The following is a 56,498-nucleotide window of genomic DNA, read 5'->3' as shown; positions in this document are numbered from 1 at the left end:
AGTCGCCGACGTTGTCGCCGACGTTGTCGGCGATGGTGGCGGCGTTGCGCGGATCGTCCTCGGGGATGCCCTGCTCGACCTTGCCGACCAGGTCGGCGCCGACGTCGGCGGCCTTGGTGAAGATGCCTCCGCCGACTCGCATGAACATGGCGAGCAGCGCGGCGCCGAAGCCGAAGCCCTCCAGCACGGCCGGGGCGTCGCCCTGATAGATGATCACCACCACGGCCGCGCCGAAGAGGCCGAGGCCAACAGTGATCATTCCGGCCACGCCGCCGGTGCGGAAGGCGATCCGCATGGCGATCTTCTCACCGGACGCGCGGGCCGCGGCGGCGACGCGGACGTTGCCGCGGACCGCCAGCCACATGCCGATGAATCCGGTCAGCGAGGAGAACAGCGCGCCGACGACGAAGAAAGCCGATCTGCCGATCCTCACGCTGGTCGTCTCGGCCGGGAGGAGATACAGCAGGAAAGGGATCAGAATGACGAACAACGCGAGCGTCCGGAACTGCCGCGTAAGGTACGCGGAAGCCCCTTCCTGGACGGCTCGCGCGATGTTCTGCATACGTTCGGTGCCTTGGTCGGCGGCCAGCACCTCCCGCACCAATGTGCCGGCGACGGCGAGTGCGAGCAGGGCGACGGCGGCGACCACGATCACGATGGTGAAGTGGTGACCACTCAGGGATACCGCTGGCTCTGCAGCGGCGAGATGGAGCACAGACATCCGAGTCTCCTTGGCAAGACGGGAACACGTCCTGCCCGGAGTGCGCTGCGGTGAGGTTAGGCGGCTGAAGCGGCGCACATCCGGGATGGTTGGCAGTGCCGCTTCCAGTTGCAGACCCCCACGGAGGGCGGCTCGCGTGCGGGCCGCTCCGAAGGATAAACCTTGGCCGGTTCCGGGAGTCTACGCAGCGAGGACGCGGATATGAAGCCTCCGCCCACGCCCATTTGGCGACACGACCAGCGCCTCTTGACGACCGACCTGCTTATGAGGTCATTTCACCCGTCACACCTGTCCCGCCCACCCCTGTTTCTCCCTAGTTTCAGACAAGAAACATCTAAATTAAGTTTAGACCGAAATTGAGATCCCCGCCCCGAACGGCCCGGGCGCTCTCACGGGGACGCCCTCTTCACGGGGACGCCATCGGGCGGATCCTCTGCCCGGACCACGCCCTCCAGGGCCACTCGACCCCCAACGAACAACCGGGCGTGTCCGTGTGGACACGCCCGGTCGCCGAAGTCTTCTCTGTCAGACCGGAGACATTCCGTTCGTCGCCGCCGGCCAGCTCATGCGAATGCACATGCCCTTCTGGCTCGGGTAGACCTGAACGTCGTCGGCCAGCCCCGCGATGACCGCGATGCCGAAACCGGCCATCAGGTCATCGGGAAGCTGCCTGAACGGATCGTCGAACCCGAGAAGGGCGCGATCGTGCTCCAGCTCGTCACTATCACTGGGGGCGGAGTCGGTGACCGTCACCTCGAAACGCCCCAAGTCATCACGTAGCTCGATCCGGATCGGCTCTCCCGGACAGTGGAGGCGATGTGCCTCCACGGCCCGCGAGCATGCCTCACCGACAGCAAGCCTTACCTCGTCCAGCAGCGACTCCTGCACGCCGGTGCGCCTGGCGATAGCCGTGGCGACCAGGCGTGCCGTCCGCACGTGCGCGGGGAGAGCGCTGAACGTCAGCTCGACGGTAGCCACGACTACTTGTCTCGACCGTGAGCTTCCTTGGCCTCGTCGACCGAGGCGTAGATCCCGAAGACCTTTGTCAGCCCGGTGATCCGGAAAATCTTCAAGATGCGCTCCTGGGTGCAGACAAGCTCCAGTGAGCCATCGTGCGCCCTAACTCGCTTGAGCCCGCCGACCAGGACACCAAGGCCCGTGGAGTCAAGGAAGTCGACCTTCTCCATGTTGACGAGCAGGTGGAAATTCCCCTTGTTGACCAGGTCGATCAGGAGCTCACGCAATCTGGGCGCGGTGTAGACATCGATCTCACCCTCGACCTCAACGATGGTGAGACGGTCCTCGGAATGGTGGTCCAACTTCAGATCCACAGATCCTCCAGCGCCTTGCCTGCGAAAGTACCGATTCGGGCGTGCCCTCCTGGGACCGGGTGGCCCCCGGACGACAAGCCCCGACGCGCGGCATTCAACCATGCGTACGCTCAGTGTCTATACGAAATCACGATTCCCGGCGACTCTGCCCACAGATGTGAGACTGGAAACCAGTGACCCCGCCCTCATCCTCGCCCCTCGGCGCGGGCACCGCCCTCAGCCGTCTTCTCGACGTTCCCGCACGTCATGGCCGTGTCACCCATGTGGAGCGCGTTCCCGCACGTCAGGCCGGTGAGACCCGCTGGCCGGACTGGGTCGACCAGCGGCTGGTTACGCGCTGGGCGAACCACGGTATTTCTGGCCTGTGGCCACATCAGGCCGAGGCCGCGGACCTGATCCACCGTGGCCAAAACGTGATCATTTCCACAGGGACCGCGTCGGGCAAATCCCTTTCTTACCTGGTCCCGGCGCTCTCATCGACGCTCGACGGCGGCACGGTCCTCTATCTGTCGCCCAGCAAGGCGCTGGCCGCCGACCAGCTCCGCGCGCTGCGCGAGCTCGACCCTCCCGGCCTCCGGGCCGCCACCTATGACGGCGACACCTCCTTCGAGGAGCGGGCCTGGGTGCGCAAGCACGCCAACTACGTCCTCACCAACCCGGACATGCTCCATCGCGGCCTGCTGCCCCGTCACGCTCAGTGGTCGCCCTTCTGGCGGCGGCTGCGGATGGTCGTCGTGGACGAGTGCCACGGCTATCGGGGCGTGTTCGGTTCGCATGTCGCGCAGATCCTGCGCCGCCTGCGCCGGATCTGCGCCCGCTACGGCTCCAGCCCGACCTTCCTGCTCTCCTCGGCGACGGCCAGCGAGCCCGGAATCTTCGCGAGGCGCCTGACAGGCCTCCAGATGGCCGAGGTGACCGCGGACACCTCTCCCCGGGGTGCTACCACCTTCGCGCTGTGGGAACCACCCCTGACCGATCTGCGGGGCGAGGGCGGGGCCCCGGTCCGCCGCCCGGCGACCGCCGAGAGCGCGGACATCCTGGCCGACCTCGTCGCCTCCGACGTGCGGACCCTGGCCTTCGTCCGCTCCCGCCGGGCCGCCGAGACCGTGGCCCTCACGACGCGGGCCAGACTCCAGGACCTCATCGCCGACGGGGAGGCGCCCGCGGACCTGTCCGGCAAGGTGGCGGCCTACCGGGCGGGATACCTGGCCGAAGATCGCAGGGGTTTGGAAAGGGCACTGCGCTCCGGCGAACTGCTCGGCCTGGCGACGACCAACGCGCTGGAACTCGGCGTCGACATCTCCGGGCTGGACGCCGTGCTCATCGCGGGGTGGCCGGGAACCCGCGCCTCCCTCTGGCAGCAGGCCGGGCGGGCCGGGCGGGAGGGGCAGGACGCGCTGGCGGTGCTGATCGCCAGGGACGACCCCCTGGACACCTATCTCGTTCACCATCCGGAGGCCCTGTTCGGCCGTCCCGTGGAGTCGATCGTGCTCGACCCCGGCAACCCGTACGTGCTGGGGCCCCATCTGTGCGCGGCGGCGGCCGAGATCCCGCTGACCCACGACGAGCTGGACGTCTTCGGCCCGACCACCAAGGAGGTCCTCGCGGACCTGGTCGGGAACGGCCTGCTCAGGGAACGTTCCGCGGGCTGGTTCTGGACCAGCAGGAGACGCGCCACCGACCTCGCCGACATCCGGGGAGCGGGCGCCGCGCCCGTTCACGTCGTCGAGATGTCCACCGGGCGGCTGCTCGGCACCGTGGACGAGCCCTCGGCCCACTCGGCCGTGCACACCGGCGCCGTCTACGTGCACCAGGGAGAGACGTTCCTGGTGGCCGAACTCGATCTGGAGGCGGGGGTCGCGCTGGTCGAGGCCGGAACCCCCGACTACACGACCTTCGCCAGGGACGTCACCGACATCTCGGTCATCGAGTCCCTTCGCTCGCACCCCCTCGGGCAGGGAGAGCTCCATTTCGGCGCGGTCGAGGTGACGAGCCAGGTGGTGGCCTATCTCAAGCGCCGAGCCCAGAGCGGCGAGCTCATGGGGGACGAACCCCTCGACCTGCCCCCGCGCACGCTGCGGACCCGCGCCGTCTGGTGGACGCTGCCCATCTCGGCGCTCGTCCCCCTCGCCGAGGAGGGCGTGGACCTCGGTGGTGCCGCGCACGCGGCCGAACACGCATCCATCGGCCTGCTGCCGCTCTTCGCGACCTGCGACCGCTGGGACATCGGGGGTGTCTCCACGGAGCTCCATCCCGACACCGGGCTGCTGACCGTCTTCGTCTACGACGGCCACGAGGGCGGCGCCGGTTTCGCCGAACGTGGTTACGCCCGCGCGCACGACTGGCTCACTGCCACCCGCGAGGCCATCGCCTCCTGCGAGTGCGAACGCGGCTGCCCGTCGTGCATCCAGTCTCCCAAGTGCGGCAACGGCAACGAACCCCTCGACAAGGCCGGAGCCCTCCGGCTTCTCGCCGTCCTGCTCTCCCAGGACGAGCCGCGAACGTGACAGCCGGGTTTCATCGGACCGCCGTCAAGGGCCGGGGTCAGCGATGTGCACGGGGCCCGCACGCGCCCTGGCGGTGATCGCCACCGGCCCCTTCAGGGGCAGGGACACCTCCATGGTCACCTCGATGTCCGCGACGCCGCCGTCGCCGAGAGAGCAGCGAGTGACCCTGGCCTCGTTGTCCGCGGCGAGCGAGGAGGCCCTCGCGCAGCTTCGGCCGGGATCCGCGAAGGCCAGCCGGGCGGCGGCGAGCGCGCTCAGGTCGGCGGCGCTCTGTGCCCGGTGGCGCGCGACCCTGGCCACACCCGCGAACACGACCGCCGCCGCGACCGCGAAGACCAGCGCCATGAGCCCGACCGTCCAGATCGTCGCCGACCCTCGCTGCGTGTTCTCTCCGCTCATCCACGTACCGCCTCTCGCCTTGCCGCGGACACGTCCTCTCCCCTTCTCTCCTGGCCCGGTTTCCAGGTTTCCTGGTTTCCCGGTCGGCACACGGTTCTGGTCGACGCATGACGCGCGCCGCCGCCACGGGCGTGGCCGGGAGCGGCCGGAAGCGGCCGTGCTGTGACCCCTGCGAACCCGGCCACGAGCCCCGGCCCACCGCTCCAGCCCCGGCCCCGGCCCCGGCCACGAGCCACGACCTACCGCTCCAGCCCCGGCTCGGTGACGGACACGGCGGTCGCGTGAACGGTCACGCTCGGGAGCGAGGCGCCCCAGCGAGGCCTGACGTCCACGGACACCTCCACCCGCACCGTCTCCGCACTCCGGGTCACCGTGACCAGGGCGCCCGCCGGAACCATCGACAGGACGCCGCCTCTGACCCGCTCGAGCGGCTCGCCGCGCGAGGCGGCCCGAGCCCCGGCCCGCGCGGCGTCCACACACTCCAGTCGCGCCTCGACCGCCGCCACGGCCCACAGCCCCGCTCCCAGCACGACCATGAGGGCAGGTAGCGCAGCGGCCGTCTCCGCGGTCACCGAACCTCTCGACCGGCGAGAGGAGGTCACCGACGCCGGGAGGATCATCCGGCCACGTTGAGTGCTCGGTTGATCAAAGCCGTGATCATCTGCTGGACGTCTGAACTCGTCACCACCTTGAAGAGGAGGGCGGCGAAAGCGCAGGCGGCGATCGTTCCGACCGCGTACTCGGCCGTGGACATGCCTCGGTCACGGTGCGCGCCGGCGGTCAGCAGCGCCCACCGGGCACGCGGCCACCGCGACCAGTCACGCCGCGCGTGAACGGCACTGGTTCGAGTCATCTGCTCCTCCTGGAGATCTCCGCCGGACCCACCGTCCGGCCGGTGACGCCAGGGTTCTCCATACGCCTGCGGCCTCGTTGACTCGAACTGCATTCTGTGGAAGAACCTCGGGTTGTCCACAGGCCAGCAGCAGAGAATGTCGCCAAAAAAGCACGAAACGGACCTCTTCGAACGAGGAGAGCCGTTTCAGGGGCCAGATGGGGAAATTTCAAGAGCTCTGTCCACAGGGATCATCGTTTTCCTGTGGATAACCCTGGCCTGTCGGGGAAAACTCTGTGGATAACTCAGGGAAGCAGCACCTCACCGGCGAGACCGGCCACGACGGGGATGATTCCCAAAAAGACGAAGGCGGGGAGAAAACACAATCCCAGGGGGGCGACGACCTGGACCCCCACCCGCTGGGCGGCTGCCGACGACGCGGCGCGAGCGGCGCGGCGGGAGTCGTCGGACAGCCTGATGAGGACATCGGCCACCGGTGCGCCGCTCAGCGCGGCCCGGCTCATGGCCCGAGCCAGAGGGGCGAGCGAGCGTTCGGAGTCCAGGGCCTGCCAGGCGCTCTCCGGCGCCGCTCCCAGTCTCAGCCGGCCACTCACCCGGGCCAGCCGCTCGCCCAGCGGCCCGCCGATCGCCTCCACCGTCACGTCGATGGCTCCGGTGATCGGCTGGCCGGCGCGCAGGCAGGCGACCATGAGATCGGCCGCCAGTGGCAGATCCGCCGTCACCCTCCGGCGTTCCCCGCGCAGCTCGGGGGGCTCCCGCCTTCGCAGGACCACCAGCGCGATCCCGAAACCGGCGACGCCCGCGACCGCCCCCGCCAGACCTCCCACGGCCAGGAACGCCGCCAGCCCGGGAGCGACGGCGGCCGCGACCTCACCCCGCCCCGGCCGCCGTCGCCCCACCGGCCCACAGGCCGGTCCCCCGAACACATCGTGGCCCCTCCTCCCGGCTGTGCCGCGAGCCGTGCTCGCGGAGGCATCGCGAAACATGCGCGCCGGCGCGTCGCGGACCACGCGCGCGGAGGGATCGCGGACCACCCCCGCGGACAGGGAGAACGCGGACGCCTCGGCCTCCCGCGACATCTCCGGGAACCTGACCGGAGGGGGTGAGCGCCGCACACGGCGGAGCCGGTCGGCGGGTTCTCTGCGGCTGCTCCACAGCCGAGCGGCGATTCCGGCGAACACCACGGCGAGCAAAACGATCATTGTCTCTCATCCTCTCCGACCCGGCCGCCTCTCTGACCTGGTCGCGCGGTCATCCGCCCTGCCGGGCACGAGTGACCAGACGGTGGGTCCACCACAACCCGCAGGCGTCGAGCGCGAGGCCGACGACCAGGCAACCGGCACCCGCCGGGCTGCCGAACAGGAAGTGCAGCGGGCGCATGCCGAGACCTGCCGCCATCAGCAGACCGAGAACGGGTAGACCCGCGAGCAGCCGGGCCGTGGCCCGGGGACCGGCGAGCTGGGCGGCGACGTCGTGACGATGGGTCTCGGCCTCTCGCAGGGAATCGGCGACACGATCGACGAGAACGGACAGACCCGCCCCGGCGGTCACGCTCACCTTCCAGCAGGCGGCCAGCCCTCGGAACGCCTCACCTCCGTGCTCGGGCGCCACCGCCAGCAGAGCGGCCGGGACGTCGCCCCCGTCTCTCGCGGCCGCGACCAGCGGGCGCAGGGCGACGGGATCGGGAAACCCCGCCGCCCCCACGGCCCGCGCCAGCGCCTCACCCGCCGTCCGCCCCGCCGCGAGCTCCGCGGCGAGGCCCTGGCACAGCTCGATCGACGCGGCTCGCCAGGCATCCACGCGCTTGGAGGGCCGCGACCGGGCGGTGAATCTCTCGCGGAGAGAACCCGAGGCGACGGCGACCATGCTTCGACGTCTCATCCGGCGCAGGCGGGTGGTGCCGGGATCCGCTCCCGCCCACAACCACGCAGCCAGCGCGGCGAGGACCAGGGCGGTCGCCGTCATGACGCCGACCGTGACACCGGCCACGGCGCCGACCGTGACACCGGCCACGGCGCCGACCGTGCCACCGGCCGTGACACCGGCTGTGCCACCGGCCACGACACCGGCTCGTCGGAGCTCGGCCGGCCGGGGGCATCCGGTCGAGACTCCCGGTGGTGATCGGGCGCGGACATCGTCGGCCCCGGATCCGCGATGCCGGGTGCTCGGGCCGCGAGAGCGGGCAGGCCGGGACCGGGGATCACCTGGCCGTCCGGCGTGAAGGTGAGGGCCGCTTCGGCCTCGACCAGCCCCGAGGGGCGGCGGACCATCATGCAGATCTCGGCGACCCGACGGCGGCCGTCGGCATGGTCACGGACCAGGTGGACGACGACGTCCAGGGCGGCGGCGATCTGGCTGTGGACCGCCTCCCTGCTGAGACCCGCCGCGCATCCCAGCGCTTCCAGGCGGGGTGGCACATCGGTCGCGGTGTTGGCGTGCAAGGTGCCGCAACCTCCCTCGTGCCCGGTGTTCAAAGCGCTGAGGAGGTCCACGACTTCGGCCCCCCTGACCTCTCCGACGACAAGCCGGTCGGGGCGCATCCGCAAGGCCTGGCGGACGAGGTCGCGCAGGCCGACACCACCGGCGCCCTCAAGGTTGGCCGGGCGCGACTCCAGGCGGACGACGTGGGGATGAAGCGGTCTCAGCTCCGCGGAGTCCTCGACCAGCAGCAGCCTCTCCCCGGGGTGGGCGAGGGAGAGCAGGGCGGAGAGCATGGTCGTCTTGCCCGTACCCGTGCCGCCCGTGACCAGGAAGGCGAGCCTCGACTCGATCACCGCGGTCAGAACGGTGACGCTGTCGGCCCTGATCGCGCCCGCTTCGACCAGGTCGGGAAGGGTGAAGGTGCGTCTGGGCGGGAGCCGCAGGGAAAGGCAGGTGCCGTTGGGCGCCACGGGCGGAAGGACGGCGTGGAGCCGGACGCCTCCGGCGAGGCGGGCGTCGACGTACGGGCACGCGTCGTCGAGGCGCCGGCCCGCCGCGGAGGCGAGACGCTGCGCGAGCCGCCGGAGAGCGTCTTCGCCCGGGAAGACGATCGAGGTCAGGCGCAGCCCGCCGCCGTCGTCGACCCACACCTCGCGCGGGCCGTTCACCAGCACGTCGGTGACCTCGGCCTCGGCCAGCAACGGCTCCAGCGGACCCGCCCCGATGAGGTCGGCGCACAGGACCCGGGCCACCGCCAGGATCTCCGCGTCGCCGAGCATCGCCCGCTCGGCCCGCAGGGCGACCGTGACGTGCGCGGCGCTGGGCTCGACGCCTGTCCTGGCCAGCCGTACGCGGACCGCCTCCACCAACTCCGGCGAGACCGTCACGGCGCTCTCGGCCCGCCTCACGCGTCCGGTCCGAACAGCTCGTGCAGGAACGCGGCGCAGAACCGGCCGAGAGAGGTGCGGCGGCCGAGTGGGGGAACGTCGCCCCGATCGAGCGCAGCGGCGAGACGTGGCTGGTCGGGGAGGCTGCCGCCGTACGGGATGCCGAGCGAGGTCGCCACCACGTCACCGTTCAGGACCCCGCCGCGCACGACGGCCCGCACCTCGCCCGTGTGCCCGCACAGCCCGGCGAGCACCTGGGCCGCGGCGAGCACGCCGCGCACGTCGGCGGTGACGACCAGGAGGGTCGTGGCGGCTCGTCCGAGCGCCTCCACCGCGGCCTGGTCGAGGTGGCGCGGCAGGTCGACGACCACCAGGTCGAAGCCCCTGCGGCCCGCCTCGAGGACCGAGCGCATCGCCTCGGCCGGGATCGGGTCGACCTTGCCCCGGTCGAAGGAGAGCAACGTCAGCCCGCCGTAGGTCGGCAGGGCCGCCTGGAGCGCGGTGTAACTGACCCTGCCCTCACGGGCGACCAGGTCGGACCAGCGCGCTCCGTCGGACTCCTCCTGCCCGAGCAGGAGGTCCAGGCCTCCGCCGAGCGGGTCGGCGTCGACGAGGAGGGTGCGGACGCGCTGCCGGGACGCGGCCAGTGCCAGCGAACCCGCCAGGACGCTGGCTCCCGCTCCTCCCCGCCCGCCCGCGACACACACCACGGATCCGGGTCTCGCGGGCGGCTCGACGGCGTCGGCGAACTCGTCGGCCAGCCGCCGCTCCGCGGCGGGCAACTCCAACACGCCCTGGGCTCCGACCGCGACGCACCTGCGCCATGTGTCGGGATCCTCGGAGGCATGGGTGGCCAGGAAGACGCGGGGGCGAGGCGGCGGACCGGTCGCGGCCAGGGCGTCGGCCACGTCGCCACCGACGACGACCAGCGGGGCGCGGTTCCAGTAGGGCCGGGCGTGCGCGGGCACGTGGGCGACATCGAGCTCGGCTCCGGCCGCGGCGGCGACACGGAGCAGGTCGTCGAGCAGGTCGTGGTCTTCGGTGATGACCAGCGGGCGGTCCACGGATACCTCCCTGAGGTGCGGGAGCCCCACTCTCCGTGACGACCGCCCCTCCTCGGGATACCGAACGCCGCACTGTGGACAACCGGCCGCCAACGGTCCGTCCTGTGGAAAACCCGCGGCCGGTACGTCCACGCGCACACCCGTACGCCCCGGAGCGCCCGCACATAAGTCTGTACGAGCCAGAACGTCCATACAGGAGCCCGTACATAGGGGTCCGCCGGTGCGGGAAGGGGAGAGTCCGTACCCGGAAGGCGAAGGGACGTGCCGAGGAGGCCGCCGTGCCGGGAACGAGACCGGGGGGCGTGCCTCCCGGGCAGAGAACGGCCGGAGAAACCGGGCAGAGGGCGGCGGAAAAAGGGGCGACCCCCGCCGGGGGGGAGAGCGGGGGTCGCCAACCGGTCCGGCTCTGGGGGGGTAGAGCCGGTCCCGTTTCAGAAGAAAGCTTTCAACAGCTGCCAGAGCATGGCGAGGGGAGTGCGATGCAACCCATGCGCAGTTACTCCGGTTTGGGGAGATACCACCTCATGCTGCCCGATCAACTCAAGTTTCGTCGAGGAGTAATCCCCGATTTCCACTACTTTTTTTAATGTAACGGTCCAGTCTCTGGATACGGCCCTGCCAAGATGCGCTCTGCGCGCGGGCGGGCGACGGTCACACTCGGTGATCATCATCAGGGTGTCCGGCCACCCGCCGAGCGCCATGCCGTCCAGGTCTCCCGGAGGATAAAACGGCATAACAGATGGTTCGTCCATTAATGTCCCCCGATCCGTAAAGGTCTTGCTCCTAGGGGTTCCCATCAGCGCGGATCGGACGTACAAAGGTTTCACGGACCACTTGTCCGGGCACGGCCGCCGAGTACCCACGCGCCGCCAGCCGCGGGAGGCGCGCTCGAGCGGGCTTGTCCCGCTCCAGCGATTATCAGGTGCACGCTTGGTAACCCGGTAGGAACGTGTCGGCGACGGCGCCCCACACCAGGGGCGCCGTCGGTTCGTGAGGACGACCACTCGGGATGTCCGTAATCAGTGACGTTCGGTGATTAAGCACGCGGTCGGCCGTCACCCAGAGGCACGAGCAGCGTCAGCCGCGCCCAGGGGCACGAGCGAAATCAGCCGTCGCGCAGAGACGCGGGCAAGCGGTGACCCGCCCGAGGTCAGCCTCGCTGCATGGCCTCGCAGATAGCCGTGGCCTCGCGCACGCCCAGCGCGACCGCCGACGCGCAGTGCCGCACCCACGCGGCGACGCCCTCGGGGGTACCGCTCAGGTACGACCGCAACCCCTCCCCGTAGGCCGGGCCGAGTTCGAGGTGGCCCACCTCGACGGCCACCAGCGACTTCGGGTCCAGGCCGAACTCCACCAGCGTCAGCCGCTCCGCCGCGCGCGCGACCACCCCGTCCGCCGTCCCGAACGGGCGCAGCACGGCCAGTTCCGCGTGTACGACGGCGGCGAGAACCAGCGCGGGGGCCTTCGAGGAGGCCGTCACCAGCTGGACCAGCCCGTCCACCCGCGCCACCGCCTCCTGCGGCCCGGGGGCGGCGCCCAGGCCGAGCGGGTCGGGGGCCGCGGCGGTGGCCCTCGGGCGGCCGAGGTCTCCCGCGCCGCCTTCTCCGGTGAGTCCCGAGGCGGCGAGCGTGTGCAGCCTGGCCAGCACCTGGCGGGGCGCCGTGCGCCAGGTGGCGCCGAGCCGCCCCAGTTCGGCCGAGACCCGCAGCGCGCCCTGCACCACGGGATCGGTGACCTCGGGGATGACGTCGAGGGGCACGTCCACACCCTCCAGGGCGGCTGACGCGCGGGCACCGCGCAGCGCGGATCTGGCCGACACCTCCGGGCTCTTGCGCCGCAGCACGCGGTGCCCGTAGAGCCGGTCGACGGCCTTGCGCGCGTCGGTGACCGCCTCGGACACTCCGGGCATTCCCGCGATGACAGCCAATGGGTCGTTCACGCTGCCCGACCCTATCGGGACCGCTCGGCGAGGCCCCGACCAGACCGGCGGAGGCGCTCGGGGAGGCCCTCTCCCGGGAGGCGGGAAAGCCGGGAGACCGGGAAGCCGGGAGAAGGACCGGCCGCGGGAATCCGGCTCCCGGAGGTCCTCCCGGAAGGTCACCCCGGGCGACAGCGGTCGAACCGTTCACCGAGCACATGACACCGCCCGGCGCACCGCGCCGCCGCTGCGCGTTGAATAACGCCGTCTACATTCCTACGGTGTCGAAAACGCAACGTTTCGAGGGTGATTATCCCCAAAATCAAGGCGTTTTGAATGCATATGATCCCCCATCACCGATTGGTACAGACCTGTCTAGACCTCTTGTGGCGGGCACGGGTGGCCTGGTGAAGTGGGACACGACCAGTCGATAGCAGTACGTGAGGAGTGCGTAGTGGCCCCGGAGACCCCTGGTTCCGAGTCGCGTGAGACCCAGGAGACGCTGTCGAACCTGCTGCACGAGACCCGGCGGTTCGCACCTCCTGCCGAGCTGGCCGCGGCCGCGAACGTGACCGCCGACGCCTACGTGGAGGCCGAGCGGGACCGCCTCGCCTTCTGGGAACGGCAGGCCGACCGCCTGGCCTGGTCGAAGCGCTGGGACACCACCCTTGAGTGGAACCCGCCCTTCGCCAAGTGGTTCGTCGGCGGCGAGCTCAACATCGCCTACAACTGCGTCGACCGCCACGTGGAGGCGGGCCGCGGTGACAAGGTCGCCTACCACTGGGAGGGCGAGCCGGAGGGCGACACCCGTACGCTCACCTACTCCGACCTGCTGCGCGAGGTCTCCAAGGCCGCCAACGCGCTCCAGGAGCTGGGGGTCGGCAAGGGCGACCGGGTCGCGATCTACATGCCGATGATCCCCGAGCTGCCGATCACGATGCTGGCCTGCGCCCGCATCGGAGCGATCCACTCGGTGGTGTTCGGCGGGTTCTCCTCCGCCGCGCTCAGCGGCCGGATCAAGGACGCCGACGCCAAGCTCGTGGTCACCGCCGACGGCGGCTACCGCCGCGGCGCGCCCAGCGCGCTCAAGCCCACCGTGGACGAGGCCGTCGCGGAGTGCCCCGGCATCGAGCACGTCCTCGTCGTGAGGCGGACCGGCCAGGACGTCGAGCAGACCGACAAGGACGTCTGGTGGCACGACGTCGTGGACCGGCAGCCCGACGTCCACGAGGCGCTGCCGAACGACGCCGAGGACCCGCTCTACATCCTCTACACCAGCGGGACGACCGGTAGGCCCAAGGGCATCCTGCACACCACCGGCGGCTACCTCACCCAGGCCGCGTACACCCACGACGCGGTGTTCGACCTCAAGCCCGACACCGACGTCTACTGGTGCACCGCCGACATCGGCTGGGTGACCGGCCACTCCTACATCGTGTACGGCCCGCTGGCCAACGGCGCGACCAGCGTCATCTACGAGGGCACCCCGGACACCCCGCACCGCGGCCGGTTCTGGGAGATCGTGCAGAAGTACGGGGTCACGCTGCTCTACACGGCCCCGACGGCCATCCGTACGTTCATGAAGTGGGGTGACGACATCCCCGCCAAGTACGACATGTCCTCGCTGCGGATCCTGGGCAGCGTCGGTGAGCCGATCAACCCCGAGGCGTACGTCTGGTACCGCGAGCACATCGGCGGCAACCGTACCCCGGTCGTCGACACCTGGTGGCAGACCGAGACCGGCGCCGTCATGATCAGCCCGCTGCCCGGCGTCACCGAGGGCAAGCCCGGCGCGGCCATGCGCCCGCTGCCGGGCATCACCGCCGACGTGGTCGACGACCAGGGCCGGAGCGTGGGCAACGGCGGTGGCGGCTACCTCGCGATCCGCGACCCGTGGCCCTCCATGCTCCGCACGATCTGGGGCGACGACCAGCGCTACATCGACACCTACTGGTCCCGCTTCGAGGGCATGTACTTCGCGGGCGACGGTGCCAAGAAGGACCAGGACGGTGACATCTGGCTGCTCGGCCGGGTGGACGACGTCATGCTCGTCTCCGGGCACAACATCTCCACCACCGAGGTCGAGTCGGCGCTGGTCTCCCACCCGAAGGTCGCCGAGGCGGCCGTGGTCGGCGCGACCGACCCGGTGACCGGGCAGGCCATCGTGTCGTTCGTGATCCTGCGCGGCAACGCCGAGGAGGGCGCGGACATCGCGGCCGAGCTGCGCGCCCACGTGTCCAAGGCGCTGGGCCCGATCGCGAAGCCGCGCCAGATCCTGGTGGTCCCCGAGCTGCCCAAGACCCGCTCCGGCAAGATCATGCGGCGTCTCCTGCGTGACGTGGCGGAGAACCGCAGCGTCGGCGACGTCACCACCCTGGCCGACAGCACGGTGATGAACCTCATCTCGGAGAAACTGCCCAGCGCCAAGAGCGAGGACTGAGCGAGCCGGGACATCCGGGTGAGCCGGAGACGTCGGAGATGTCGGAGATGTCGGAGATGTCGGAGACGCAGGAGACACGGCCCGCCCGGAGAGGCCGAACCTCTTGATCACTCCGAGTCCCCGCGAAAAGCCCTCCGCGCACGTCCTTCCGTGAGCTCCCCGCCGGCCCGCGAACTCCGTGGGCTCGGGTGGGCTCGCGGAAGGGGCCTTCGGACGGTTCCTCCGAAGGCGGGACCGTCCGAAGGCGGGACCGCTTAAGGCTTTCCGGCGACCTCTCCGTCGACGTCTCCGAGAAAGTCCTCGAAGACACCTCCGGTCGCGTCTCCGATGACGAGAACTCGCCGCTCGGGAGGCTTTTCTCACCGATCCGGTCCCACAGGTCCGGTCTCACGGGTCACGGCCTCACGGGTCCGGTCCCACCGGTCCGGTCTCACGGGCCTGCGACGTTCACCGGGCCGCCGCCGGGGTAGCTCTCGGCCCGTTGACATCTTCTCCGGGGCCGAAGGTCGCGGAGAACGGGGAGTTCCCGCCCGCACGGGCCGGGGTCGTCCCGGCGCCCGCCGTCCCCGCCAAGAGCCCAACGGTCCCGACCAAGGAGCAAACGGTCCCGTACAGACTTCACATCCCACGCATCCCACCCGCCCGGCGGTGGGTCTGTGGTGCAGGTTCTCACCACCGGACAGCCGAGACCTCACCAAACCGGTGCAGTCCCCCGCCTCCCTTCCTCTCCGGGACTAAAGTCTGAAGTCTTGACGACGCAGATATTTGATGACAGGTACGCGATGACCGCCGGCGTGCTCGCGACGCCGGTTCCGGCGACGATTCCGCTGCGGGTGTGCGTGCGCGACCGCCTCAACGCGCAGCATGATGTTCGACAAAGGCCCTCGATAGGAGATCGTCCATGACACATATCCCGCCCGCGGAACCACAGGAGGAGTCACTGGGCGCGCTGGTCGCCGCCGCCAGCGACCACATATCCACCCTGGTCCGTGCCGAGATCGAACTGGCCAAGGCCGAGTTCAGGTTCGACGCCAAACGGGTCGGCACGGCGGCGGGGCTCTTCGGCGCCGCGGCGTTCATGGCCCACCTGTGCCTGATCCTCGCCTCGTTCACGATCGCCTACGCCCTGATCGGCGTGGGCATGTGGCCCTGGGCCGCCTTCCTGGTCGTCACCTTGTTCTACCTGCTCACAGCCGGGCTGCTGGTCCTCATCGGCATGCGGCGGCTCAAGGGTCTGACCGGGATGAAGCGGACACTGCGCTCGCTCAAGACCATCAGGAGCGGCGAGCCCGAGCCCGCTCCCGGCACGGCTCCGGTCCCCACCGTTCAGGCGGACGGCCGTCGCGACCCGGCGAGACCCGGCCAGTGAGCAGGCCCGACGAGTCCCTGGTCAGGATCGAGGGGCCGTGGACCCACCGCTCCGTCCACGCCGGAGGTACCCGCTTCCACGTCGTGGAGGCCGGTACGGGCCCCCTCGTGCTGCTGCTCCACGGATTCCCGCAGTTCTGGTGGAGCTGGCGCAACCAGCTCGTCTCGCTCCCGGCGGCGGGCTACCGCACCGTCGCCGTCGACCTGCGGGGCTACGGAGCCAGTGACAAGCCCCCGCGCGGCTACGACCTGCACACCCTGGCCGCCGACGCGGCCGGGCTGATCCGGGCGCTGGGCGAGACCGGTGCGATCGTCGTCGGCCACGACTGGGGCGGGCTGCTCGCCTGGACCATGGCCGTGACGGATCCCAAGGCGGTCCTGCGGCTGGTCCCGGTCTCGGCTCCGCACCCCCGCCGTCTCCGTGCCACGCTGTTCACCGAGCCCTTCGGCCAGTTCAGGGCGGCCCGCTACGCGCTGGGCTTCCAGCTGCCGCTGCTTCCCGAGCGGCGCCTGACCGCCAACTCCGGTGCCAGGGTGGGGCGGCTGCTCGACCAGTGGTCGGGCCCCGGCTGGCCCGAGGACGACGTGGCGAGGACCTACCGCGACGCGTTCCGCATTCGCAACGTGTCGCACTGCGCGCTGGAGTACCACCGCTGGTTCGGCCGCTCCCAGCTCCGGCCGGACGGATGGCGCTACGCGAGGACCATGCGCACCCAGATCAACGCGCCGACCCTGCAGGTGCACGGCGCGCTCGACAGGCACATCCTGCCGCGCACCGCCCAGGGCTCCGGCCGCTACGTCGCCGCCCCCTACCGGTGGCGGCTGCTGGAGGGCGCCGGGCACTTCCCGCACGAGGAGCGCCCCGACGAGTTCGACGCCGAGCTCGTCGCCTGGTTGGCCGACCCGGAGCCCGACCGGTGAACGGGCGGGACCGGGATCCTGACGGGAGGCCGCGCAACCAGCGTCCCCGCGACGCGTTCGGGCGCCCGCTGCCGCGCGGCGCCGAGGGCGTGGAACGCATCCCGGACGACTACGCGCCGAGCACCGAGGAGGCCCTCTCCGAGGCGCGCCGCCTGCTCGGCGAGAGGCGGCCGTTCCATGCCCACGAGGTGCTGGAGGGCCGCTGGAAGACCTCTCCCGAGGAGGAACGCGAGCTGTGGCAGGGACTGGCGCAGATCTGTGTCGGTCTCACCCACCTGCAACGGGGCAACCGCCGCGGGGCCGCGACGCTGTTCGCGCGGGGCGCCGACCGGATCAGCCGCTACGGCATGCCGTACGAGCGGATCGCCAGGACCGCCCACGAGCTCGACACCCTGGAGGCCGAGGCGGCCATCGCCAGGATCGAGGAACTCCTCTGAGCTTCACCCCCGCCGTCCGGACGCGGGCGAGGCGCTAGTTCTGGTCGCACTCCTGGGTGTCGACCCGGTTGAAGAGCCTGGAGCCGTCCTCGGCGTCCGGCGCGACCTCGGCGGCGGTGAGCACGTAGCCGGTCTCCTGCTGGTTGAGGGCCGCGGCGAAGACGACGCCGTAGACCTTGCCGTCGGGGGTGAGCAGCGGGCCGCCGGAGTTGCCCTGGCGGACCAGGCCGCGGATGGCGTACACGTCGCGGACGACGCTCTTGCGCTCGTAGATGTTGAACCCCTTGGCCTTCTGCTGCACCCGGATGCGGGCCACGTTCATGGTGTAGCCGTGGCCGTGCGGGAATCCGGCGACGATCGCGTCGTCGCCCTTCTTCGCGCTGCCGTCGAAGCGCAGTACGGGCATATTGAGCCCGGGGACGTGGAGGATGGCGATGTCACGGTCGGGGTTGTAGAGCACGACCTTGGCCGGGTGGGTCTTGTCGAGGTAGTCGGTGACCTGCAGCCCCTGGTTGACCCCGGCGACCACGTGCGCGTTCGTCATGATCTTGTTCTGGGCGTAGACGAAGCCGGTGCCCTCGATGTGCTTGCGGCAGCTCGTGGCCACGCCCTGGACCTTGACGATGCCCCGGCGCGCGCGATCGAGCTGCCGGTTGCCCTTCGCCGCCACGCTCTGGTCGGGCGGCGAGACGTCGACGAGCTGGCCGCCTCCGATGGCGTCGAACACCTTGGGGAAACCGGAGGTGTCGATGAAGTTCTTGAAGGGGACCTGCAGCTCCTTGGCAGCGCTGGGCAGCGTCTGGTCGACCGTGGTCAGCAGCAGGGACCTGTTGACCTGCTCGCTGATCAGGGTGAACTGCGACGACGCCAGCAGCGAGCCGATCAGCCACGCGATGATCAGCACGGAGAAGGCGCTCGCGAAGGTGCCGCCGACCGCGTCGACGACCTTGGCGGGCTCCCATGTGACATGGCTGCGGACCACCGCGCCGATCGTGGACGACGCGAACTGCCCGACCGTGGCGGAGAGGAAGACGATGACGATCGCCAGCAGGGCACGCTCGGTCTCGCCGTCGACCACGGCCCCGGCGATGGGCGGGGCGATGAACATGCCCAGCAGCCCGCCACCGACAAAACCGACAAAGCTCAGGGCACCGATGATGAACCCCTGGCGGTATCCCGACACCGCGAAGGCCACCATCAGGGCGATCAGGATGAGATCGAGGAGATCACCGCTCACTCCCTTACGGTATCCAGCCGCCGCCCCGCGCGTGCACACCTTCTGCGAGGTCTCTGCGGTTATCGTGGCCGGATGGCGATGATCGGAGGGGCGGCGGCCGTGGAGTCTCTCATCGAGACCGCACTGCGAGAACGCGACCAGGAGGGTGCGGCCCGCTGGCGCGCGATCACCCAGCTGCAGGAACGCGGCGATCTGGAGACCTTCACCGCGGCACGGAGGCTGTGCTCGGGCAGGACCACCGCCGAGCGGATGCTCGGGGTCGACATCCTGGGGCGGCTCGGCTTCGTCGACCGGACGCTGCCGGTGCTCCGCGCCCTGTCCGTCCAGGAGGACGACTGCCTGGTGCTCTACTCGGTGCTGATCGCCTTCGGTCACCTCAGGGACCGCCGCGCGCTGCCGTCGGTGATCGCCCTCGCCGAGCACGACGATCCCCGAATCAGGTACGGGGCCGCCTACGCGCTGCCGAACATCATGGGCAGCCCGCCCGACCCGACGGGCCTGGCCGCGCTGCGGCGGCTCACCCTCGACCCCGACGAGGACGTGGCCGACTGGGCCCGCCTCGGCCTCGCCCTGTCAACGGGACGCGAGGTTGAGGACGTCGGGCGGGATGTCCTCGACTCGTGACCGGTCCCAGGGAAGCTCGAAACCCGAACCGCCGAGCACCCCGTCGAGCACTCCCGCGGTGAACCCCCACACCAGCAGCCCGCGCACCCGGAACGCCGGTCCGATGTGACCACTCGGGTGGCGCAGCCTGATCCGGTTGGCCGGGTCGACGAGCTCGCGGACCGGGACCCGCTCCACCGACTCCACCTCGTCGGGCGAGGCCGCGTGCACCACGCAGGGCGTGTGCCACCAGCCCAGCACCGGGGTCACCCGGTTGTCGCTGTGGCTCAGGTACAGCTCGGGCATGGTCCCGAGCACCCGGACGCCCGCCGGGTCGAGACCGGTCTCCTCGCTCGCCTCGCGCAGCGCGGCGGCGATCGGGCCGTCGTCCTCGGGATCCACCCCGCCGCCGGGGAACGCGGGCTGTCCCGCGTGCGTGCGCCCGCGCGAGCTCCGCTGGATGAGCAGCACGTCAGGCCCGAGCGGCCCCTCGCCGAAGAGCAGGAGCACCGCGGCCGCCCGCCCCCCGGACGCCGGAGGGCGGAACATCGGGGTCACCGGCGTTCCCGTGACCCGCTCCGCCAGCGTTTCCAACCACCCAGGGACCTCTTCCACGGGCACACCTCCGGTTCTCTGCAACGCGGTGTCCCGCCCCGCGCTTCCCGGTGTCCGCGGATCCGCGGGACGCGGGAACACCGGCCGGACGGTCACCCGGCGACGATGAAGGAGAAATCACGAGAAGGGGCCGGGGCGCACCAGCTTGGCGGCCCGGACCGGATCGACGGGGCCGATGCCGTAGGAGGGGCAGAGCGCGGCGAGCGGGCAGACGCCGCAGGCCGGTGTGCGGGCGTGGCAGACGCGGCGGCCGTGCCAGATCAGACGGTGGGACATCATCGTCCAGTCGCGCTTCGGGATGAGCTCGGCGACGACCTGCTCGATCTTCACCGGATCGGTCTCCGAGGTCCAGCGGAAGCGGTGGGTGAGCCGCTGGAAGTGGGTGTCGACGGTGATGCCGGGCACCCCGAAGGCGTTCCCGAGCACGACGTTGGCCGTTTTGCGGCCGACTCCGGGCAGGGCGACCAGGTCCTTCAGCTTCCCGGGCACCTCGCCGCCATGGCGCTCGCACAGGGCCTGGGCCATGCCGATGATGCTGTTGGTCTTGGCGCGGAAGAAACCGGTGGGCCGGATGATCCCCTCCATCTCGGCCCGGTCGGCACCGGCGTAGTCTTCCGCTGTGGGATATTTGGCAAAAAGGGTAGGAGTAACCGTATTAACCCTTTTGTCCGTACATTGGGCGGACAGGATCGTCGCGACCAGCAGTTCGAGAGGATCGCGGAAGTCGAGCTCGCAGTGGGCGTCAGGATAGGTTTCCGCCAGAATCCGGTCCATTCGACGAGCTCGACGAACCAGGGCAAGCTGGGATTCACCACCAGGGCTGACGTTGCGGAGCACTCCGTCAGCCTACGCCCAAGGCCCCCCGGAGAGCGGCACGATGGGATGGGTCACAATGACTGCGTGAGCCGTGAAACAGGAGGCACTGTGAACTCCGACGACGTGCTGGGCAAGGCCCCTCTGTTCGCCGCGCTCGACCGTGAGAGCGCCGCCGCGCTGCGCACGAGCATCTCCGAGGTGGAACTGTCCAAGGGACAGACCCTCTTCAGCGAGAACGAGACCGGAGACCGCCTCTACGTGGTGCTCGAAGGCAAGATCAAACTCTCCCGGACCTCGCCAGACGGCCGGGAGAACCTGCTCAGCGTGCTCGGTCCGAGCGAGATGTTCGGCGAACTGTCCCTGTTCGATCCCCGTCCCCGTACGGCGTCGGCCACCGCGCTGACCGACGTCCTCCTGGCCGGGCTCGGACACGACGACCTGCGGCCCTGGCTGACCGGCCGGCCCGAGGTCGCCCTCCACCTGCTGCGGGCCCTGGCCCAGCGCCTCCGCCGTACGAACGACGTGCTGGCCGACCTCGTCTTCACCGACGTACCGGGCCGGGTGGCCAAGGCCCTGCTCGACCTGGCCGAGCGCTTCGGCCAGCGGATCGACGACGGCGTAAGGGTCCACCACGACCTCACCCAGGAGGAGCTGGCCCAGTTGGTCGGCGCCTCGCGGGAGACCGTGAACAAGGCGCTGGCCGACTTCGCCCAGCGAGGCTGGCTGCGCATCGAGGCCAAGGCCGTGGTCATCATGGACCTGGAGCGGCTGCACAACCGCTCGCGCTGAGCCGCCTTCCCGAGGACCCCGAAGACCTCGGGGAACCCCGGGAAAGCCCGGGAGGCCCCGGCAGGACGGGCGCCGGGAAAGGACCGTTCCGAAGGCGGCCGCTCCGAGGAGCGGGCCGCCCCGGAGGCGGGTCTAACCGTCGAGGTAGGCGAGCTGCGCGCGGACCGACATCTCGGCGGCGGGCCAGAGGGACCTGTCCACGTCCGCGTAGACGATCTCGACGATCTCCCGGGGCGTCGCCGCCCCCCGCCGCCTGGCCTCCCGGATCTGGTCGAGCCTTTGCCGCCGGTGCGCGATGTAGCCGTCCAGGGCGCCGATCGGGTCGGGCAGCACCGGACCGTGGCCGGGCAGCAGCGCCTCGGCCCCGACCCGCTCGGCCCTCGCCCGGAGCAGGTCGAGGGAGCGCAGGTAGTCGGCCAGGTCGCCGTCCGGGGCGATCATGGTGGTGCCGCGGCCGAGCACCGTGTCACCGGTGAGGATCGCCCGGTCCCGCGGCAGCCAGAAGCAGAGCGAGTCGAACGAGTGACCGGGCGTGCCCACGACGTGCAGTTCCAGTTCCCCGGCCGTGAGCACGTCGCCGTCGCCGAGCCCCTCCTCACCCAGCCGGTGCGCGGGATCCAGGGCCCTGACGGGCGCCCCGACCAGTCCGGCGAACTTCGCGGCGCCGCCGCTGTGGTCGTGGTGTCCGTGGGTGAGCAGGATCGCAACGACACGGCGGCCCTCCAGGTGCCCGGCGAGGCGCGCGAGGTGCTCGTCGTCGTCCGGTCCGGGGTCGACGACCAGCACCTCCTCCCCGAACTCTCCGGGTTTCCCGGGCTCCCCGGGCTCCCGGAGACCGATCACCCACGTGTTGGTGCCGTCCAGGGTCATCTCGGAGGGGTTCGGGGCGAGGAGGTTGAGCGCGTGGTCCGTACCGGCCCCGTCCGGTCCCTCAAGGGGGATCCGCAGCCCGCTCACCGCGCGCCGAACCGGTAGTCGTCGTCGAGCACGATGCGCATCTCCCCGTCCACCTCCGCGATCGCCGGCATGAAGGTCACGATCTCACGATCGGCCGCGAGCACCTCGGGCACCTTCTCGTAGGCGCTCAGCTCGGTGAGCGTGCGGTACGTCGGGGGCATCAGGAAGATCCGGCCCGTCCCGCCCTGGTCGAGCGCGTCGGCGGGCCGGAGCCAGACGACCTGGTCGGCCTCGCCGCCGACGTCGCGGGTGAGCTGGCCCGCCGGGAGCGCCGCGACGAAGAACCGGGTGTCGAAGCGCCTGGTCTCGACCTCGGGAGTGATCCAGTGCGCCCAGGGACGGAGCAGGTCGGAGCGGAGGACCAGGCCGCGCCGGTCGAGGAAGTCGGCGAAGGACAGGGTCTTGCCGATCAGGGCGAGCCGGTCGGCCTCCCAGTCGTCGCCGGTGGTGTCGGACACCACGGCCTCCGCGGACGGACCGGCCAGCAACACCCCCGACTCCTCGAACGTCTCCCGTACGGCGGCGCACACCAGGCCCCGGGCGGTCCGCTCGTCCGCGCGGAAGATCTCGCCCCAGGCGGTGGGCGGAGGACCCGCCCAGTCGATCACCTGGTCGGTGTCGCGCGGGTCGACCGACCCGCCGGGAAAGACGTAGGCCCCCGCGGCGAAGGCCATGCTCGCCTTGCGCCGCAGCAGGTACGCCTCCAGCCCGCCGGCCTCCTCACGGAGGACGACCACGGTGGCGGCGTCCCGGGCCGGGACGGGGGCGACCCGCCCGGCCAGGATGTCGCGTGCGCGCTCGCCCAACTCACCGGGAAGCGGGATACCGCCCATTGAGACCCTCCACCAGAACATCACTCGGTTGCAGGTCAATCATGTGGCACGGCACCGTCGCGGACAATCGCGGGTCCGCATCGGCGCCCCGTGGCACGGCGCGCCCGTACGGCCCCTGGCGAGCCCCCACGGCACCCGTGCGGCCCCGGCGAGCCCGGCCGCTCCCCAGGGACCTCGGCCGCAGCCGGCGGGCCTCAACGGCCGCCAGGGGGCCCCGCCTCCGATGGCCCCCGGGGCCGCCAGGACCTCACCGGTCCACCGGGGGCGTCCGGACGACCTCAGCCGATCCACCGGGGCACCCGGGCGACCTCAGCGGACCTCGGCGATCACCTCGACCTCGACCGGCGCGTCCAGCGGGAGGACGGCGACACCGACCGCGCTGCGGGCGTGCCTGCCCGCGTCACCGAGCACCGCGGCGAGCAGGTCGCTGGCGCCGTTGACGACCTGTGGCTGGCCGGTGAAGCCCGGAGCGCTGGCCACGAAACCGACCACCTTGACGATGCGGACGATGTTCGACAGTCCTCCGGCCTCCGACGCGACGGCGGCGAGGGCGTTGAGCGCGCACACCCTCGCGAGCTCGTAGGCGTCCTGGACGTCCACCTCGGCGCCGACCTTGCCGGTGGCCATCAGCTTGCCGTCCACGATCGGGAGCTGCCCCGACGTGTGGACATGGTCGCCGGAACGCACCGCCGGGACGTACGCCGCCAGCGGCGGCACCACCTCCGGCAGGGTCAGGCCCAGCTCCGCCAGTCTCTCCTCGGCCGTCACTGCCTCGGCCGCTTCAGGTAGGCGACCAGCTGCTCGGGGTTGGGACCCGGCACGACCTGGACGAGCTCCCAGCCGTCCTGGCCCCAGTTGTCAAGAATCTGCTTCGTCGCGTGGACCAGCAGCGGCACCGTCGAGTACTCCCATTTCGTCATGCGGGACACATTAGCGAGACCGCCCCCGGCAAGCGGCCCACCCCGAACCGCCGGACCCCGGGACGTCCCGCTGTGAGAATCTGCATATTTACTTTGCGAGTCCGATCGATTAGCGACACGAACCCGTACGGTCTCCCGGACCGCGCGCCGGATCCCCTGCGGGCCCGGCTCCGGCGCGTACGGGCCGCACGACCGCGCTGAACAGGGCGATCCGCAGCGAATGTCAACAAAGGAGGCATCTCGCCCGCTCTCCGGAGGGGCGCCCGCGACCGGGCCCGGCCGTCCTCGCCCGCCGGAGGGGCGTGCCGGTGCGAACTCTCCGGGGGAAGGCGCCGAGGAGTTGTCAAGTAGCCGTTGGGTAGCCTTCGAAGGGTGAGAGCTCGCGACACCGATTGGGACGGCGTACGCCTTCACGTCGTCACCGGCAAGGGCGGCACCGGCAAGACCACGGTGGCCGCCGCACTCGCGCTCGCCCTCGCGGCGGGTGGCAGAAAGGTCCTGCTGGTCGAGGTCGAGGGCCGCCAAGGGATTTCCCGGGTCTTCGACCTGCCACCCCTGCCGTACGAGGAGCGCAAGATCGCCGTCGCGCCCGGCGGCGGGGACGTCTACGCGCTGGCCATCGACGCCGAGGAGGCCATGCTCGAGTACCTCGAGATGTTCTACGGCATGCGCAGGGCGGGCCGGGCGCTCAGCAAGATCGGCATCGTCGACTTCGCCACCACCATCGCCCCAGGCTTCCGCGACGTCCTGGTCACCGGCAAGACGAGCGAGGCCGTCCGGCGCAAGGGCAAGAACGGCAGGAGGACCTACGACGCGGTCGTGCTGGACGCGCCGCCGACCGGCAGGATCGCGCGCTTCCTCAACGTCACCAACGAGGTCGCGGGCCTGGCCAGGGTCGGCCCGATCAAGAACCACGCCGACCTGGTGAACGGCGTCGTCTCCTCACCCGAGACCGCCGTGCACTTCGTCACCCTCCTGGAGGAGATGCCGGTCCAGGAGACTCTGGACGGCCTGCGCGAGCTCCGCGCCGCGGGGCTCCCTCCCGGCGGGATCTTCGTCAACATGATCCGCGAGTCGCTGCTCCCCGCCGCCGTCCTGGACGCCGCCGCCGAGGACAGGCTCGACCCGGCCGAGCTGGTGCTCGGCCTCAAGGCCGCCGGACTCACCGACGGCGGCCCCGCCGCGGTCGCGATGGCCGAGGCCCTGACCGAGGAGATCGCCGAGCACGCCCGCCGCACCGAGCTGGAACGGGATGAGAGGCTGTCGCTGGACAAGTCCGCCCGTCCCCGCTACGACCTGCCGTTGCTGGCCGACGGGGTGGACCTGTCGGGGCTGTACGAGCTGGCGGAATCGATCCGCACCCAGGGAGCAGCGTGAAAACCCCTCCGTTCCTCGACCTCGACGCGATCATCGACGATCCGAACACCCGGATCGTCGTCTGCTGCGGCTCCGGCGGTGTCGGGAAGACCACCACCGCGGCGGCGCTGGGGCTGCGCGCGGCCGAGCGCGGCCGTTCCGCCGTGGTGCTCACGGTCGACCCCGCGCGGCGGCTGGCGCAGTCGATGGGACTCACCGAACTCGACAACACCCCCAGGCCCGTCATGGGCGTCGAGGGGGACGGCCGGCTGCACGCCATGATGCTCGACATGAAGCGGACCTTCGACGAGATCATCGAGGCGCACGCCGACCCCGAGCGGGCCCGCCAGATCCTGACGAACCCCTTCTACCAGTCCCTGTCGTCCAGCTTCTCCGGCACGCAGGAGTACATGGCGATGGAGAAGCTGGGCCAGCTCAGGCGGTCGGACGAGTGGGATCTGATCATCGTCGACACCCCGCCGTCCCGCTCCGCGCTCGACTTCCTCGACGCTCCCGAGCGGCTCGGCCGCTTCCTCGACGGCAAGCTGATCCGGGTGCTCATGCTTCCCGCCAAGGCCGGGGGACGCAGCGCGTTCAAGCTGTTCAACGCGGGTTTCGGCATCGTCGCCGGGGCGCTGACCAAGCTGCTGGGCGCGCAGGTGCTCAAGGACCTGCAGACGTTCGTGTCCGCGCTGGACGCCGTCTTCGGTGGTTTCAGGGCTCGGGCGGATCAGACCTACCGGCTCCTGCAGGCCCCGGGGACGGCGTTCGTCGTCGTGGCCTCGCCCGAGCGCGACGCGATGCGCGAGGCGTCCTACTTCGTGGAGAGGCTGGCCGAGGAGCGCATGCCCCTGGCGGGTCTCGTCGTCAACCGGGTGCACCGCTCGCCCGCGTCCATGCTGTCCGGGGCGCGGAGCACCGCCGCCGCGGAGGACCTGGAGTCGCGCGGCGAGCACGAGCTCACCTCCGCCGTGCTGCGGTTGCACGCCGGACGGATGCAGCTGGCCGCTCGCGAGCGACGCGAGGAGGAGCACTTCATCTCCGCCCATCCCACCGTGCCCGTGGCGCGGGTCCCCGCCATGGCGCAGGACGTGCACGACCTGGAGGGGCTGCGCGAGGTGGGCGACCTCCTGGCCGCCCGCTAGCCGTACGGCGGTGTGACCCCGGATCGGGCCCGGGCGGCGCTTCGGGCGCCACCGTCGGGTGACCCGGAGAAGCCGCCGCCGGGCGGACGCGGACCCGGAGAACACACGTGACCGTGCGCTCTCCGGCCCGTGACACGCGTGTACGGCTGGCGCTCGGCGCCAGCCGTACGGGATGGGCGCGAACTCAGCCGGCGATCAGCTCATTAGTCCGCTCGTATTCCTCTTTGGCCAACTCCAGCAGGTCCCGCCAGGAGTCGACATCCGGTCGCCGGCGCAGCAGCGCTCGGCGTTCGCGCTCGGTCATCCCGCCCCACACCCCGAACTCGATGCGATTGTCCAGCGCATCGGCGAGGCACTCGGTCCGGACCGGGCATCCTCGGCAGATCAGCTTCGCTCGGTTCTGGGCAGCACCCTGAACGAACAAAGCGTCAGGATCCGCACCCTTACAGGCCGCACGGGAGGTCCAATCCGTGATCCACATTCGACCCCACTCCCCTTTAGGTGGTCAGTCGTGACTTGGGCCGACGGGCGCGGGCGTCGGGCCTCGGTATTCAATTGCTGCAGAAAGAGAACGTACGCAACCAGACGTTCGGGCCGACAGACCCCGGCGGGACCAAATTCTCACATGGTCATCCACGGCCATCTGGCCGGGAATGACTAGTCACCTGCCTGAGATAACAGGACAAAGCCAAGCTAAGATGGCGTTCCGTTACCGTTTGCGCCATCCGTCCGACGTACCCTGGGTCCTGTGCAAGCTCAAGGCAAAGACCAGGGGTCTGTGATCGGCGCTGCCGGTAATGTGCTGAAGTTGCTCGGCGCGGCCGCCGTCACGGGTGTGCTCGTCGCCGCCGTGGCGCTTCCGGCCGTGGGCGGCGCGGGGATGACGGTGAACGCGGCGACGAACGAGCTGCGTCTTCTCCCCGAAGAGCTCAAGGAGCCCCCCCTCGCCGAGAAGACCACCCTGCTCGACGCCAACGGCAAGCAGTTCGCCCAGTTCTACTTCGAGAACCGCGAGTCGGTGAGACTGGACGAGGTCGCCGACGTCATGAAGACGGCGATCGTGGCGATCGAGGACTTCCGGTTCTACGAACACGGGGCGATCGACATCGAGGGCACCTTCCGCGCGGCCGTGAAGAACGTCTCGGGCGGCGGGGTCGTCCAGGGCGGCTCCTCCATCACGCAGCAGTACGTCAAGCTCGTGCTCGTCAACGCCGCGGAGACCAAGGAGGAGCAGGACGCCGCGATCGCGCCCACGCTCTCCAGGAAGCTCAACGAGCTGCGCTACGCGCTGGCCATCGAGGAGAAGTACACCAAGTCGGAGATCCTCGAGCGCTACCTGAACATCTCCTACTACGGCGCGGGCGCCTACGGCATCCAGGCCGCCTCCCGGCGCTTCTTCAACAAGCCGGCCTCGAAGCTGACCCTGTGGGAGGCGGCCACCCTCGCCGGGGCCGTGCAGAACCCGAGCGTGACCGACCCGAACGCGGGCAAGGCCGCCCGCGACCGGCTGCTGGAGCGGCGCAACATCGTGCTGAACCGGATGGCCGAGCTCGGCAAGATCACGCCGCAGGAGGCCGAGGAGGCCAAGAAGAAGAAGCTCGGGTTCAAGAACATCGAGGCCCCCGGCGGCTGCGAGGAGAGCGCCTACCCGTACTTCTGCCTCTACGTGCGGCAGGAGATCGCGACCAACGAGGACTTCGGCAAGACCCGCAAGCAGCGCGAGAGGCTGCTGCAGCGGGGCGGTCTGGTCATCAAGACGACGCTCACCCCGAAGGCCCAGAAGGCCTCGGAGAAGGCGATCAAGGAATACGTCAAGACCAGCGACAAGCCGGTCGCCTCGCAGGCGATGATCGTCCCCGGCACCGGCGCCGTGAAGGCGATGGCCGCCAGCCGCAACTTCGGCAGGAACAAGAAGAAGAACGAGATCAGCTACAACCTCGTCGGCGACCGGGAACACGGCGGCGGAGCGGGTTTCCAGGCGGGCTCCACGTTCAAGCCCTTCACCCTGCTGACAGCCCTTGACCAGGGCATGAAGCTGAACGACGGCTTCAGCACCGGTTCCGGCTACCGGGCGCCCAGCCACAGCGCGTTCCGCAACTGCAAGGGCAAGGCGGTCGGCGAGCCCGACCACGAGGTCAAGAACTCCAGCGAGGGCGGTGGCGGCTTCAAGACCCTGATCACCGGCACCCTGGGGTCGGTGAACACCTTCTTCATGCGCCTGGAGCAGGAGGTCGGCCTCTGCGAGACGGTCAAGATGGCCAAGAGCCTGGGCATCGAGCGCGCCGACGGCAAGCCTCTGAAGGAGTTCGAGACCTTCACGCTCGGCATCAACGAGATGGACCCGGTGACGGTCTCCGCCGCCTACGCGACGATCGCCGCCCGCGGCACCTACTGCAGCCCGATGGTGATCACCGAGAGCACCGACCGCGACGGCAAGAAGACCTCCTACAAGCCGAAGTGCAAGCAGGTCCTGGACGAGGAGGTCGCCGACGCGGCCAGCCACATCATGTCCGGGGTCTTCACCAAGGGCACGATGAGCGGGGTCGGCGGCATCGGCCGTCCGGCGGCGGGCAAGACCGGCACCACCGACGACTACACCGCCGCCTGGTTCGCCGGATTCACCCCCGACCTCGCCTCCGCGGTCAGCCTCGGCGACCCGCGCGGCGCCTTCAAGTACGACCTGATCGGCGTGACCATCGGCGGGCGCTACTACAGCTACGTGTACGGCGCCGAAATCTCCGGGCGGATCTGGAAGAACTCCATGCTCGGCGCGCTCAAGGGTGTCGAGGCGACCCCCTTCACCCCGGTGAACATGGAGCGCTTCGGCGGCTGCTCCGCCGGCCGGTGCGCGCCCAAGCCTCCGCCGAAGCGCGGGGACGGCGACGGGCCCAGGGACGACCGGGGCGACGACCGGGGTGACAACGGCGACGGCCCGTTCGGGCCGCCGGACGGCGGCGACAACCGGGAGGTCAACAACGGCTTCCCGTTCGGCCCGAACGGCGGTGCCCCGAACGGCGGTGCCCCGATCGCCCCGGTGGTCCCGTAGCGACACCGGAGCCCGGGAACGCCAGGGCCCCGGAACGCCAGAGCCCTTCTCGCCGGACCTTCGAAGGTCCGGCGAGAAGGGCTCTGGCCGTACGGGCCCCGCGGCAGGGGCCGCGCGTCCCGACGGGCCGGACCGGGCCGGTGTGCGCCGCCTCGCGCTCGTTCTCGGACCGGCCGGATCGGTTGAATCAGTTCGGACCACTCCGGATCAGTCGAACCGGTCGGATCGATCGGATCAGGAGGACGCCAGGCGAGCCCGTACGGCCTGCGCGACGCGACCGCCCTCGGCGCGTCCGGCGACCTTCGGGTTCACGAGCTTCATGACCTGGCCCATGGCCTGCGGCCCGGTGGCACCGCTCTCGGCGACGGCCTCGTCCACGAGCCCGGCGAGCTCCTCGTCGGACAGCTGCGCGGGCAGGTACGCCTCCAGCACGGCCTGCTCGTCGACCTCCGCCTGAGCCTGCTCCACCCGGCCGGCACCGCTGAACGCCTCGGCCGCCTCGCGGCGCTTCTTGGCCTCCTTGGCCAGCACCTTGACGACCTCGTCGTCGCTGAGCTCGCGTGCCGTCTTACCCGAGACCTCCTCGACGTTCACGGCCGCGAGGGCCATGCGAATCGTGCGGGTGCGGATCTCGTCCCTGCTCTTCATGGAGGCCGTGAGATCGGCCTTCAGCTTGTCCTTCAATGCGCTCATGGCGTCCATCTTGCCGCCTCACCAGCCCCGCTGTATCCCGAGTTTCCGTTCGAGGGCCCGATCTCGGGCATGATGAGAAGGTGAGGAAAGCAGCCGCGGTGCCCCTGTCCCTGTTCGGTGTCGGCCTGGCCGGCCTCGCGTACGCCTCGGTCGTCGAGCGCAACGCGTTCCGGCTGCGCCGCTTCGACGTGCCCGTGCTGGAGCCGGGGCAGCGGCCCGTGCGCATCCTCCACCTGTCCGACCTGCACCTCACCCCCGGCAGGCGGAGGCTGATCGACTGGGTGCGCTCGCTGGGTGCCCTCAACCCCGACCTGGTGGTCAACACCGGCGACTCCATCTCGCACCCCGACGCGATCACGCCCCTCATGCACGCCCTGGAGCCCCTGCTGTCGCGCCCGGGCCTGTTCGTCTACGGTTCCAACGACATGTACGAGCCGCGGCCGAAGAACCCCGCACGCTATCTCTGGCGCACCTCCAAGGCCGACTACGGTCAGAAGATCCCCACTCTCCCCTGGGAGGAGCTGGGCGCCGCCATGGCCGCCGAGGGCTGGCTGGACATGAACAACACCACCGCCCGCCTCAAGGTCGGCGATCTCGACGTGGCCGTGGGCGGCATCCACGACTCCCACATCAACCTCGACCGCTACGACCTGATCGCCGGTCCCGCCCCGGCGGCGGCCGACCTGCGCCTGGGCGTGATGCACTCGCCGGAGCCCCGCAACCTGACCCGCTTCGCCGCCGACGGCTACCAGCTGCTGCTCGCCGGACACACCCACGGCGGCCAGCTCTGCGTCCCCTTCTACGGCGCCCTGGTCACCAACTGCGGCATCGACCGGGCCCGCGTCAAGGGCATGAGCCGCCACGACTCCGCCTACCTCCACGTCTCCGCCGGCCTCGGTACCAGCCCCTACGCTCCGGTCCGCTTCGCCTGCTACCCCGAGGCCAGCCTCCTGACCCTGATGCCCCGCCGTCGCGGCGACGCAAGCACCCACGAAGTCCGCTAGACTTTTCCAAGCACGAGCAAGACCGGGCGTGTGACCGGGGTGTGGCGCAGCTTGGTAGCGCGCTTCGTTCGGGACGAAGAGGCCGCAGGTTCAAATCCTGTCACCCCGACGTTGAGTAAAGTCCCGAGGTCAAGGGCCGTTTCTGAGAAATCAGGAACGGCCTTTCGCTTTCCCGGATTCGGCGGTCGTGCGCCACGAGGGCATCAAGATCATTCAAAGGGCGACTTGATCGGCACCGGGTCACCGAGCACGCAACCGGCCGTGACAATCCGGATTTCCGCGAATCGCGTCCTCAGGATCCTCTGAGCGGTCACGCCTGTTCCATGGAAAAGGCGACTCGACCAAAAAGGTGATTCGACGCGGACGATCGGCTCGCGACAGGAATTCATCCTCACCCGGCCGCACCCGTCCACATCGGACCTCCGGCGACACCGTGCCGACGAACGTGGATGCCCGCCCCGGCGCGCCCTGGTCACGGGGATCCGGAACGTCACCGAAGCGCGTCGCCCATGATCCCTTCCGGCGTGAAGCCCTCCGGCAGGTCCCGAAGGTGCCGGTCGCCGGCCGTGACACGCACCGCGCCTCCGACGGCGAACATGATCTGGTGGGCGCTGCGGACCAGTACCCGCCCGACGGCGGAGTCGATCGCCCCCGCGAGGTGGGGGACGCTCGTGCTGTAGTTCACATCGAACACGACCTCGCAGCCGTCAGGAAGGTCCGTGCTCGTCCAGGCGCCCCTGAGGTGCTGGAAATCCCCACTGACCTGCTCGAATTCGATGCGATACGGCTGCGGGCCGCCTCCTGGCCCCCGGCTGCGCTGCACCCACCTCGCCGTACCACCGCGAAAGGCCAGCACCCACTGGCGGAGCCCGTCGCCGGTGTCGGAGACGGAGACGATGTCACGGGCGTACGCGGGGAATGCCGGCTCGTCACCGAGCCGCTCGATCACCTCGGCGGCCGTCGCCGGCACCGTGGCCTTCAGAATGCGAGATGTCATGACGGGTGCTCCTTGTCAGTCCGCCGTCGGTCCGCCGTCGGTCCGCATCGGTCCGCGTCAGCCCGCCGGGCGGATGACGCTGACGCCCTGCAGATGGGTGGTGCGCAGCATGGGGTGACTCGCCTCGCCGAAGGCACCGCCGGTGAGGCCGGGTCCGCCCTGGTTGGGCAGGAAGGGCAGGAAGGCGGTGTGCGAATCGTTGATCTTCAGGTTGCCGCCGTTGGTGACGCCTTCCAGAAACCGCTCGATCGTCGGGTTCCCGGTGGACCAGAAGGAGTTGCGCAGGCCGTACGCGTTGCCGTTCACGAAGGCCAGCACCTCCTCCAGCAGGGCGTCGTCCGTCGCGCCGGTCTCGGGGACGATGATCGGCAGCAGCGGGAAGAACGTCTCGTCGCGGACCACCGACAGCGACCTGGCGTCCCGGAGGCCGTCGACCCGGACGATGCTCGGCTCGACGAAGAAACCGGTGTCGGACGGCGAGCCGTCCACTTCGAGACGACGGCCGCCGTGGACGAGCTTCGCGCCTTTGGCGAGTGCCTCTGCCAGGCAGCCGAAGAACCAGTCGACCCCGAGGACCGGGGTGAGCACCACACCGGCCTCGTCCGGGTATCCGGGCTGGATCCTCCTGGTGGCCGTGACCAGTCGCTCGATGAGCTCGTCCGCGATCTCCGGATGGGCGATCACCTGGTTGGGCACGTTGCAGATCTGGCCGGAGTTCATGAAGAATTGGGTGAGGGTCTCCACCGCGGCGTCCAGGTCGGCGTCGTGCCACACCACGCAGCAGTCGTTGCCCGCGAGCTCCAGGATCGGCTTCTTGCCCGCGGCGATGCAGTCGGTCTCGAACTCGAGCCCCTTCTTGCTGCCCCCGAAGTAGAGGACGTCGTCGACGTGCTCGCTGGCCATCCAGGCGTCGAGCATGGGCGGTCCGCAGAGGACGTTGAGCGTTCCTCGCGGCGCTCCCGCCTCCTCCAGCACCGGCGCCGCGATCTCCCGCATCGCGTACATGCAGCTGAGCGCGACCCCACGGGGCGCCCGCACCACCACGGCGTTGCCGGCCAGGAGAGCGGTGAGGCCGTTCAGCGCGTTGACCGCCGCGGCGTTCTGGGGAGGGTTGATGCAGACGACGCCGTCGGGAACGCGGCGCAGGATCATCTCGCGTTCGCCGTCCTGCCGGCGGAACTCCATCTGCCCGGCGCACCATTCGAGTGTCTCCCGGCTCCAGCTGGTGAACGGGAGCCCGCCGATCATGCCTTCGGCCGCGGAGCGCGGTGTGCCCTCGGCGACGAGGATCTCGACGAGGGGATCGAGGTGCTCGAGGATCCGTTCCGCGATGCGGCGTCCGATCTCGATCCGCTCGGTGAGCGGGACGCGGCCCCATTCGGGAGCGGCGTGGGCGGCCGATTCGAGGGCCAGAGCCGTCATGCTCTCGTCGGCGACGACACATGCTCCCACGACACGTTCCCCTGCCGCGTGCGGATCGGCGACTCCCAGGTCGAGGTCGCGCTTGAGCCGCAGGCTGGGAAAGGTGTCCTCCATGAGGGCCCGAACGGTGAGCGTGTGGACGAACCGCGCGTTGTCGCCGGTGACATCTCGGCCTCCAATATAGGCAGGATATATCCCGAATTTCACGTGTCCTCCTCCGCTCGGTCCGGCCACGGCTTACATTTACGCTAGGTGCGGTAATACCGATGGGACAACGCATGTGTCATAAGGGTTGCTTATCGGGCCCGAGAGCCATTCCTTATTGAGCTCTGGCCGTTTCCTCCACCGCGAGCCGGGGAGCGCCGGTGCGACATCGCCGGTGACGAGCGATACCGGGCCGCTCGTCGGCCCTGAGCCGTTTCAACGGCCGGAGCAGGCCGATCTGACCCCTTGGGCGACGGCACGGGAGCGTACGCGAAGGCCACGCCGGCACGACTCCGGCCGCGCGGCCCTCACCTCGGAAAATCGTTTAAATCATGTGACTTAAATGTTTCACCTGTTCCGGTGAAATCAATGCCCGGTTCACGAATGAAGGCTCGGCGAAGATCAGCCCGCCTGGGAGGGGTGATCGGGCTCGCCGGAGCCGATGTGCCACAGCCAGACGTAGTCAACAGGTTGGGAGACGTTCCACTCCGCCGCCAGGTGGGCGTCGACCGGCAGGAAACCGGCTCCCCGGTAGCACCGCAGGGCCCGGTCGTTGTCGGGGTGCACGCGCATGAAGACGTTCGCGTAGCCCGCGTCCCGAGCCAGCGCGGCCAGTCCTCGCACCAGTTCCCGCCCGACTCCCCTGCACCGGGCACCGGGGGCCACGATGATCCGGGCGAGTTCGATCTCTCCCTCCTCGGTGTCGACCCACAGTTCCCCGTAGCCGAGCGGGTCCCCCTGCGCGAAGAGCATGTGGGAGCGCACGTCCTCCCCTTGCTGCCAGTCGGCGACGACCCGCGCCGGCAGGGGGAACTCGTGCCGCCCGCACCACATCGCGACCTCTCGCGGCGAGGCGGGCCAGCCCGCGACCGTGGTCGCGTGCTCCGCGGCGAAGGGCAGCAGATCCATACCTGATCCATTCATTCCGGCATTCGGTGGACGCGAAGTGCAGCATGCCTCCTCTCACGCACCCCGTCCACACACCACCGATCTCCGGGACCGGCCGCGCTCCCGGGCCGGACCGGTGCACCGGTCCGCGCGGAAGGTCCCCTGGTATCGCAGATGCTGGGAAAAATGGTGATGGATGGCTTGTTTGCCAGTGATTTTCTTCTGTACAGATGAATGTGCGAGGTATGGTGACTGTTCCCGGCGACGTTCCGGATCAGCACGGTGAGTCAGTAAGGAGCCCTCGTTGTCCAGGCGTCTTTCCCGGTGGGCCGTCACGGTTCCCCTCACCCTCGCCCTGGCCGCCGTCCTGTCCGGCTGCGGCGCCGGCGATCCGGCTCCCGCGTCCGCCCCGGCCTCCTCCGAGGGCGATGCCACGACGCTGACGGTGCTCGCCGCCGCGTCGCTGACCGGTACGTTCACCGAGTTGGGCAAGGCCTTCGAGGCCGCGCATCCGGGCACGACGGTACGGTTCGGTTTCGGCTCCAGCGCCACCCTGGCTCAGCAGATCGTCCAGGGTGCCCCCGCCGACGTCTTCGCCGCCGCCAGTCCCGCCACCATGAAGACCGTCACCGACGTCTCCATGGCCACCGGCCCGGCCGTCTTCGCGCGCAACACCCTCCAGATCGCCGTCCCTGCCGGCAACCCGGCCGAGGTCGACGACCTGGCGGACCTGGCCGACCCGAAGGTCAAGGTCGCCCTGTGCGCCGAGCAGGTGCCCTGCGGCGGCGCCGCGGTCAGGGCACTGGACGCGGCCGGGCTCAAGGTCACCCCTGTCACGCTGGAACAGGACGTCAAGGCCACCCTGACCAAGGTCGAGCTCGGCGAGGTCGACGCCGCCCTCGTCTACAGGACGGACGTCATCGCCTCCGGCGGCAAGGTGCGGGGCATCGACTTCCCCGAGGCCGAAAAAGCGATCAACGACTACCCGATCGCGGTCCTGTCCGGCGCGCCCGCCCCGGAGGCGGCCAGGCGGTTCGTCGACCTCGTGTTGTCGCGGCAGGGCGCGGAGGTGCTGGCCAAGGCCGGTTTCCAGACCCCCTGAGCGGCCATGACACCCGCGTCCGGGTGCCCTCTCAACGGTGCCGGGCGCCCTCGTGGTCCGCGTGACCGGCGGGCTCCAGCTGCAGGGTGGAGTGCTCGACGTCGAAGTGACCGGCCAGGCACTCGTGCAGCCGGTCCAGCACCGGGCCGAAGGAGCCGTCCACCAGGACGCCGTCCGCCATCACGACGTGGGCGGACATGACGGGGAGCCCCGAGGTGATGGTCCAGGCGTGCAGGTCGTGGACGTCGATGACACCCGGCGTCTCCAGCAGGTGCCTGCGGACCTCCTCCAGGTCGACCCCCCGGGGAACCGCTTCGAGCAGGATGTCCACGGCCTCGCGCAGCAGGTTCCAACTGCGCGGCACGATCAGCAGGGCGATGACGACGGAGACGATCGGGTCCGCCGTCGTCCAGCCGGTGAGCGCGATGACGACCGCGGCGACGATCACCGCGACCGAGGCCAGCAGGTCACCGAGGACCTCCAGGTAGGCGCCCCTCAGGTTGAGGCTTTCCGTCTGGCCGGGGCGCAGCAGCCACAGCCCGACCGCGTTGGCGGCCAGGCCGACCGCGGCCGCCACGAGCATCACCGTTCCGCCGACCGGCTCGGGATCGGCGAAGCGCCGGACGGCCTCGTACAGGATGTAGAGGCTCAGGGCGAGGAGGACGACCGCGTTGATCGCGGCGGCGAGGATCTCCGCCCGCTGGTAGCCGAAGGTGCGCCGGGCGCTGGCCGGCTTGCCGGCCATCCAGACGGCGAACAGCGCCAGCGCGATGCCCGCGGCGTCGGTGGCCATGTGCCCGGCGTCGGCGAGCAGCGCCAGGCTGCCCGACAGCGCCGCGCCGATGACCTCGACGACGAGCACGCCGATGGTCAGCAGCAGCACGACCACCAGGCGCCCGCGGTGTGCCGCGGTCGCCGTCGGCTTCGTGTGCCCGTGCCCGTGCCCCATGACGCTCCATCCCCGTCGGTACAGCTCCCAGTGTTTATACAGCAATCACTGTATATACAGCAACTAATGTATTGTGATGACCATGCTCACCGCCGCGACACGCCTTGACGCGATGGCCCGTCTCGGAAGGGCGCTGGCCGACCCCAACCGTTGCCGGATGCTCATCGCTCTCCTCCAGGGACCCACCTACCCGGCACGCCTGGCCGACGAGCTCGGACTGACGCGCCAGAACGTGTCCAATCATCTGTCGTGCCTGCGCGGCTGCGGCCTGGTGGTCGCGGTGCCCGAGGGGCGCCAGACCCGGTACGAGCTGTCCGACCAGCGCCTCGCCCACGCCATCGAGGACCTGCTCCATGTCGTGCTCGCCGTCGATCCCGACCATCGGGACGCGCACGAGGCGGATCCTACGGAATAGCTCTATACCGGTATCACCCGCTTCCCCAGCCCCGTAACTGGCTGTCCAGCGCTTTTTATCAGGGGCGGCGCGCGGCCGCGACGAAGAGCGGCATGGCCAGGAGGAGCCGTCCGGTACGCGCGCGTTCGGCCTGTTCCGCTATCCACCCGTCGGCGTCATCCGCGGTGATGGCGCCGGCGTCACGGGCGGCACCGGCGGTTCTCGAGAGTATGGGCAACATCAGCGGGCCGGTGAGGACAGCGGTGTGGACCTCCACGGTGACGTCGTCGAATCCGGCGTCCAGCAGGAGGGCGCGATAGGAGCGGGCGACGTGGGGGGTGGGGATGAGGTCGGCGCGGGCGTGCACGATGGTCCGGGTGAGTGCCGGAGTGTCGGAGTCGATGACGAAGGTGTCCCAGTCCTGCCCGATCAGGACGACGCGCCCGTCCGCGGCGAGCACCCGTCGCGCCTCGCCGAGCGCCCCGGCGGGATCGTCGAGTTCGTGGTAGAGCTTCTCGGCGCGATACCCGGCCAGTTCCCCGTCCGGGAACGGCAGTTCGCGGGCGTCGCCGACGCGGAGATCCGCGCCGGGCTCGCGCCGGCGGCCCTCGGCGATCATCAGTTCGCTGAGGTCGACGCCGGTCACCCGTGCGCCGCGTCCGGCCATCTCGGCGACGGCCAGGCCGGTCCCGCAGCCGACGTCGACCACGGATGCCTTCGGTGTGAGGTGGAGCAGGTCGTAGGAGCGGGCACGCAACCGGACGAAATCGGAGAGGGCGTCGAGCGCGTCGAGCACCCGGATCAGCGCGATGACGGGGTCGCCTTCCGGTTCCTCCCGGCCCTTCCACCCTGCTCGGTCTGCGTCGCCCGCATGGTCCGCTCGGTTCGTGGTGGTGTTGTTGGACATGTCATCGAGGATGCGACTTAATGTCGACATGAAGTCAAGCGACGACGGCGCGATGATGAGCATCGGCGAGATCGCCCAGCGGTTCGGCCTGCCCACCCATGTCCTGCGCCACTGGGAGTCCATGGGACTGCTTACCCCCGCCCGCGTCAGGGCCGACCGTCGTCGCTACGACCGTGACCATCTCTATCGCGTCGCGATGATCCTGCGCGCCAAGGAAGCCGGGTTCTCCCTCGCCGACATCCGGGAGGTGATCTCCACCTCTGATCCGGAGGCGCGACGCGACATCCTGCGCCGCAGGCACGCGGAGCTGACACGACGCGTCGCCCAGGCGCTGTCGTCGCTCCACCTGATCGAATGTGCCCTGGACTGCGACCACGAGGATTTCACCGGCTGCGCCCACTTCCAGCGCATGCTGGCCGAGAAGATCGGCGCGTGATCGTCCGCATCGGGCTCGGGAACGGCGACGCCCGTCGCGACGCGTTCAGGAACGGACGAGTCTGGCGATGGCGTCGGACGCCTCCCTGACCTTTTCCTCGGCCTCGGCGCCGCCCTTGGCGGTGGCCTCGGCCACGCAGTGCGCCAGGTGTTCTTCCAGCAGGGACAGCGCGAAGGACTGCAGGGCCCGGTTGGCCGCCGACACCTGGGTGAGGATGTCGATGCAGTATTTGTCCTCCTCGACCATCCGCTGCAGGCCCCGCGCCTGCCCCTCGATCCGGCGCAACCGCCGTAGATGGTCCTGCTTGTTGGCGGTGTATCCGTGCATCTCTCCCCCTCCGCTCGGCCTCCCCTGTTGAAGGATACCCCCCGACAGTATTTGAGGCAGCCTCGCGAACCGGATCCCCGCTACTCGCCACCGACCACCTCTGCGGGCGGCGCCGCGAGCTCCCAGTCGCGCAGCAGGCCCTGGGTGACGACCGTGACCGCGCAGCGCTGTGCGGCGTACGTGAGGGCCATGGTGTGGTGTTCCAGGGAGAAGTCGGCGACGGCGTCGGCGACGAGGAACGGCTGGAGGTCCTGCATGAAGGCGTCGCAGACGGTCATGAGACAGCCGATGTGCGCGTAGACACCGCAGACGATGATCTGGTCGCGTCCCATGGCCTCCATCCGGGCGCGCAGGTCGGTCCTGCAGAAGGCGCTGTAGCGCCACTTGGTGAGCAGGATGTCGGGCTGCGCGGGAAGAAGGCTCGCGACGATCTCGCTCTCCCGAAGGCCGGGGACTCCCGGGCCCCAGAAGTCCTGGAGCAGGCCGCGCTCGTGTTCGCTCTGACCGCCGGGCTGCATCGAGTAGACGACGGGAACCCCCCGCGCGGCGCACGCGTCACGCAGGAGGCCGATGTTGGCGATGAGCCCGTTCAGCGGCGAGGCGTCGGCGGCGAAGGGGGCGAGGAAGTAGTTCTGCATGTCGTGGACCAGCAGGATGGCGCGGCACGGATCAGGACGCCAGCTCACCCGGTTCTCGGGAAGATCGTCCTCCCCCGGCAGCGGGTAGGAGGCGATCTGGGGAAGGGCCACGGGCACTGTCTCCTTTCCTGCGGTTTTCCTGCGATGACGGATCTTTCCCGCGGTGGCGCGTCGTCCCCCGCGCCGGCGGGTCAGCGGTCCTGGTCCAGGCCGACGGCGCGGAGCATGGTCTGGAACTTGGCGGTGGTCTCGGCGAGCTCGGTCTCCGGCACCGACCCCGCGACGATCCCCGCGCCCGCGAACAGCCTCAGGGTGTGGTCGGCGACCTCGGCGCAGCGGATGGTCACGACCCACTCGCCGTCGCCCGTCGCGTCGCCCCACCCGACCAGGCCCGCGTACAGGCCGCGATCGAACGACTCGATCTCCTCGATGGCCTCGCGCGCGGCGCCCGCGGGCGTACCGCAGACGGCGGGGGTGGGGTGCAGCACCGTGGCCAGTTCCAGCGACGTGACCGCCGGGTCGTCCAGCACGCCGGTGATCCGGGTCGACAGATGCCACATGGAGGCGGTGGACAGCGGCGAGGGCCCGGCGGGGACCGACAGCTCGCGGCAGTACGGGCGCAGCGCCTCCACGATGCTCTCGATCACCAGGGCGTGCTCGCGGAGGTCCTTGTCCGAGGCGAGGAGGGCGCGGGCCCGTTCGCGGTCGACGACGGGGTCCGGGTGGCGGGGCGCGGACCCCGCGAGCGGGTTCGTCGTGACCCGGCGGCCCGAGCGGGAGACGAGCAACTCGGGGCTGGCTCCCAGGAGGGTACGGGCCGTGTCGCTGCTCGACGGCAGGTCGACCGCGTAGCCGTAGGCCTGCGGGTCACGCCGGACGAGATTGCGCAGGACACGGCCGACGTCGACGGGGGCGCCCAGGGTGATGTCCATGGTGCGAGCGAGCACGATCTTCTTGAGCTCTCCGGCGGTCAGCTTGACCAGCGCCTTCTCCACGCCGCGCACGTAGTCGCCGGGGTCGGAGACCGGACCGAACCCGGTGAACGTCCCCGTGATCCGCTCGGGGGCGGCGGAGAGACCGGCCGGCGGGCTCGTCCAGCAGACGGCGGCGGGCACCAGCAGGCGCGCGGGCCGGTCGTCGCGGAAGGGAATCGCGCCCACCACGACGGGGTTGGGGTGGCCGGAGTCCAACGCGTCGCGCAGGGCCGAGGCGACGCGTCCCTGCAGGCTCGCCGTCCCGGAATCGGAGACCTCCCGGAACACCCCCCGGGCGAGCAGGGTACGGGTCGGCGAGGTGAAGAAGAAGGTGCCGGGCTCGTAATCTCCCAGGAGGTCGGGCATTCGAGACATGGTGAGGGTGTCGTTCGACGACATGGTGAAGAGGTCTCCTGTCGAGAGGGGTCCAGGAACGGGAGGGGGCGACGCTACGACCGGAGCGTGGCGCCCCCGTCGACGTACAGGTCCTGCATGGTGATGTGCCTGGCACGGTCGGAGGCCAGGAAGAGGACGGCGTCCGCGATGTCGGCGGGATCGGCCAGCCTGCCGAGGGGGATGCCCACCCGGAAAGTGGCCGGCGATCCGTCGATGGCCGTCCGGGCGTCGTGGCCGCCGGTCCACAGGGCACGCTGCATGGGAGTGTCGGTGGAGCCGGGCGACACCACGTTGCAGCGGATGCCGTACGGCGCGAGCTCCAGGCCGAGACACTTGGTGAACTGCGCGGCGGCGGCCTTGGAGGCGGCGTAGGCCGACATGTTCATCCGTGGCACGCCCGCGGCGTTGGAACCCACGGTGACGATCGCCCCGCACCTGCGGGGGATCATCCGGCGGGCGACCGCGCGGGACAGGTGGAAGACCCCGCCGGTGTTGACGGCGAAGGTGCGGGCCCAGTCGTCGTCGCTGGTGGCGACGACCGGTCCTGAGCAGAGCACTCCGGCGACGTTGACGAGCAGCCCGATCGGGCCGAGATCGGCCTCGACCCGTGCGACCACGTCGTCGACGGCGACGCTGTCGGTGACCTGGCAGGGATAGGCGACCGCGGTGCCGAGCCCCGCGGCGACGCGCTCGACCCGCTCCGCGTTCACGTCGAGCGCGGCGACGCGCGTGCCCGTCGCGGTCAGGGCTCGCGCCACCGCCTCGCCGATGCCCTGTGCCGCACCGGTGACCATGGCCACCGTGCCTTCCGTCACCATGTCCTCGCCGTCCCCGCCGTGCTCGCAGTTCTCGTCGCCGTCAGCCTGTGCCGGTAGGCAGGCTAACCCCATTACTTTGGGTTGCGCAGCAAAAACTTATAGTTACTTTTCACAGATCAGGAGGACATCACGGGTGTTAATAGGAACACTCCGGCTCACCGGACACGGTGATTCGGGGAAGGCCCGGGTGGCGGGAGGGCCCTTCGGCGGCTCCGGGAACGGCGCGGTCCTCGGGCTCTCCCAGCTGGTGGCGCGACTCGGCGCGTTTATGTTCAATCAACGTCGTGTCAACCGCTATGACTTAACATCGTCCTTCGTGACAAGTCAGGATACTTCAGAGCGATCTACGTACATTCCCCCCGCACCCCCCGTTGAACCTTCCGTGCGGGCCGAACCTCCCGTCGAGGAGGAGAACACCGGCGTCCTGGCGATGATCGAGCGCATCGGCTCGATCATCGTCCCGATCGGTGTCGCGCTTTACGCCGTCCTCTACCTCGGCGTGGAGCAGATGTACGGGGTGTTCAACATCAGCCCACAGCAGGCGGGCATCGACCAGTCCGTCCTGCTCGGCAGGTTGATGGGGACGCTGATCCTGCTCCTGCTGATCGTCGTGCCGCTTCTCGGTCTCGTCGTCGGCCTCGGCTGGCTGGTCAACAAGATGACCCGCGGCGCGATCGGAAGGCTCACGGCGGCCGCACGGCAACGCCCCTGGATCGCCGCCCTGATCGCCGCGCTGTGGTGCGGCGCGACCTACTGGGGCCTGTTGAGCCTCGTCGGCGATCTCGACATCGCCGCCATGGTCGTCGTGGCGGTGGGGCTGGGCGTGCTGACGTTCCTGGTGCCGTTCCGGCTGCTGCGCCGCAAGCCCGTCGGCCGCGCCGGCATGAAGGTGCTCACCGGCGCTCTCACGGGCATCGGCCTGGGGTTCCTGCTGATCCTGCAGATGATCACGGGAGCGATCGAGGTCCAGGAGACGGGACAGGCCAACGACCTCCTGCCCTACGTCGGGTTCCAGGACCAGTGGACCGTCATCAAGAACGCCGAGGACGACAAGCCCCTCTACGAGGGCCGGTGGATGATGCTGCTCGGAGAGAGTGAGGGCACGTACGTCTTCTACGACTGCGACAAGCTGGACACCTTCCGGCGCCCGATCGAGACCACGAATCTCGGCAGCATCCAGCTCCAGCCCGAACGGGAGGCGGGCTACAAGTGCGGCACGCTCGCCGAGCAGGACGAGCAGGCGCAGGCCGGCGAGGGCGAGAGCCAGTAGGCGTATTCGAGCCTCCCCATCGCCTTCCTTTCACCTTCCCCTCGAGTTTCCCTTTCGAGCCGGCTCTCCCTTTTCGAGCTTTCTCGCGACGCCCGTCGGCGGCGGGACCCGATGCTCCGGGTCCCGCCGCCGGGGACGGCACGGGGATCGGTGCGGAGGTCGGCTCCCGCACCGGTGCCGTCGGAACGGGCTGCCGGTTCGGCACACCGTCGTCAACGAGGTACCGGGGCGGCACACCGTTGTCAGGACGGAACGCGAATCCGGCACACTCCGGGCGTCAGGACGGGGTACCGTCCGCGCCGCACTTGATGACCGGGCGGATGCAGTCGCGCACGCGACGCTCCATCTCGGCCACCGGCCAGGCGTTGAAGAAGTCGCCGTGCATCGTGTACCCGCGGCCCGACGCCAGCCGGAAGTTGGCCGGGTTCCCGTTCACCGGGTAGCGCAGCACCTGGCGCAGCTTCGGCACCGGCACCGGATGCGAGGCCGGGCAGGCCTGGTTGACCGGGTAGGCCATGTGACTCTTGTGGTCGGCCGAGTCCAGGTCCCTGCCGTTCCAGCACTGCGGGAAGTCCAGGTAGGACTCCATCATGGTGCCCGCCGGGCAGGTCACGAAGTCCTTGGACGGCGGGACGTGACCGGCGTGCAGGCACGACCAGCGGGCGTTGCTGGTCGGGTCGTTGGGGGTGGTCGCCTTGGCGTTGCCCGCGACGATCCGCAGGCCCAGCGGCAGCGGCTGGGTCCGGGCGACGATGTCGTCGCGCACGCCCTCACCCAGGTAGTAGAACGTGGTGATGGTCGGCTCCACCGGGGTGTCGCCGTTGTAGAGGGTCGGCACCCAGTAGGACGACAGGTCGGTGCGCGGGTTGCAGTTGGTGGGGGAGCTCTGCAGGGACGCGAGGGTCGTGTGGGCGTTGGTGGTGGTGCTGCCGAAGAAGCTGTGCATGTGCGACGCGCCGGGCAGGCCCGGGAAGATGATCGGGTCGTCGGGCAGCCGGTGGCTGAAGGGGCAGTCGGCGAGGAACTCCGCCACCCGTACGACCGCGGCGGACGAACCCCCCGCCTGGGCCTTCGACGTCGCGCTTGCCTGGGTGGTGTGGATGACGAGGGACGTGCCCAGCAGCGCCACTATGGCGGTCACCAGGGTCAGCGGACGTAACCGGCGTCGCAGGCGGGCCGGGGAGAGTGCCGGGTGCATGGATGGACTCCTTTTTGGGGGACTTTCGGCCGTTGGGGCTCCGGTTCCGGGGAGGCTCCGGCACGGCCCGGGAGAGCCGTGCCGGAGCGGGGGGATCACTTGTAGACGCGCACGTAGTCGACGAGCATCTGCTTGGGGAAGCCGGTGCCGGCGTCCGGCGGGCCGGGCCAGTCGCCGCCCACCGCGAGGTTGAGGATGATGTAGAACGGGTGGTCGAAGACCCACGGCCCGCGCGTCGCCTCGACCTGCTCCTTGCTCAGGGTGAGGACCGTCCGGCCGTCCAGGGTGTAGACGATGCCCTTGCTGTTCCAGGTGGCGGCCCAGACGTGGAAGTCGTCGGAGAAGTCCGCGCCGCTGGGCAGCGTGTACGGGGCGCCGATGCCGCCGCCGCCGTTGTAGGCGGGAGCGTGGATGGTCGAGTAGGAGGTCTTGACGTCCTTGCCGAGCACCTCGAGGATGTCGATCTCCCCGTTGTACGGCCAGGGCCTGCCGGTGAGGAAGTCGGCGCCCATCATCCAGAACGCCGGCCACAGACCGTTGCCCTTCGGGACCTTGACGCGGGCCTCGACCTTGCCGTACGTGAAGGTGAACTTGCCGCCGGTGTTGATGCGGCCGGAGGTGTACTGGCAGGGTCCGCCGGGGCAGGACGATCCGGCGGTGGTCTCCTGCCGCGCCGTGATGACGAGGTTGCCGTTGCCGTCCATGGCGGTGTTCTCGGGCTTGTAGTACTCGAGCTCGTTGTTCGGGCCGGTGCCCGGGTCCTGGGTCCACTTGGCCGCGTCGGGTCTGGTGCCCGCGCCACCGTTGAACTCGTCACTCCAGACGAGCGTCGTCGGCGGGTTGGCCGGGTCCGGCGGGAGCGGCGGCGGCGTGATCGGGGCGCCACCGGTGCCCCAGACCTGGAACTCCCACAGTGAGTAGCCGTACGGGGTGGCGCGCTGGGTGCCGTACATGCGCACGTAGCGGCCGGTGCCGTTGACGGTCAGCGTCTGCTTGAAACCGGTGCCGGTGGTCGTGGAGTAGATCGGCGTCCAGGTGGTGTTGTTGTCCGAGACCTGGATCTGGAAGGCCCTGGCGTAGGCCGGGTCCCACTGGAGGACGACCTGCTTGATCTGCGCGGTCGCGCCGAGGTCGACGGAGATCCAGCCCGGGTCGACCCAGCCGGTGGTGGAGCTGGTCGCCCAGCGGGAGGCGGGGTCGCGGTCGAACGCCCTGGCCGGGGTGCACTCCCAGCAGTTCCCGTCGCTCTGGGAGGTGGAGGCCGCGCCGGGCCTGCCGTAGGACAGCAGCTTGAGCGCGCCGGGGTCGGGGTCAGGGGTGGGAGTCGGGGTGGGGTCGGTGCCCCCGATGGTCCCGTAGACCTGGAACTCCCAGAGCGAGTAGCCGTACTGGGTGGCGCGCTGGGTGCCGTACACGCGCACGTAGCGGCCGGTGCCGCTGACGGCCAGCGTCTGGTTGCCGCCGGTGGCGGTGGTCGTGGAGTGGATCGGGGTCCAGGTGGTGCCGTTGGGCGAGGTCTGGATCTGGAAGGCCCTGCCGTAGGCGGCCTCCCAGTTCAGCGTCACCTGCGTGATGGTCGCACCGGCGCCGAGGTCGACCTGGATCCACTGCGGGTCGCTGAACCCGCTGGACCAGCGGGTGCCCGCGTTGCCGTCGACGGCCGCGGACGCGGGGAAGGCCACGTTCTCCGAGGACGAGGCGGTCGCCGTCTTGCCCTGGGAGAGCAGGGTGTCGGCGGCCGCCGCGGGCATGATCGCGAGACAGGACGTGACGAGGGTGACGGCCGCGGCTATCAGCAGGGCCATGCGGCGGCCGGGACTTCGGGACGAGGACATCGCGTCTCCTCGGAGAGTGGGGGGTGCGTACCGGTATCGGGTCGGGGAGCGCTCTCTCAACCAGAGATTGCTCTCGTCCGACACGGGCTGTCAAGTGTCCGTTTAACCAGGACGAAACGGGCCACACATGATCCGGCAATCAACCGTCCATCTCAGGGAGCGCTCCCGGACAATCGTTTGCATCGTTACAACGGGCTGTGAACTGGGACTAAGGAGATCCTTCCCGGGGAGCGATTTCTCCGATTTCCTCCGGCGGCCATCGCGAGGGAAAATTCGGACGAGTTCGGGACATTGACAGAAATCCCACTTCCGGTCACCCTTTGTGAGGGAGCGCTCTCTTCATGATCATCGATTAAGCTTGGGAAGGGTGGGACCGCACGTTCAGGCACCACCGGTCAGCGGGCGGTACGAACTGCGGGAGAACCACATGAGACGACCCACCCTGGAGGCTGTCGCCACCCGGGCCGGCGTGTCCAAGTCAACGGTCTCCAGGGTGGTGAACGGTGAGCCGACGGTCGCCTCCGACATCCGCGACCTCGTCATGCGGGCGGTGAACGACCTGGGCTACATCCCCAACCCCGCGGCGCGCAGCCTGGTGACCCGGCGCACCGACTCCATCGCGGTGATCGTCTCCGACCCGTCGGCCGGACTCGTCTCCGACGATCCGATGTTCTCCACCGTCGTGCGCGCGGCCAGCCGTGAGTTCGAGGCGGCGGGCAAGCAGGTCATGCTCATGCTCGCCGGCTCCGACGACGCCCGCGTACGGGCCCGGCAGTTCGTGGCCGCCCGCCACGTGGACGGGGTCATGCTCGTGTCGATGCACGGCGCCGACCCCCTGCCGGCGGCACTCGCCGCCACCAGCGTCCCCCTCGTCTCCCACGGCAGGCCCACCTTCCGGCTGGACGTGCCGTGGGTCGACAACGACAACACCGGAGGGGCCGCCCAGGCGGTGCGACACCTGCTGGAACGGGGACGGCGCCGGATCGCCACGATCTCCGGTCCGCTGGACATGTCCGCCGCCCAGGACAGGATCGGCGCCTACCGCGAGGTCCTGAGCGAGACCGGACGGCGCTCGATCGTGGCCATCGGCGACTTCACCCGGATCTCCGGAGCCGAGGCCATGACGCAGCTGCTCGAGGACGACCCCGCGCTGGACGCGGTGTTCGCCGCCAACGACCTGATGGCGATCGGCGCCATGCGGGCGCTGCGCCAGGCGGGCCGGCGGGTGCCCGACGACGTGGCGGTGGTGGGGTATGACGACATCGAGGCGGCCCTCTACACCGACCCCCCGCTCACCACGGTACGCAGCCCCATGGGCGAGCAGGCCGCCGCCTCGGCCCGCCTGCTGCTCGGCCTGCTGCGAGGCGAGCCCGCCGCCCCGGTGATCCTTCCGACCCAGCTCGTGGTCAGGGAGTCCAGCTAGCCGGGAGTACGGCCGGGACACACGGGGACCGGCCGGCTCGGGTTCGACGGCGCGAAAGCACCGGAAGGCATCGGGCGATGCACCAAAAAGGGCAGAAAAAACTGAATAATCCATATGCTGACGACTGTCTGAAAAATCCATACGGATAATAGATGACCCTCATCGCGGAGGCGCGCGCCCAGAGAACGACCATCCGCCGAGTACATGCGACGGGAAAATCAAATAATCTGGACATATTCCTCCAATTGACGAATCCGTTTAAACCTCGTTAACGAGGGTTGCGCTTTGCCATGTCGATCATCGGGTAATTCCTGCTTGCCGCCATTATCGCGGTTTAAGCAATCCGACTCCCTTGAATCACAAAAGACATGGAACGCGATGACTTCTAGCGACAGAAGACGGACTTCGGTTATCAATTCCGGCAAACGTGCTCGAAACTGGCCCGTCGCGGCAACGATCAGCGCTGTCCTGGCGCTTTCCTGTCAGGCTCCGGCTGACGCCGTCACCGGCATCACGGGAATCCCCTTCCTCGAAACGAGGACCATCGGTGACGTGGCCGCTCCGGTTCGTGAGGCGGCCGGAAGGTGCGACCGTTCGCGTATCCATGGGATGGGAACCGTTGCGCGGAAGAAATGCAAGTGCGGGAGAAGGCGCTGCTGTTGCCGCGACGGCCGTGACGGCCGTGACGGCGAGGACGGGCTGCCGGGCATCGGGCTGCGCGGCCCCGCCGGTCCGGCAGGCCCGGCGGGACCCGCAGGCGTGGACGGAGCCCCAGGACCGGCGGGACCCGCAGGCGCCGACGGAGCCCCAGGACCCGCCGGACCCGCCGGACCCGCAGGACCGGCAGGACCGGCAGGAGCGGACGGAGCCCCAGGACCCGCAGGCGCGGACGGAGCGACAGGACCAGCAGGCGCCGACGGCGCGACAGGACCCGCCGGACCCGCAGGACCCGCAGGACCAGCGGGCGCGGACGGCGCGATAGGACCCATCGGCCTGACTGGAGTCGCCGGAACGACCGGACCCGCGGGCGCCGACGGCGCGCCGGGTCCCGTCGGTCCGGCGGGACCTGCGGGACCCGCGGGGTCGAGCGCCCTGGCCACCAGGCAGGTCGCCGCGGGGACGCCGACTCCCGTTCCCGCTGACACGACGGTGACCGTTCTCGGCGGCGTATGCCCTGCGGGCACGCTCGTCGTCGCCGGAGAATGGAGTGGCAGCGCCCTGGGGGTCGACGTGATCACCTCCGAGTCGGTGATCGGCAACCGGTGGAGCGTCACGTTCGCCAACGGCGGAGCGCTCCAGCCCACCGTGACGGTCTCAAGCTCGTGTGTTGGACCTGCGTAAGAGCCGTGTTCTCCGCGTTGTTCCTGGTCCGGTCTCGCGTACGAGAGCTTCCCGGGGCGGAGCGAGCGGGACGGGGGCTCGCGCCGCCGGAGCGGTCGAGGCGGAGGGGCTCGCGTGGTCGCGCGGTTCTTTCCCTCCAGTTCACGGGAAGGCCACTCGGGCAGTCGTGAGCCCGGCCGGTCCCGGCGGCTGAAAAGCGGCGGCGGACGCCGGATCCGGATCGGAAAATCATTGGCGAAAACCGCACAGACCTTATCGCGGGCCACGGCCGGTGAATCACGCCAAAATTCTCGCGACATCCAAGAACCCTAAATTCCGGTCATTGCCCACAGGACAGGAAATCTCTGGAGCACACGGTTTTCAAGCTCAACAACCTGGACACATCCCCGCCGTTGACGAATCCGTTTAAACCTTGTTAACGAGGGTTGCGCTTTGCCGTGTCGATCATCGGGTAACTCCTGCTTGCCGCCACCGTCGCGGTTCAAGAAATCCGATTCCCTGGAATCATAAAAGACATGGAATGCGATGACTTCTAGCGGTAGAAGACGGGCTCAAATTATTGATTCCGGCAAACGTGCTCGAAACTGGTCCGTAACGACAACAGCGATCGGTGCCGTCCTGGCGCTTTCCTGTCAGACGCCGGCCAACGCCATAACCGACACCACAGGCATCAGTCCCCTCGACACGCGAGACGCCGGTGGCGAGACCGTTCCGGTTCGGAGGGTGACCAGCCCGCTGGACGACGCGCGTGTGTTCCTGATGAGACCCCTCAAGCGGGAAGACTGCAAGTGCCAGGGGAGGTACTGCGCGTGTGACCGTGACCGTCCCGGCAAGCACAGCCGTGCCGGCGGAAAGAACAGGGAGGGCCGCGACAGCGGAAGGAAGGCGTCGAACCTCGGACTGCCGTCGGAGTCCGCGAACCCGGCGAACCTTGCGAACGCGGCGAACCCAGAAAAACCGGCGAAACCGGCTGACCCGGCGGATCCGGTCGAGGCGAGCCTTCCGGACGGCCCGCTCGCGCCGATGGGACCGATGGGACCCGAAGGACCGGCGGGCCCGATGGGCGCCATGGGTCCGGCCGGTCCGGCCGGACCGGCGGGAGCCACGGGAGCGAAGGGTGACACCGGCGCCCCCGGCGCACCTGGCGCGCCGGGTCCCGCGGGCGCGCTGGGGCCTGTGGGCGCGACGGGCGCCATCGGTCCGGCCGGGCCGATGGGTCCGGCCGGCCCCAGCGGCCCGGCCGGAGCCGAGGGGCTCACGGGACCGATCGGGCCGGAAGGACCGGCCGGAGCCGTCGGACCCGCGGGACCGGCAGGCCCGATCGGACCTGAAGGACCCGCGGGAGCGGAAGGACCGGCGGGACCCGCCGGTCCGATCGGGCCGATCGGACCGATCGGTCCGATTGGACCGATCGGTCCGATCGGCCCGGAAGGACCCGCGGGAGCCACCGGTGCCCCCGGGCCCGCGGGCCCGGAGGGCGCGGCGGGACCCGTCGGCCCCGCGGGCGAACCGGGTGCCGCCGGACCGGTGGGACCGACCGGCGCCACGGGAGCCGCGGGCACGCCCGGCGCACCCGGCCCGGCGGGACCCGCGGGGCCCGCGGGCCCCGCGGCGCCGACGTCCGCCGTGTCCGTGGCCTACCTGCTTCTCGAACCGATCACCGCGTCGGTTCGGAGCGACGGGACGGCGCGGATCCGCGACCCGCGAACGACTCCACGCTGGCACGACCTTTCGACGGTCCCCGGCCATCCCACCGATGTGGTGGACGTCGCGGCGACGGTCCTTCAGGACGGCGCCCTTCCGTACCTTCACCTCACGGTTCAGAACTCGGCCGGTCAGGTCTCCTGGACGAAATGCCTGCTCGGCCGCCCGGTTCCGGTGACGGGAGGCTTCTTCGCTCCGGGAACGCCTCTCGGACCTCCCGCGTACCCCGCCAACTGCGACAAGTTCACCAACGAGACACCGCCGGCCTGAACCCCCGCGGAGCCTCATCGGACAGCGGAGAATGCCGTGCCCGGCACCGGCCGGGCACGGCAGGGGAACCGTTCGGAGGACGTCCGCGGATCACGCGGCCCTCGGGCCGGGGGCGCGTCAGTTCCGGACGAGGACCAGCCGCGAGGGGTCTTCTCCGGCCAGCGGGACGCGGAGCCTGCGCCTGGCGGCGACCACCCGGTACGCGGCGGTGCACGCGTTCGCGCCCAGCGCGACGGCGACGAGCATGCCGAGGCGGACCAGGTCCGGCCTGCCGAAACTGAGCTCCCCGGCACCGTTGACCAGGAATCCGGTACCGAAGAACCACGCCATGACGGCCGTCGCCAGCGCGACCCCGGCGCGGACTCCACAGGCGGCGTAGGCGCACACGGCGATCGCCATGATCAGCACGCGGCCGGCGACCTCCGCCGGCGCGAGGAGCAGCGAGGCGGCCATGGCGGCGGCGACGACGGCGACGAATCCTCCGGCGAGCGAGAATCCCGCCGGTTCGGTCCCGAACATCGCCACCACTCCTTCATAAAACAGACATTCGTTGCGGAGCAGACATTCGCCGAAGGGGTCGGTCTCTGCCCCTCCATGAAAGCCCGGGAAATGCCCGCAGGCCAATGTCGAGGTGTTCTCTTCACCCTTTCCCTACGTTCATTTGCGCCATTCCTCACCCGCCGCAGGTCTCCGCGGGCCGGCCTCCTACAGGCCCACGTCCAGGCCCACGTCGTGGCGGGGAACGCCTTGGCCGCGTACGCGATCTCGGCACCCGGGAGCGCGGCCCGGTGACCGACAGCCCGGCGGGTGCCTAGCGGGCACCCTCCAGGAGCTTCTCGGTGGCGACGAGGCGCACGCAGGTGGCGAGGCCGGAGATGGCCAGTTCCAGCTCGTCGAGCTCGGGATAGGTGGGAGCGATGCGGATGGTGCTGTCACGAGGGTCCGTCGCGTACGGGTGGGTGGCGCCCGCGGGGGTGAGGGCGATGCCCGCCTCTCCCGCCCGCCGCACCACCTCGCGCGCGCAACCCTCCAGCACGTCGAGGCTGATGAAGTAGCCGCCCGCGGGGCTGGACCAGGTCGCCAGGCCGCTGCCGCCCAGTTCCTTCGTGAGGATCGTCTCGACCGCGTCGAACTTCGGCCGGAGCAGCTCCCGGTGGCGGCGCATGTGCTCGGCCAGGCCGTTCTCGTCGCGCAGGAACTCCACGTGGCGGAGGTGGTTGAGCTTGTCGGGGCCGATGGTGCGCTTGGCGGTGTTCCCGAGCAGCCAGGCCACGTTGGCCGGGGACGAGCCGAAGAAGGAGACGCCGGAACCGGCGAAGGTGATCTTCGAGGTGGAGCCGAAGACGAAGACACGGTCGGGGTTGCCGTTCTCCGCGCACAGCGCCAGGATGTCGGCGATCTCCACGGGCGTGTCGGTCAGGTGGTGCACGGCGTAGGCGTTGTCCCAGAAGATCCGGAAGTCCGGGGCGGCGGCCGGCATGGCGGCCAGGCGCCGCACCGTCTCGTCACCGTAGGAGACACCGCCGGGGTTGCTGTACTTGGGCACGCACCAGATGCCCTTGACCTGGGGGTCGTCGAGCACGAGGCGCTCCACGACGTCCATGTCCGGCCCCTCGGCGTTCATCGGCACCGGGATCAGCTCGATGCCGAACCGCTCGCACAGGGCGAAGTGGCGGTCGTACCCGGGAACCGGGCACAGGAACGCGATCCGCGGCTCGTCGGCCCAGCGGCGCTCGGCTCCGGGCAGCGTTCCGAGCAGGGCGTGGACGATCGAGTCGTGCATCAGCGAGAGGCTGGAGTTGTCCGCGGCGACGAGCTGGGCGGCGGGCACCTGCAGCGGGCCGCTGAAGATCTCCCTGAGCTCGGCCAGGCCCTGGAGCCCGCCGTAGTTTCGGCAGTCGGTGCCGTCCGCGGCGGTGTGACCGGCGGGCAGGTCCAGCAACGCCTCGGAGAGGTCGAGCTGCCGCGCCGACGGCTTGCCCCGTGTCAGGTCGAGGGACAGACCGCGCCGGACGAGCGCGTCGTAGTCACGCTGGGCGCCGTCTCGCCGGGCGGTCAGCTCGTCGATGGTCAGGGCCGGAGAGGTCACGGGAGTTCCTTCGCCTGCTGGTGATCGGCTCCGGAGGCGGTCGGCGACCGGCTGGGAAGACGGTTGTGGAGCGGCTCCGAAGGTGGCCTGGTCGACTTCGAAGAATATTCGAAGAATAGAAGACCGCGACGCCCGATCGAAAGCCGAACCGTTCGCGTCGCGCCGTCCCGGACGATTCGACGCTCGATCATGCGCGTCATGTGACCGGCTCGCCATACGATCGCCGTATGGCGGAGGTCATGGTGCGTGACGGAACCTGGACGTTCGACGGTGAGCTCCTGCGAATCGTCCCCGGCCGCGACCGGAGCGTGAAGAAACTGCGGCAGCTGCTGGGCGAGGTGCGGGTGCCCCTGGAGGCGGTGGCCGGCATCGCCTACGAGCCCGGCAAGAAGGGCGGCAGGCTGCGGCTGCGGCTGCGCGAGGGCGCCGACCCGTTCAACCAGGCGGCGGGCGGGCGGATCGCCGACGCCGCCGACCCGTACCAGCTGGTCGTGGACGCCGACCGCACCGGCGCCGCCGAGTACTTCGTCGACGAGGTACGCAACGCGCTGGTGATCGAGCAGGTGCCGGACGGCCCCTCGGAGCGCTATCTCATGCCCGGCCCCGCCCTGCCCGTGGTGGTTCCGGCGGGCGACGGCACCGCGACGTTCGACGGCGAGTCGATCCGCCTCGAATGGAACTGGGCCACCGAGGAGGCCAAGAAGTCGGCCGGTCCCCAGCGGATCGCGCTGAAGGACCTGAACGGCGTGGAGTGGTTCCCGACCGCGGGCCTGGAGAACGGCTACCTCCGTTTCCACCCGAAGGGCGTGGCACCGCACAAGCTCGCTCCCAAGCACGACCCGAGCTGCCTGGTCCTGTGGGGCTTCGACAAGGAGACCCGCACGACGGCGCTGCTCGTCGCCGCGATCCTCGCCAGGCTGCCGCACCCCTCGGGCGCCCGGCTGCCCGCCGCCGCGGAGTCCCCGGCGATCGAGGCCACCGCACCCACGGCACCCGCCGGCGGCGACGACCCGGACTCGCTCCTGCGCCGCCTGCGCGAACTCGGTGACCTGCACAAGGACGGCGTTCTCACCGACGAGGAGTTCACCACCGCCAAGCAGGCCCTGCTCCGCCGCTTCTGAGCGGCCGCGCGGGTGTCACCGGCACTGGGCGAGCATGACGGTCTTGTCCGCGCGGGTGACCGGCAGGTTGTACTTCAGGGCCACCTGGGCGAAGCGGACGACGTAGGCGCAGCGGACCCCGCGTACGGGAGGGAGCCAGGACGCCGGTCCCGAGCCGCCCTTGGCCTCGTTGGCGTCGCCGTACACCGGCAGGAGGTTGAGCGGGTCGTTGGCGATGCGCTTGCGCTTGGACAGCGGCCAGCGGGAGGCCCCCATCCGCCACTCGTAGGACAGCGGGACCACGTGGTCGACCTGGATCTCGTCGGAACGCTTCTTGGTCCAGCGGACGATCCGGCCGGTGTAGGGATCGCGCAACTTCATGGAGACGACCACGCAGTCGGATCCGCGACGGTAGCGCACGTCCTCGCCGTCGCGGGCCAGCAGGTCGTCGCGGGTACGGCAGCCGTTGCGCGCGTACGGCACTCCCCTGGCGGTGTCGGCCCAGTTCTCGCCGAACCTGGCACGGCTGTAGCCGGCCTTGGAACCCATCGGCCCGACCCGGAGCCTCCCGATCAGCCTGACGGCGATGCCCCGGTCTCCGGTCGACCTGACGGGCGCCAGTCCGGGGCCCACACCGTCCGGGTTGTCCAGCGGCGCGACCCGGGCCGGCGCGGCCCTCGCGCGCGTGTCGTCGTGCGTCGACAGTGAGAAGAGCACCGCGGCGCCGAGCATCACGGTGACCACCCCCCGCGTGCTCACCCATGCCTCCAGAAGGGTCTACAGGCTCGTGCTTGACCGATTCCCGGCAATCCCCTGGTTGACACGGGGGTGTCCGCTGGTTGAGACCGTACCCGGAGGGCGGCCGGTCGGGGCCGGAAGCGGTCAGGGCTGGAAGCGGTAGCCCATGCCCGGTTCGGTGAGCAGGTGGACCGGGTGGGCAGGGTCACGCTCCAGTTTCTTGCGCATCTGGGCCATGTACTGGCGGAGGTAGTTGGTCTCCTTGCCGTAGGCGGCGCCCCAGACGTCGTTCAGCAGGCGGCGCTGGGTGATCAGCTTGCCGGGGTTGCGGACCAGGATCTCCAGCAGGCGCCACTCGGTGGGGGTCAGCCGCACGCCGCCGGAGACGGTCTTGCCCGCCAGGTCCACCTCGTGCTCGCCGATCACGAACCGGGCCGGTTCCTCCTCGGTGACCGAGGCGCGACGCGACACCGCGCGGATCCTGGCGAGCAGCTCGTCGACGCCGAACGGCTTGATGACGTAGTCGTCGGCGCCCGCGTCGAGGGCCTCCACCTTGTCGCGGCCCTCGGCCCTGCCGGACAACACGATGATCGGGACGGTGGTCCAGCCGCGCAGCCCGTGGATGACGTCCACCCCGTCCATGTCGGGCAGGCCGAGGTCGAGCACGACCAGGTCGGGGTGCCTGTCGGCGGCCTGGCGCAGGGCGGCGGCGCCGTCGCCGGCCACGGCCACCTCGTACCCGCGGGCGGCCAGGTTGATCCGCAGCGCCCGCAGGAGCTGGGGCTCGTCGTCGACGACGAGGATGCGCGTCACAGGTCCTCCACAGGTGCGGGCGCGGCCCGGTGCCGCGGGAAGACGGGCAGGGTCAGGACCATGGTGAGGCCTCCGCCCGGTGTCTCGTCCGGTACGAGGGTGCCGCCCATCGCCTCCGCCAGCCCCCGGGAGAGCGCGAGGCCGAGACCGACGCCGGTGGCGTTGTCGCGGTCGCCGAGCCGTTGGAAGGGCATGAAGACCCGGTCGCGCGACTCCTCGGGGATGCCCGGCCCCCGGTCGACGACCCTGATCTCCATGTGGTCGCCGTCCACGCTCGCGCCGACCAGCACGGCGACGCCCGGCGGGCTGTAACGGACGGCGTTGGAGACGAGGTTGACCAGTACGCGTTCGAGCAGCGCGGGGTCGGCGGCGATCTCGGGGAGATCCTCGGGCAGGCGGTTCAGCACCCGGTCGTGCGGCGGGCCCAGTTCGTCGACGACCCGGGGGACGATCTCCTCGAGCGCCGTCGGCTGGAGGGTCAGCCCGAGCGCCCCCGCCTGCAGGCGGCTCATGTCGAGCAGGTTCACGACCAGGCGGTCCAGCTTGGCCAGGGACTCGTCGGCCGTGGCGAGCAGTTCCTCCCTGTCGTCCGGCGACCAGTCGACGTCGGTGGCGCGCAGGCCCTCCACGGCCGCCCTGGCCGAGGCGAGCGGGGTGCGCAGGTCGTGACTGACCGCGGCGAGCAGCGCGGTGCGCATCCTGTCGGCCTCGGCGAGCGGGCGCAGTCGCCCCGCCTGCTCGGCGAGGCGGTGGTGGCGCAGCGCCACCGCCGCCTCGGCGGCGAACGCCTCCAGCACCCTGCGGCCGGACGTGCCGGGCAGCCACCCGCGTACGGCCAGTACCAGGTCGTCGTCGACGACCACGTCGGTGCCGGCGACGCCGGGACGGGTGGACGGCTCCCCGCCCCCGGTCGCCACGATCCGCCAGCCGTCCGAGCGATCCGAGCCGTCGGGACCGTCCGGTCCGTTCGAGCCGTCCGAAGTC

At 70.2% G+C, this 56,498-nt stretch carries 56 protein-coding genes and 1 tRNA gene (2 of these 57 cut by a window edge); 20 read left to right on the top strand and 37 right to left on the bottom strand.

Annotated features, from left to right (window positions below; all coding sequences use genetic code 11):
• The 3 genes from ACVCAG_RS13110 to ACVCAG_RS13100 all read right to left on the bottom strand — a co-directional run.
• Positions 1–721 carry the beginning of a sodium-translocating pyrophosphatase gene (locus tag ACVCAG_RS13110; protein WP_440083839.1) on the bottom strand. 1,610 nt of this gene lie to the left of the window's left edge, so the window shows 721 of its 2,331 coding nt (coding positions 1–721); the start codon lies at positions 719–721; its stop codon lies off the left edge, out of view.
• A 525-nt stretch (positions 722–1,246) separates the two neighbouring features.
• The gene (locus tag ACVCAG_RS13105) at positions 1,247–1,699 is read right to left on the bottom strand and encodes an ATP-binding protein (protein WP_447189883.1); all 453 of its coding nucleotides are present in this window, start codon (positions 1,697–1,699) and stop codon (positions 1,247–1,249) included.
• Between the two features lie 2 nt (positions 1,700–1,701).
• Positions 1,702–2,052 (bottom strand): STAS domain-containing protein, encoded by a 351-nt coding sequence (locus ACVCAG_RS13100; protein ID WP_030916965.1) that lies wholly within the window; start codon positions 2,050–2,052, stop codon positions 1,702–1,704.
• Positions 2,053–2,315: 263 nt separating this feature from the next.
• On the opposite strand from ACVCAG_RS13100, the gene ACVCAG_RS13095 reads away from it, so the two are divergent.
• The gene (locus ACVCAG_RS13095; RefSeq protein ID WP_447189910.1) at positions 2,316–4,559 is read left to right on the top strand and encodes a DEAD/DEAH box helicase; all 2,244 of its coding nucleotides are present in this window, start codon (positions 2,316–2,318) and stop codon (positions 4,557–4,559) included.
• A 24-nt stretch (positions 4,560–4,583) separates the two neighbouring features.
• Here the strand turns inward: ACVCAG_RS13095 and ACVCAG_RS13090 are convergent, their stop codons facing one another.
• From ACVCAG_RS13090 to ACVCAG_RS13050, 9 genes are all read right to left on the bottom strand, one after another.
• Entirely contained in the window at positions 4,584–4,958 is a 375-nt protein-coding gene (locus ACVCAG_RS13090; protein ID WP_447189882.1) for an Rv3654c family TadE-like protein, read from the bottom strand.
• A gap of 239 nt (positions 4,959–5,197) precedes the next feature.
• Entirely contained in the window at positions 5,198–5,530 is a 333-nt protein-coding gene (locus ACVCAG_RS13085; RefSeq protein ID WP_440083837.1) for a TadE family type IV pilus minor pilin, read from the bottom strand.
• A gap of 44 nt (positions 5,531–5,574) precedes the next feature.
• Positions 5,575–5,811 (bottom strand): DUF4244 domain-containing protein, encoded by a 237-nt coding sequence (locus ACVCAG_RS13080; RefSeq protein WP_440083836.1) that lies wholly within the window; start codon positions 5,809–5,811, stop codon positions 5,575–5,577.
• Positions 5,812–6,095: 284 nt separating this feature from the next.
• On the bottom strand, positions 6,096–7,013 hold the full coding sequence (locus ACVCAG_RS13075) for a type II secretion system F family protein (RefSeq protein WP_440083835.1): 918 nt from the start codon (positions 7,011–7,013) through the stop codon (positions 6,096–6,098).
• 49 nt (positions 7,014–7,062) lie between these two features.
• Complete coding sequence (locus ACVCAG_RS13070) at positions 7,063–7,824, bottom strand: type II secretion system F family protein (RefSeq protein WP_447189881.1); 762 nt, start codon at positions 7,822–7,824, stop codon at positions 7,063–7,065.
• Positions 7,773–9,140 carry a TadA family conjugal transfer-associated ATPase gene (locus tag ACVCAG_RS13065; RefSeq protein ID WP_447189880.1) on the bottom strand — a complete coding sequence of 456 codons (1,368 nt, stop codon included), beginning with the start codon at positions 9,138–9,140 and terminating at the stop codon, positions 7,773–7,775. The genes ACVCAG_RS13070 and ACVCAG_RS13065 overlap by 52 nt, the downstream gene beginning before the upstream one ends.
• Complete coding sequence (ssd, locus tag ACVCAG_RS13060) at positions 9,137–10,183, bottom strand: septum site-determining protein Ssd (protein WP_440083832.1); 1,047 nt, start codon at positions 10,181–10,183, stop codon at positions 9,137–9,139. Before ssd ends, ACVCAG_RS13065 begins: the two co-directional genes overlap by 4 nt.
• 431 nt (positions 10,184–10,614) lie before the next feature.
• On the bottom strand, positions 10,615–10,935 hold the full coding sequence (locus tag ACVCAG_RS13055; protein ID WP_440083831.1) for a hypothetical protein: 321 nt from the start codon (positions 10,933–10,935) through the stop codon (positions 10,615–10,617).
• A gap of 398 nt (positions 10,936–11,333) precedes the next feature.
• Positions 11,334–12,122, bottom strand: a complete 789-nt coding sequence (locus tag ACVCAG_RS13050; protein ID WP_440083830.1) for an oxidoreductase — start codon at positions 12,120–12,122, stop codon at positions 11,334–11,336.
• Between the two features lie 433 nt (positions 12,123–12,555).
• On the opposite strand from ACVCAG_RS13050, the gene acs reads away from it, so the two are divergent.
• The 4 genes from acs (at position 12,556) to ACVCAG_RS13030 (ending at position 17,267) form a co-directional block, all read left to right on the top strand.
• Positions 12,556–14,541, top strand: a complete 1,986-nt coding sequence (acs, locus tag ACVCAG_RS13045; protein WP_440083829.1) for an acetate--CoA ligase — start codon at positions 12,556–12,558, stop codon at positions 14,539–14,541.
• Positions 14,542–15,442: 901 nt separating this feature from the next.
• Positions 15,443–15,910 (top strand): phage holin family protein, encoded by a 468-nt coding sequence (locus ACVCAG_RS13040; protein ID WP_440083828.1) that lies wholly within the window; start codon positions 15,443–15,445, stop codon positions 15,908–15,910.
• Positions 15,907–16,830 carry an alpha/beta fold hydrolase gene (locus tag ACVCAG_RS13035; RefSeq protein ID WP_440083827.1) on the top strand — a complete coding sequence of 308 codons (924 nt, stop codon included), beginning with the start codon at positions 15,907–15,909 and terminating at the stop codon, positions 16,828–16,830. The genes ACVCAG_RS13040 and ACVCAG_RS13035 overlap by 4 nt, the downstream gene beginning before the upstream one ends.
• Positions 16,827–17,267: a DUF309 domain-containing protein gene (locus ACVCAG_RS13030; RefSeq protein ID WP_440067825.1), complete on the top strand. Its 441-nt coding sequence runs from the start codon at positions 16,827–16,829 to the stop codon at positions 17,265–17,267. The genes ACVCAG_RS13035 and ACVCAG_RS13030 overlap by 4 nt, the downstream gene beginning before the upstream one ends.
• Positions 17,268–17,301: 34 nt before the next feature.
• On the opposite strand, the gene ACVCAG_RS13025 is transcribed toward ACVCAG_RS13030, so the two are convergent.
• Entirely contained in the window at positions 17,302–18,504 is a 1,203-nt protein-coding gene (locus tag ACVCAG_RS13025; RefSeq protein WP_440083826.1) for a MarP family serine protease, read from the bottom strand.
• A gap of 72 nt (positions 18,505–18,576) precedes the next feature.
• On the opposite strand from ACVCAG_RS13025, the gene ACVCAG_RS13020 reads away from it, so the two are divergent.
• The gene (locus ACVCAG_RS13020) at positions 18,577–19,128 is read left to right on the top strand and encodes a HEAT repeat domain-containing protein (RefSeq protein ID WP_440083825.1); all 552 of its coding nucleotides are present in this window, start codon (positions 18,577–18,579) and stop codon (positions 19,126–19,128) included.
• Here ACVCAG_RS13020 and ACVCAG_RS13015 read toward each other — a convergent pair.
• Positions 19,078–19,722, bottom strand: a complete 645-nt coding sequence (locus ACVCAG_RS13015; RefSeq protein ID WP_440083824.1) for an NUDIX domain-containing protein — start codon at positions 19,720–19,722, stop codon at positions 19,078–19,080. The two genes, ACVCAG_RS13020 and ACVCAG_RS13015, sit on opposite strands and share 51 nt — an antisense overlap.
• Positions 19,723–19,839: 117 nt before the next feature.
• A complete protein-coding gene (gene nth, locus ACVCAG_RS13010) occupies positions 19,840–20,559 on the bottom strand; it encodes an endonuclease III (protein WP_447189879.1) in 720 nt (239 codons plus the stop codon).
• An 87-nt stretch (positions 20,560–20,646) separates the two neighbouring features.
• On the opposite strand from nth, the gene ACVCAG_RS13005 reads away from it, so the two are divergent.
• Positions 20,647–21,327, top strand: a complete 681-nt coding sequence (locus tag ACVCAG_RS13005) for a Crp/Fnr family transcriptional regulator (RefSeq protein ID WP_329088899.1) — start codon at positions 20,647–20,649, stop codon at positions 21,325–21,327.
• 132 nt (positions 21,328–21,459) lie between these two features.
• On the opposite strand, the gene ACVCAG_RS13000 is transcribed toward ACVCAG_RS13005, so the two are convergent.
• The 4 genes from ACVCAG_RS13000 to ACVCAG_RS12985 form a co-directional block, all read right to left on the bottom strand.
• A complete protein-coding gene (locus ACVCAG_RS13000; RefSeq protein ID WP_447189878.1) occupies positions 21,460–22,284 on the bottom strand; it encodes an MBL fold metallo-hydrolase in 825 nt (274 codons plus the stop codon).
• Entirely contained in the window at positions 22,281–23,117 is an 837-nt protein-coding gene (locus tag ACVCAG_RS12995; RefSeq protein WP_447189877.1) for an NUDIX hydrolase, read from the bottom strand. The genes ACVCAG_RS13000 and ACVCAG_RS12995 overlap by 4 nt, the downstream gene beginning before the upstream one ends.
• A gap of 309 nt (positions 23,118–23,426) precedes the next feature.
• Positions 23,427–23,885, bottom strand: a complete 459-nt coding sequence (locus ACVCAG_RS12990) for a RidA family protein (protein WP_440083820.1) — start codon at positions 23,883–23,885, stop codon at positions 23,427–23,429.
• Positions 23,882–24,037, bottom strand: a complete 156-nt coding sequence (locus tag ACVCAG_RS12985; RefSeq protein WP_344742745.1) for a DUF4177 domain-containing protein — start codon at positions 24,035–24,037, stop codon at positions 23,882–23,884. The genes ACVCAG_RS12990 and ACVCAG_RS12985 overlap by 4 nt, the downstream gene beginning before the upstream one ends.
• A gap of 372 nt (positions 24,038–24,409) precedes the next feature.
• On the opposite strand from ACVCAG_RS12985, the gene ACVCAG_RS12980 reads away from it, so the two are divergent.
• Positions 24,410–25,414 (top strand): ArsA-related P-loop ATPase, encoded by a 1,005-nt coding sequence (locus tag ACVCAG_RS12980; protein ID WP_440083819.1) that lies wholly within the window; start codon positions 24,410–24,412, stop codon positions 25,412–25,414.
• The gene (locus ACVCAG_RS12975; RefSeq protein ID WP_440083818.1) at positions 25,411–26,538 is read left to right on the top strand and encodes an ArsA-related P-loop ATPase; all 1,128 of its coding nucleotides are present in this window, start codon (positions 25,411–25,413) and stop codon (positions 26,536–26,538) included. The genes ACVCAG_RS12980 and ACVCAG_RS12975 overlap by 4 nt, the downstream gene beginning before the upstream one ends.
• 184 nt (positions 26,539–26,722) lie before the next feature.
• Here the strand turns inward: ACVCAG_RS12975 and ACVCAG_RS12970 are convergent, their stop codons facing one another.
• A complete protein-coding gene (locus ACVCAG_RS12970; protein WP_012887233.1) occupies positions 26,723–27,019 on the bottom strand; it encodes a WhiB family transcriptional regulator in 297 nt (98 codons plus the stop codon).
• Between the two features lie 318 nt (positions 27,020–27,337).
• Here ACVCAG_RS12970 and ACVCAG_RS12965 point away from each other — a divergent pair, with 318 nt between their 5' ends.
• Positions 27,338–29,584, top strand: coding sequence for a transglycosylase domain-containing protein (locus tag ACVCAG_RS12965; RefSeq protein WP_440083817.1), 2,247 nt, complete (start codon positions 27,338–27,340; stop codon positions 29,582–29,584).
• Positions 29,585–29,818: 234 nt separating this feature from the next.
• Here ACVCAG_RS12965 and ACVCAG_RS12960 read toward each other — a convergent pair whose 3' ends face one another.
• A complete protein-coding gene (locus ACVCAG_RS12960) occupies positions 29,819–30,277 on the bottom strand; it encodes a GatB/YqeY domain-containing protein (protein WP_362689915.1) in 459 nt (152 codons plus the stop codon).
• A gap of 80 nt (positions 30,278–30,357) precedes the next feature.
• On the opposite strand from ACVCAG_RS12960, the gene ACVCAG_RS12955 reads away from it, so the two are divergent.
• Together ACVCAG_RS12955 and ACVCAG_RS12950 are read left to right on the top strand one after the other, a co-directional pair.
• On the top strand, positions 30,358–31,281 hold the full coding sequence (locus ACVCAG_RS12955) for a metallophosphoesterase (RefSeq protein ID WP_440067801.1): 924 nt from the start codon (positions 30,358–30,360) through the stop codon (positions 31,279–31,281).
• Between the two features lie 35 nt (positions 31,282–31,316).
• Positions 31,317–31,390: transfer RNA gene (locus ACVCAG_RS12950), tRNA-Pro, on the top strand.
• Between the two features lie 381 nt (positions 31,391–31,771).
• Here ACVCAG_RS12950 and ACVCAG_RS12945 read toward each other — a convergent pair.
• From ACVCAG_RS12945 to ACVCAG_RS12935, 3 genes are all read right to left on the bottom strand, one after another.
• Complete coding sequence (locus ACVCAG_RS12945; RefSeq protein ID WP_440067799.1) at positions 31,772–32,278, bottom strand: SRPBCC family protein; 507 nt, start codon at positions 32,276–32,278, stop codon at positions 31,772–31,774.
• A gap of 57 nt (positions 32,279–32,335) precedes the next feature.
• Positions 32,336–33,907, bottom strand: coding sequence for an aldehyde dehydrogenase family protein (locus tag ACVCAG_RS12940; protein ID WP_447189876.1), 1,572 nt, complete (start codon positions 33,905–33,907; stop codon positions 32,336–32,338).
• Between the two features lie 399 nt (positions 33,908–34,306).
• Positions 34,307–34,813 carry a GNAT family N-acetyltransferase gene (locus ACVCAG_RS12935; RefSeq protein ID WP_447189875.1) on the bottom strand — a complete coding sequence of 169 codons (507 nt, stop codon included), beginning with the start codon at positions 34,811–34,813 and terminating at the stop codon, positions 34,307–34,309.
• 283 nt (positions 34,814–35,096) lie between these two features.
• Here ACVCAG_RS12935 and modA point away from each other — a divergent pair, with 283 nt between their 5' ends.
• Positions 35,097–35,894, top strand: coding sequence for a molybdate ABC transporter substrate-binding protein (modA, locus tag ACVCAG_RS12930; protein ID WP_440083814.1), 798 nt, complete (start codon positions 35,097–35,099; stop codon positions 35,892–35,894).
• A 31-nt stretch (positions 35,895–35,925) separates the two neighbouring features.
• Here modA and ACVCAG_RS12925 read toward each other — a convergent pair whose 3' ends face one another.
• Positions 35,926–36,843: a cation diffusion facilitator family transporter gene (locus tag ACVCAG_RS12925; RefSeq protein WP_440083813.1), complete on the bottom strand. Its 918-nt coding sequence runs from the start codon at positions 36,841–36,843 to the stop codon at positions 35,926–35,928.
• An 82-nt stretch (positions 36,844–36,925) separates the two neighbouring features.
• Between ACVCAG_RS12925 and cmtR the strand changes: the two genes are divergently transcribed.
• Positions 36,926–37,258 carry a Cd(II)/Pb(II)-sensing metalloregulatory transcriptional regulator CmtR gene (gene cmtR, locus ACVCAG_RS12920; RefSeq protein WP_440083985.1) on the top strand — a complete coding sequence of 111 codons (333 nt, stop codon included), beginning with the start codon at positions 36,926–36,928 and terminating at the stop codon, positions 37,256–37,258.
• Between the two features lie 58 nt (positions 37,259–37,316).
• Here the strand turns inward: cmtR and ACVCAG_RS12915 are convergent, their stop codons facing one another.
• The gene (locus tag ACVCAG_RS12915) at positions 37,317–38,144 is read right to left on the bottom strand and encodes a methyltransferase domain-containing protein (RefSeq protein ID WP_447189874.1); all 828 of its coding nucleotides are present in this window, start codon (positions 38,142–38,144) and stop codon (positions 37,317–37,319) included.
• A gap of 28 nt (positions 38,145–38,172) precedes the next feature.
• Between ACVCAG_RS12915 and ACVCAG_RS12910 the strand changes: the two genes are divergently transcribed.
• Positions 38,173–38,580 (top strand): MerR family transcriptional regulator, encoded by a 408-nt coding sequence (locus tag ACVCAG_RS12910; protein WP_440083811.1) that lies wholly within the window; start codon positions 38,173–38,175, stop codon positions 38,578–38,580.
• A gap of 45 nt (positions 38,581–38,625) precedes the next feature.
• Here ACVCAG_RS12910 and ACVCAG_RS12905 read toward each other — a convergent pair whose 3' ends face one another.
• From ACVCAG_RS12905 to ACVCAG_RS12890, 4 genes are all read right to left on the bottom strand, one after another.
• Positions 38,626–38,907 carry a metal-sensitive transcriptional regulator gene (locus ACVCAG_RS12905; protein ID WP_362689891.1) on the bottom strand — a complete coding sequence of 94 codons (282 nt, stop codon included), beginning with the start codon at positions 38,905–38,907 and terminating at the stop codon, positions 38,626–38,628.
• Between the two features lie 80 nt (positions 38,908–38,987).
• The gene (locus ACVCAG_RS12900; protein WP_447189873.1) at positions 38,988–39,656 is read right to left on the bottom strand and encodes an isochorismatase family protein; all 669 of its coding nucleotides are present in this window, start codon (positions 39,654–39,656) and stop codon (positions 38,988–38,990) included.
• A gap of 80 nt (positions 39,657–39,736) precedes the next feature.
• Complete coding sequence (gene dhbC, locus ACVCAG_RS12895) at positions 39,737–40,918, bottom strand: isochorismate synthase DhbC (protein ID WP_447189872.1); 1,182 nt, start codon at positions 40,916–40,918, stop codon at positions 39,737–39,739.
• A 50-nt stretch (positions 40,919–40,968) separates the two neighbouring features.
• A complete protein-coding gene (locus ACVCAG_RS12890; RefSeq protein ID WP_447189909.1) occupies positions 40,969–41,733 on the bottom strand; it encodes a 2,3-dihydro-2,3-dihydroxybenzoate dehydrogenase in 765 nt (254 codons plus the stop codon).
• Between the two features lie 382 nt (positions 41,734–42,115).
• Here ACVCAG_RS12890 and ACVCAG_RS12885 point away from each other — a divergent pair, with 382 nt between their 5' ends.
• The gene (locus ACVCAG_RS12885; RefSeq protein ID WP_440083808.1) at positions 42,116–43,003 is read left to right on the top strand and encodes a hypothetical protein; all 888 of its coding nucleotides are present in this window, start codon (positions 42,116–42,118) and stop codon (positions 43,001–43,003) included.
• 277 nt (positions 43,004–43,280) lie between these two features.
• On the opposite strand, the gene ACVCAG_RS12880 is transcribed toward ACVCAG_RS12885, so the two are convergent.
• Both ACVCAG_RS12880 and ACVCAG_RS12875 read right to left on the bottom strand, forming a co-directional pair.
• The gene (locus ACVCAG_RS12880; RefSeq protein WP_440083807.1) at positions 43,281–44,201 is read right to left on the bottom strand and encodes a DUF1996 domain-containing protein; all 921 of its coding nucleotides are present in this window, start codon (positions 44,199–44,201) and stop codon (positions 43,281–43,283) included.
• Between the two features lie 95 nt (positions 44,202–44,296).
• Entirely contained in the window at positions 44,297–46,036 is a 1,740-nt protein-coding gene (locus ACVCAG_RS12875) for a discoidin domain-containing protein (RefSeq protein ID WP_440083806.1), read from the bottom strand.
• Positions 46,037–46,463: 427 nt separating this feature from the next.
• On the opposite strand from ACVCAG_RS12875, the gene ACVCAG_RS12870 reads away from it, so the two are divergent.
• From ACVCAG_RS12870 to ACVCAG_RS12860, 3 genes are all read left to right on the top strand, one after another.
• Positions 46,464–47,459: a LacI family DNA-binding transcriptional regulator gene (locus ACVCAG_RS12870; RefSeq protein WP_447189871.1), complete on the top strand. Its 996-nt coding sequence runs from the start codon at positions 46,464–46,466 to the stop codon at positions 47,457–47,459.
• A 682-nt stretch (positions 47,460–48,141) separates the two neighbouring features.
• Positions 48,142–48,441 carry a hypothetical protein gene (locus tag ACVCAG_RS12865; RefSeq protein WP_447189870.1) on the top strand — a complete coding sequence of 100 codons (300 nt, stop codon included), beginning with the start codon at positions 48,142–48,144 and terminating at the stop codon, positions 48,439–48,441.
• 1,991 nt (positions 48,442–50,432) lie between these two features.
• A complete protein-coding gene (locus ACVCAG_RS12860; RefSeq protein ID WP_440083804.1) occupies positions 50,433–50,774 on the top strand; it encodes a hypothetical protein in 342 nt (113 codons plus the stop codon).
• A gap of 117 nt (positions 50,775–50,891) precedes the next feature.
• Here the strand turns inward: ACVCAG_RS12860 and ACVCAG_RS12855 are convergent, their stop codons facing one another.
• The gene (locus tag ACVCAG_RS12855) at positions 50,892–51,293 is read right to left on the bottom strand and encodes a hypothetical protein (RefSeq protein ID WP_440083803.1); all 402 of its coding nucleotides are present in this window, start codon (positions 51,291–51,293) and stop codon (positions 50,892–50,894) included.
• A 292-nt stretch (positions 51,294–51,585) separates the two neighbouring features.
• Positions 51,586–52,863, bottom strand: coding sequence for an aminotransferase class I/II-fold pyridoxal phosphate-dependent enzyme (locus tag ACVCAG_RS12850; RefSeq protein WP_440083802.1), 1,278 nt, complete (start codon positions 52,861–52,863; stop codon positions 51,586–51,588).
• Positions 52,864–53,090: 227 nt separating this feature from the next.
• Between ACVCAG_RS12850 and ACVCAG_RS12845 the strand changes: the two genes are divergently transcribed.
• Entirely contained in the window at positions 53,091–53,984 is an 894-nt protein-coding gene (locus ACVCAG_RS12845) for a DUF4429 domain-containing protein (protein WP_447189869.1), read from the top strand.
• A 15-nt stretch (positions 53,985–53,999) separates the two neighbouring features.
• Here ACVCAG_RS12845 and ACVCAG_RS12840 read toward each other — a convergent pair whose 3' ends face one another.
• The 3 genes from ACVCAG_RS12840 to ACVCAG_RS12830 form a co-directional block, all read right to left on the bottom strand.
• Positions 54,000–54,722 (bottom strand): HNH endonuclease family protein, encoded by a 723-nt coding sequence (locus ACVCAG_RS12840; protein WP_440083800.1) that lies wholly within the window; start codon positions 54,720–54,722, stop codon positions 54,000–54,002.
• Positions 54,723–54,845: 123 nt separating this feature from the next.
• On the bottom strand, positions 54,846–55,514 hold the full coding sequence (locus tag ACVCAG_RS12835; protein ID WP_440067761.1) for a response regulator: 669 nt from the start codon (positions 55,512–55,514) through the stop codon (positions 54,846–54,848).
• Positions 55,511–56,498, bottom strand: the final stretch of a protein-coding gene (locus ACVCAG_RS12830; RefSeq protein ID WP_447189868.1) for a DUF4118 domain-containing protein. Its footprint extends 1,637 nt past the window's final position; only the last 988 of its 2,625 coding nucleotides appear in the window; the start codon falls outside the window, past its right edge; its stop codon occupies positions 55,511–55,513. The genes ACVCAG_RS12835 and ACVCAG_RS12830 overlap by 4 nt, the downstream gene beginning before the upstream one ends.

Source organism: Streptosporangium sp. G12 (assembly GCF_052983175.1).
The sequence above is the reverse complement of the archived record's forward strand: the minus strand, read 5'-3'. Positions and strand labels throughout refer to the sequence as shown.

Bases quoted from the DNA above. Each gene is read 5' to 3' on its own strand.
- ACVCAG_RS13090 (WP_447189882.1), bottom strand. From the start codon at position 4,958: ATGAGCGGAGAGAACACGCAGCGAGGGTCGGCGACGATCTGGACGGTC.
- ACVCAG_RS13080 (WP_440083836.1), bottom strand. From the start codon at position 5,811: ATGACTCGAACCAGTGCCGTTCACGCGCGGCGTGACTGGTCGCGGTGG.
- ACVCAG_RS13075 (WP_440083835.1), bottom strand. From the start codon at position 7,013: ATGATCGTTTTGCTCGCCGTGGTGTTCGCCGGAATCGCCGCTCGGCTG.
- ACVCAG_RS13055 (WP_440083831.1), bottom strand. From the start codon at position 10,935: ATGGACGAACCATCTGTTATGCCGTTTTATCCTCCGGGAGACCTGGAC.
- ACVCAG_RS13040 (WP_440083828.1), top strand. From the start codon at position 15,443: ATGACACATATCCCGCCCGCGGAACCACAGGAGGAGTCACTGGGCGCG.
- ACVCAG_RS13020 (WP_440083825.1), top strand. From the start codon at position 18,577: ATGGCGATGATCGGAGGGGCGGCGGCCGTGGAGTCTCTCATCGAGACC.
- ACVCAG_RS12995 (WP_447189877.1), bottom strand. From the start codon at position 23,117: ATGGGCGGTATCCCGCTTCCCGGTGAGTTGGGCGAGCGCGCACGCGAC.
- ACVCAG_RS12985 (WP_344742745.1), bottom strand. From the start codon at position 24,037: ATGACGAAATGGGAGTACTCGACGGTGCCGCTGCTGGTCCACGCGACG.
- ACVCAG_RS12970 (WP_012887233.1), bottom strand. From the start codon at position 27,019: ATGTGGATCACGGATTGGACCTCCCGTGCGGCCTGTAAGGGTGCGGAT.
- ACVCAG_RS12960 (WP_362689915.1), bottom strand. From the start codon at position 30,277: ATGAGCGCATTGAAGGACAAGCTGAAGGCCGATCTCACGGCCTCCATG.
- ACVCAG_RS12945 (WP_440067799.1), bottom strand. From the start codon at position 32,278: ATGACATCTCGCATTCTGAAGGCCACGGTGCCGGCGACGGCCGCCGAG.
- ACVCAG_RS12935 (WP_447189875.1), bottom strand. From the start codon at position 34,813: ATGGATCTGCTGCCCTTCGCCGCGGAGCACGCGACCACGGTCGCGGGC.
- ACVCAG_RS12925 (WP_440083813.1), bottom strand. From the start codon at position 36,843: ATGGGGCACGGGCACGGGCACACGAAGCCGACGGCGACCGCGGCACAC.
- cmtR (WP_440083985.1), top strand. From the start codon at position 36,926: ATGCTCACCGCCGCGACACGCCTTGACGCGATGGCCCGTCTCGGAAGG.
- ACVCAG_RS12915 (WP_447189874.1), bottom strand. From the start codon at position 38,144: ATGTCCAACAACACCACCACGAACCGAGCGGACCATGCGGGCGACGCA.
- ACVCAG_RS12910 (WP_440083811.1), top strand. From the start codon at position 38,173: ATGAAGTCAAGCGACGACGGCGCGATGATGAGCATCGGCGAGATCGCC.
- ACVCAG_RS12905 (WP_362689891.1), bottom strand. From the start codon at position 38,907: ATGCACGGATACACCGCCAACAAGCAGGACCATCTACGGCGGTTGCGC.
- dhbC (WP_447189872.1), bottom strand. From the start codon at position 40,918: ATGTCGTCGAACGACACCCTCACCATGTCTCGAATGCCCGACCTCCTG.
- ACVCAG_RS12890 (WP_447189909.1), bottom strand. From the start codon at position 41,733: ATGGTGACGGAAGGCACGGTGGCCATGGTCACCGGTGCGGCACAGGGC.
- ACVCAG_RS12880 (WP_440083807.1), bottom strand. From the start codon at position 44,201: ATGCACCCGGCACTCTCCCCGGCCCGCCTGCGACGCCGGTTACGTCCG.
- ACVCAG_RS12875 (WP_440083806.1), bottom strand. From the start codon at position 46,036: ATGTCCTCGTCCCGAAGTCCCGGCCGCCGCATGGCCCTGCTGATAGCC.
- ACVCAG_RS12870 (WP_447189871.1), top strand. From the start codon at position 46,464: ATGAGACGACCCACCCTGGAGGCTGTCGCCACCCGGGCCGGCGTGTCC.
- ACVCAG_RS12855 (WP_440083803.1), bottom strand. From the start codon at position 51,293: ATGTTCGGGACCGAACCGGCGGGATTCTCGCTCGCCGGAGGATTCGTC.
- ACVCAG_RS12845 (WP_447189869.1), top strand. From the start codon at position 53,091: ATGGCGGAGGTCATGGTGCGTGACGGAACCTGGACGTTCGACGGTGAG.